The sequence below is a fragment of the Desulfitobacterium chlororespirans DSM 11544 genome, from assembly GCF_900143285.1.
In the GTDB taxonomy this organism is placed as follows: domain Bacteria; phylum Bacillota; class Desulfitobacteriia; order Desulfitobacteriales; family Desulfitobacteriaceae; genus Desulfitobacterium; species Desulfitobacterium chlororespirans.
The window spans coordinates 1-53,299 of the sequence record NZ_FRDN01000009.1; the positions used below are offsets into that span (position 1 = coordinate 1).

The 53,299-nt window shown below is 46.5% G+C and carries 79 protein-coding genes and 1 tRNA gene (1 of these 80 cut by a window edge); 8 read left to right on the forward strand and 72 right to left on the reverse strand.

The window, feature by feature from the left end:
* The 53 genes from BUA14_RS14280 to BUA14_RS27960 all read right to left on the reverse strand — a co-directional run.
* A partial coding sequence (locus BUA14_RS14280; RefSeq protein ID WP_207649554.1) for a glycoside hydrolase family 25 protein occupies positions 1-573 on the reverse strand: 573 nt, incomplete at its 3' end.
* 2 nt (positions 574-575) lie between these two features.
* Complete coding sequence (locus BUA14_RS14285) at positions 576-872, reverse strand: hypothetical protein (protein ID WP_018306360.1); 297 nt, start codon at positions 870-872, stop codon at positions 576-578.
* 140 nt (positions 873-1,012) lie between these two features.
* On the reverse strand, positions 1,013-1,189 hold the full coding sequence (locus BUA14_RS27955; RefSeq protein WP_178371698.1) for a hypothetical protein: 177 nt from the start codon (positions 1,187-1,189) through the stop codon (positions 1,013-1,015).
* A complete protein-coding gene (locus BUA14_RS14290) occupies positions 1,189-1,371 on the reverse strand; it encodes a hypothetical protein (protein WP_072773220.1) in 183 nt (60 codons plus the stop codon). Before BUA14_RS14290 ends, BUA14_RS27955 begins: the two co-directional genes overlap by 1 nt.
* A gap of 8 nt (positions 1,372-1,379) precedes the next feature.
* Complete coding sequence (locus BUA14_RS14295; RefSeq protein WP_072773221.1) at positions 1,380-4,034, reverse strand: DUF6273 domain-containing protein; 2,655 nt, start codon at positions 4,032-4,034, stop codon at positions 1,380-1,382.
* Positions 4,031-5,113, reverse strand: a complete 1,083-nt coding sequence (locus BUA14_RS14300; RefSeq protein ID WP_072773222.1) for a phage tail protein — start codon at positions 5,111-5,113, stop codon at positions 4,031-4,033. The genes BUA14_RS14295 and BUA14_RS14300 overlap by 4 nt, the downstream gene beginning before the upstream one ends.
* A 12-nt stretch (positions 5,114-5,125) precedes the next feature.
* Positions 5,126-5,776, reverse strand: coding sequence for a phage tail protein I (locus tag BUA14_RS14305; RefSeq protein ID WP_072773223.1), 651 nt, complete (start codon positions 5,774-5,776; stop codon positions 5,126-5,128).
* Positions 5,769-6,887 carry a baseplate assembly protein gene (locus tag BUA14_RS14310; protein WP_072773224.1) on the reverse strand — a complete coding sequence of 373 codons (1,119 nt, stop codon included), beginning with the start codon at positions 6,885-6,887 and terminating at the stop codon, positions 5,769-5,771. The genes BUA14_RS14305 and BUA14_RS14310 overlap by 8 nt, the downstream gene beginning before the upstream one ends.
* Positions 6,874-7,182, reverse strand: coding sequence for a GPW/gp25 family protein (locus tag BUA14_RS14315; RefSeq protein WP_072773225.1), 309 nt, complete (start codon positions 7,180-7,182; stop codon positions 6,874-6,876). The genes BUA14_RS14310 and BUA14_RS14315 overlap by 14 nt, the downstream gene beginning before the upstream one ends.
* A gap of 21 nt (positions 7,183-7,203) precedes the next feature.
* Positions 7,204-7,617, reverse strand: coding sequence for a phage tail protein (locus BUA14_RS14320; protein WP_072773226.1), 414 nt, complete (start codon positions 7,615-7,617; stop codon positions 7,204-7,206).
* A gap of 2 nt (positions 7,618-7,619) precedes the next feature.
* Positions 7,620-8,075, reverse strand: coding sequence for a phage baseplate assembly protein V (locus BUA14_RS14325; RefSeq protein ID WP_242954662.1), 456 nt, complete (start codon positions 8,073-8,075; stop codon positions 7,620-7,622).
* Positions 8,075-9,091, reverse strand: a complete 1,017-nt coding sequence (locus BUA14_RS14330) for a phage late control D family protein (RefSeq protein ID WP_072773228.1) — start codon at positions 9,089-9,091, stop codon at positions 8,075-8,077. The genes BUA14_RS14325 and BUA14_RS14330 overlap by 1 nt, the downstream gene beginning before the upstream one ends.
* Positions 9,088-9,306: a tail protein X gene (locus BUA14_RS14335; protein ID WP_072773229.1), complete on the reverse strand. Its 219-nt coding sequence runs from the start codon at positions 9,304-9,306 to the stop codon at positions 9,088-9,090. The genes BUA14_RS14330 and BUA14_RS14335 overlap by 4 nt, the downstream gene beginning before the upstream one ends.
* Positions 9,299-11,743: a phage tail tape measure protein gene (locus tag BUA14_RS14340; protein ID WP_072773230.1), complete on the reverse strand. Its 2,445-nt coding sequence runs from the start codon at positions 11,741-11,743 to the stop codon at positions 9,299-9,301. The genes BUA14_RS14335 and BUA14_RS14340 overlap by 8 nt, the downstream gene beginning before the upstream one ends.
* 93 nt (positions 11,744-11,836) lie before the next feature.
* Positions 11,837-12,166, reverse strand: coding sequence for a phage tail assembly protein (locus tag BUA14_RS14345; RefSeq protein ID WP_072773231.1), 330 nt, complete (start codon positions 12,164-12,166; stop codon positions 11,837-11,839).
* A gap of 12 nt (positions 12,167-12,178) precedes the next feature.
* The gene (locus tag BUA14_RS14350; protein WP_072773232.1) at positions 12,179-12,703 is read right to left on the reverse strand and encodes a phage major tail tube protein; all 525 of its coding nucleotides are present in this window, start codon (positions 12,701-12,703) and stop codon (positions 12,179-12,181) included.
* 15 nt (positions 12,704-12,718) lie between these two features.
* Positions 12,719-14,176 (reverse strand): phage tail sheath family protein, encoded by a 1,458-nt coding sequence (locus BUA14_RS14355; RefSeq protein WP_072773233.1) that lies wholly within the window; start codon positions 14,174-14,176, stop codon positions 12,719-12,721.
* On the reverse strand, positions 14,176-14,478 hold the full coding sequence (locus BUA14_RS14360; protein WP_143153468.1) for a hypothetical protein: 303 nt from the start codon (positions 14,476-14,478) through the stop codon (positions 14,176-14,178). The genes BUA14_RS14355 and BUA14_RS14360 overlap by 1 nt, the downstream gene beginning before the upstream one ends.
* Positions 14,456-14,920 carry a hypothetical protein gene (locus BUA14_RS14365; RefSeq protein ID WP_072773235.1) on the reverse strand — a complete coding sequence of 155 codons (465 nt, stop codon included), beginning with the start codon at positions 14,918-14,920 and terminating at the stop codon, positions 14,456-14,458. The genes BUA14_RS14360 and BUA14_RS14365 overlap by 23 nt, the downstream gene beginning before the upstream one ends.
* Complete coding sequence (locus BUA14_RS14370; RefSeq protein WP_072773236.1) at positions 14,917-15,486, reverse strand: phage tail protein; 570 nt, start codon at positions 15,484-15,486, stop codon at positions 14,917-14,919. The genes BUA14_RS14365 and BUA14_RS14370 overlap by 4 nt, the downstream gene beginning before the upstream one ends.
* Before the next feature lie 9 nt (positions 15,487-15,495).
* Positions 15,496-15,825 (reverse strand): hypothetical protein, encoded by a 330-nt coding sequence (locus BUA14_RS14375; protein WP_072773237.1) that lies wholly within the window; start codon positions 15,823-15,825, stop codon positions 15,496-15,498.
* 1 nt (position 15,826) lies between these two features.
* On the reverse strand, positions 15,827-16,108 hold the full coding sequence (locus tag BUA14_RS14380) for a DUF7210 family protein (protein ID WP_072773238.1): 282 nt from the start codon (positions 16,106-16,108) through the stop codon (positions 15,827-15,829).
* Positions 16,109-16,124: 16 nt separating this feature from the next.
* On the reverse strand, positions 16,125-17,159 hold the full coding sequence (locus BUA14_RS14385; protein ID WP_072773239.1) for a major capsid protein: 1,035 nt from the start codon (positions 17,157-17,159) through the stop codon (positions 16,125-16,127).
* A gap of 11 nt (positions 17,160-17,170) precedes the next feature.
* Positions 17,171-17,554 carry a head decoration protein gene (locus BUA14_RS14390; protein ID WP_072773240.1) on the reverse strand — a complete coding sequence of 128 codons (384 nt, stop codon included), beginning with the start codon at positions 17,552-17,554 and terminating at the stop codon, positions 17,171-17,173.
* Positions 17,554-18,633 carry a head maturation protease, ClpP-related gene (locus BUA14_RS14395; RefSeq protein WP_072773241.1) on the reverse strand — a complete coding sequence of 360 codons (1,080 nt, stop codon included), beginning with the start codon at positions 18,631-18,633 and terminating at the stop codon, positions 17,554-17,556. Before BUA14_RS14395 ends, BUA14_RS14390 begins: the two co-directional genes overlap by 1 nt.
* Entirely contained in the window at positions 18,602-20,188 is a 1,587-nt protein-coding gene (locus tag BUA14_RS14400; protein WP_072773242.1) for a phage portal protein, read from the reverse strand. Before BUA14_RS14400 ends, BUA14_RS14395 begins: the two co-directional genes overlap by 32 nt.
* Entirely contained in the window at positions 20,185-20,421 is a 237-nt protein-coding gene (locus BUA14_RS14405; protein WP_072773243.1) for a DUF6148 family protein, read from the reverse strand. The genes BUA14_RS14400 and BUA14_RS14405 overlap by 4 nt, the downstream gene beginning before the upstream one ends.
* Positions 20,422-20,444: 23 nt before the next feature.
* Entirely contained in the window at positions 20,445-22,280 is a 1,836-nt protein-coding gene (locus tag BUA14_RS14410; RefSeq protein ID WP_072773244.1) for a phage terminase large subunit family protein, read from the reverse strand.
* Positions 22,255-22,836 carry a hypothetical protein gene (locus tag BUA14_RS14415; RefSeq protein ID WP_072773245.1) on the reverse strand — a complete coding sequence of 194 codons (582 nt, stop codon included), beginning with the start codon at positions 22,834-22,836 and terminating at the stop codon, positions 22,255-22,257. The genes BUA14_RS14410 and BUA14_RS14415 overlap by 26 nt, the downstream gene beginning before the upstream one ends.
* 131 nt (positions 22,837-22,967) lie before the next feature.
* On the reverse strand, positions 22,968-23,900 hold the full coding sequence (locus BUA14_RS14420) for a phage terminase large subunit family protein (RefSeq protein ID WP_072773246.1): 933 nt from the start codon (positions 23,898-23,900) through the stop codon (positions 22,968-22,970).
* Entirely contained in the window at positions 23,897-24,193 is a 297-nt protein-coding gene (locus BUA14_RS28535; protein ID WP_072773247.1) for a hypothetical protein, read from the reverse strand. Before BUA14_RS28535 ends, BUA14_RS14420 begins: the two co-directional genes overlap by 4 nt.
* Positions 24,194-24,316: 123 nt before the next feature.
* Positions 24,317-24,844 carry a sigma-70 RNA polymerase sigma factor region 4 domain-containing protein gene (locus tag BUA14_RS14430; protein WP_072773248.1) on the reverse strand — a complete coding sequence of 176 codons (528 nt, stop codon included), beginning with the start codon at positions 24,842-24,844 and terminating at the stop codon, positions 24,317-24,319.
* A complete protein-coding gene (locus tag BUA14_RS14435) occupies positions 24,841-25,221 on the reverse strand; it encodes a hypothetical protein (protein ID WP_072773249.1) in 381 nt (126 codons plus the stop codon). The genes BUA14_RS14430 and BUA14_RS14435 overlap by 4 nt, the downstream gene beginning before the upstream one ends.
* Entirely contained in the window at positions 25,200-25,658 is a 459-nt protein-coding gene (locus tag BUA14_RS14440; protein ID WP_072773250.1) for a hypothetical protein, read from the reverse strand. Before BUA14_RS14440 ends, BUA14_RS14435 begins: the two co-directional genes overlap by 22 nt.
* Positions 25,655-25,924, reverse strand: a complete 270-nt coding sequence (locus BUA14_RS14445; protein ID WP_072773251.1) for a hypothetical protein — start codon at positions 25,922-25,924, stop codon at positions 25,655-25,657. Before BUA14_RS14445 ends, BUA14_RS14440 begins: the two co-directional genes overlap by 4 nt.
* Entirely contained in the window at positions 25,921-26,109 is a 189-nt protein-coding gene (locus tag BUA14_RS14450) for a hypothetical protein (RefSeq protein WP_072773252.1), read from the reverse strand. Before BUA14_RS14450 ends, BUA14_RS14445 begins: the two co-directional genes overlap by 4 nt.
* A gap of 15 nt (positions 26,110-26,124) precedes the next feature.
* On the reverse strand, positions 26,125-26,337 hold the full coding sequence (locus BUA14_RS14455) for a hypothetical protein (protein ID WP_072773253.1): 213 nt from the start codon (positions 26,335-26,337) through the stop codon (positions 26,125-26,127).
* On the reverse strand, positions 26,330-26,749 hold the full coding sequence (locus BUA14_RS14460) for a RusA family crossover junction endodeoxyribonuclease (RefSeq protein WP_072773254.1): 420 nt from the start codon (positions 26,747-26,749) through the stop codon (positions 26,330-26,332). Before BUA14_RS14460 ends, BUA14_RS14455 begins: the two co-directional genes overlap by 8 nt.
* Positions 26,742-27,125: a YopX family protein gene (locus BUA14_RS14465; RefSeq protein ID WP_072773255.1), complete on the reverse strand. Its 384-nt coding sequence runs from the start codon at positions 27,123-27,125 to the stop codon at positions 26,742-26,744. The genes BUA14_RS14460 and BUA14_RS14465 overlap by 8 nt, the downstream gene beginning before the upstream one ends.
* 191 nt (positions 27,126-27,316) lie before the next feature.
* Positions 27,317-27,547 carry a hypothetical protein gene (locus BUA14_RS14470; RefSeq protein WP_072773256.1) on the reverse strand — a complete coding sequence of 77 codons (231 nt, stop codon included), beginning with the start codon at positions 27,545-27,547 and terminating at the stop codon, positions 27,317-27,319.
* Positions 27,540-28,844 (reverse strand): replicative DNA helicase, encoded by a 1,305-nt coding sequence (locus BUA14_RS14475; protein ID WP_072773257.1) that lies wholly within the window; start codon positions 28,842-28,844, stop codon positions 27,540-27,542. Before BUA14_RS14475 ends, BUA14_RS14470 begins: the two co-directional genes overlap by 8 nt.
* A gap of 6 nt (positions 28,845-28,850) precedes the next feature.
* Positions 28,851-29,612, reverse strand: coding sequence for a phage replisome organizer N-terminal domain-containing protein (locus tag BUA14_RS14480; RefSeq protein WP_072773258.1), 762 nt, complete (start codon positions 29,610-29,612; stop codon positions 28,851-28,853).
* Between the two features lie 2 nt (positions 29,613-29,614).
* A complete protein-coding gene (locus tag BUA14_RS14485; protein ID WP_072773259.1) occupies positions 29,615-30,163 on the reverse strand; it encodes an endonuclease domain-containing protein in 549 nt (182 codons plus the stop codon).
* Positions 30,164-30,177: 14 nt separating this feature from the next.
* Positions 30,178-30,510, reverse strand: a complete 333-nt coding sequence (locus tag BUA14_RS14490) for a hypothetical protein (protein ID WP_072773260.1) — start codon at positions 30,508-30,510, stop codon at positions 30,178-30,180.
* Positions 30,511-30,637: 127 nt separating this feature from the next.
* A complete protein-coding gene (locus BUA14_RS14495; protein ID WP_072773261.1) occupies positions 30,638-31,435 on the reverse strand; it encodes a DNA adenine methylase in 798 nt (265 codons plus the stop codon).
* Entirely contained in the window at positions 31,432-31,818 is a 387-nt protein-coding gene (locus tag BUA14_RS14500) for a hypothetical protein (protein ID WP_072773262.1), read from the reverse strand. Before BUA14_RS14500 ends, BUA14_RS14495 begins: the two co-directional genes overlap by 4 nt.
* Complete coding sequence (locus BUA14_RS14505; protein WP_345788639.1) at positions 31,811-32,701, reverse strand: phage Gp37/Gp68 family protein; 891 nt, start codon at positions 32,699-32,701, stop codon at positions 31,811-31,813. The genes BUA14_RS14500 and BUA14_RS14505 overlap by 8 nt, the downstream gene beginning before the upstream one ends.
* 258 nt (positions 32,702-32,959) lie before the next feature.
* Entirely contained in the window at positions 32,960-33,847 is an 888-nt protein-coding gene (locus tag BUA14_RS14510) for a Gabija anti-defense Gad2 family protein (RefSeq protein WP_072773264.1), read from the reverse strand.
* Positions 33,848-33,863: 16 nt separating this feature from the next.
* Positions 33,864-34,520, reverse strand: a complete 657-nt coding sequence (locus tag BUA14_RS14515; protein ID WP_072773265.1) for a putative HNHc nuclease — start codon at positions 34,518-34,520, stop codon at positions 33,864-33,866.
* 18 nt (positions 34,521-34,538) lie between these two features.
* Complete coding sequence (locus BUA14_RS14520; RefSeq protein ID WP_072773266.1) at positions 34,539-35,093, reverse strand: hypothetical protein; 555 nt, start codon at positions 35,091-35,093, stop codon at positions 34,539-34,541.
* Positions 35,080-35,727 carry an AAA family ATPase gene (locus BUA14_RS14525; protein WP_072773267.1) on the reverse strand — a complete coding sequence of 216 codons (648 nt, stop codon included), beginning with the start codon at positions 35,725-35,727 and terminating at the stop codon, positions 35,080-35,082. The genes BUA14_RS14520 and BUA14_RS14525 overlap by 14 nt, the downstream gene beginning before the upstream one ends.
* Positions 35,728-35,738: 11 nt before the next feature.
* The gene (locus tag BUA14_RS14530; protein ID WP_072773268.1) at positions 35,739-36,233 is read right to left on the reverse strand and encodes a siphovirus Gp157 family protein; all 495 of its coding nucleotides are present in this window, start codon (positions 36,231-36,233) and stop codon (positions 35,739-35,741) included.
* Positions 36,230-36,406: a hypothetical protein gene (locus BUA14_RS27960; protein WP_178371699.1), complete on the reverse strand. Its 177-nt coding sequence runs from the start codon at positions 36,404-36,406 to the stop codon at positions 36,230-36,232. Before BUA14_RS27960 ends, BUA14_RS14530 begins: the two co-directional genes overlap by 4 nt.
* A 54-nt stretch (positions 36,407-36,460) precedes the next feature.
* Here BUA14_RS27960 and BUA14_RS27535 point away from each other — a divergent pair, with 54 nt between their 5' ends.
* A complete protein-coding gene (locus tag BUA14_RS27535) occupies positions 36,461-36,763 on the forward strand; it encodes a hypothetical protein (protein WP_178371700.1) in 303 nt (100 codons plus the stop codon).
* 197 nt (positions 36,764-36,960) lie between these two features.
* Here BUA14_RS27535 and BUA14_RS14545 read toward each other — a convergent pair whose 3' ends face one another.
* The 7 genes from BUA14_RS14545 to BUA14_RS14575 form a co-directional block, all read right to left on the reverse strand.
* Entirely contained in the window at positions 36,961-37,353 is a 393-nt protein-coding gene (locus BUA14_RS14545) for a hypothetical protein (RefSeq protein ID WP_072773271.1), read from the reverse strand.
* A gap of 15 nt (positions 37,354-37,368) precedes the next feature.
* Positions 37,369-37,833, reverse strand: coding sequence for an MT-A70 family methyltransferase (locus BUA14_RS14550; RefSeq protein WP_427846693.1), 465 nt, complete (start codon positions 37,831-37,833; stop codon positions 37,369-37,371).
* A 252-nt stretch (positions 37,834-38,085) separates the two neighbouring features.
* Positions 38,086-38,382: a hypothetical protein gene (locus tag BUA14_RS14555; RefSeq protein ID WP_072773272.1), complete on the reverse strand. Its 297-nt coding sequence runs from the start codon at positions 38,380-38,382 to the stop codon at positions 38,086-38,088.
* Positions 38,383-38,637, reverse strand: coding sequence for a hypothetical protein (locus BUA14_RS14560; protein WP_072773273.1), 255 nt, complete (start codon positions 38,635-38,637; stop codon positions 38,383-38,385).
* A gap of 4 nt (positions 38,638-38,641) precedes the next feature.
* Complete coding sequence (locus tag BUA14_RS14565) at positions 38,642-38,953, reverse strand: hypothetical protein (RefSeq protein ID WP_072773274.1); 312 nt, start codon at positions 38,951-38,953, stop codon at positions 38,642-38,644.
* A 106-nt stretch (positions 38,954-39,059) separates the two neighbouring features.
* A complete protein-coding gene (locus BUA14_RS14570) occupies positions 39,060-39,305 on the reverse strand; it encodes a hypothetical protein (RefSeq protein ID WP_072773275.1) in 246 nt (81 codons plus the stop codon).
* A gap of 16 nt (positions 39,306-39,321) precedes the next feature.
* Complete coding sequence (locus BUA14_RS14575; RefSeq protein ID WP_072773521.1) at positions 39,322-40,029, reverse strand: phage antirepressor KilAC domain-containing protein; 708 nt, start codon at positions 40,027-40,029, stop codon at positions 39,322-39,324.
* Between the two features lie 90 nt (positions 40,030-40,119).
* Between BUA14_RS14575 and BUA14_RS14580 the strand changes: the two genes are divergently transcribed.
* Positions 40,120-40,320 carry a hypothetical protein gene (locus BUA14_RS14580; RefSeq protein WP_072773276.1) on the forward strand — a complete coding sequence of 67 codons (201 nt, stop codon included), beginning with the start codon at positions 40,120-40,122 and terminating at the stop codon, positions 40,318-40,320.
* Between the two features lie 497 nt (positions 40,321-40,817).
* On the opposite strand, the gene BUA14_RS14585 is transcribed toward BUA14_RS14580, so the two are convergent.
* Genes BUA14_RS14585 through BUA14_RS14590 form a run of 3 tightly spaced genes read right to left on the reverse strand, consistent with a single transcriptional unit; the run spans position 40,818 to position 41,524 of the window.
* Positions 40,818-41,138 (reverse strand): hypothetical protein, encoded by a 321-nt coding sequence (locus BUA14_RS14585; protein ID WP_072773277.1) that lies wholly within the window; start codon positions 41,136-41,138, stop codon positions 40,818-40,820.
* A gap of 4 nt (positions 41,139-41,142) precedes the next feature.
* Positions 41,143-41,298: a hypothetical protein gene (locus BUA14_RS27965; RefSeq protein ID WP_178371701.1), complete on the reverse strand. Its 156-nt coding sequence runs from the start codon at positions 41,296-41,298 to the stop codon at positions 41,143-41,145.
* Positions 41,299-41,311: 13 nt separating this feature from the next.
* A complete protein-coding gene (locus BUA14_RS14590) occupies positions 41,312-41,524 on the reverse strand; it encodes a helix-turn-helix transcriptional regulator (RefSeq protein ID WP_072773278.1) in 213 nt (70 codons plus the stop codon).
* 307 nt (positions 41,525-41,831) lie between these two features.
* Here BUA14_RS14590 and BUA14_RS14595 point away from each other — a divergent pair, with 307 nt between their 5' ends.
* Positions 41,832-42,542 carry a LexA family protein gene (locus tag BUA14_RS14595; protein ID WP_072773279.1) on the forward strand — a complete coding sequence of 237 codons (711 nt, stop codon included), beginning with the start codon at positions 41,832-41,834 and terminating at the stop codon, positions 42,540-42,542.
* Between the two features lie 16 nt (positions 42,543-42,558).
* Positions 42,559-43,956 carry a site-specific integrase gene (locus BUA14_RS14600; protein ID WP_072773280.1) on the forward strand — a complete coding sequence of 466 codons (1,398 nt, stop codon included), beginning with the start codon at positions 42,559-42,561 and terminating at the stop codon, positions 43,954-43,956.
* 122 nt (positions 43,957-44,078) lie between these two features.
* Here BUA14_RS14600 and BUA14_RS14605 read toward each other — a convergent pair.
* Positions 44,079-44,165, reverse strand: a tRNA-Leu gene (locus BUA14_RS14605).
* A gap of 161 nt (positions 44,166-44,326) precedes the next feature.
* Here BUA14_RS14605 and BUA14_RS27970 point away from each other — a divergent pair.
* Positions 44,327-44,503: a hypothetical protein gene (locus tag BUA14_RS27970; protein ID WP_005811221.1), complete on the forward strand. Its 177-nt coding sequence runs from the start codon at positions 44,327-44,329 to the stop codon at positions 44,501-44,503.
* A 74-nt stretch (positions 44,504-44,577) separates the two neighbouring features.
* On the opposite strand, the gene BUA14_RS14610 is transcribed toward BUA14_RS27970, so the two are convergent.
* Both BUA14_RS14610 and larC read right to left on the reverse strand, forming a co-directional pair.
* The gene (locus BUA14_RS14610; RefSeq protein ID WP_018306814.1) at positions 44,578-44,730 is read right to left on the reverse strand and encodes an aspartyl-phosphate phosphatase Spo0E family protein; all 153 of its coding nucleotides are present in this window, start codon (positions 44,728-44,730) and stop codon (positions 44,578-44,580) included.
* 70 nt (positions 44,731-44,800) lie between these two features.
* Positions 44,801-46,009, reverse strand: coding sequence for a nickel pincer cofactor biosynthesis protein LarC (gene larC / locus BUA14_RS14615; protein WP_072773281.1), 1,209 nt, complete (start codon positions 46,007-46,009; stop codon positions 44,801-44,803).
* A gap of 113 nt (positions 46,010-46,122) precedes the next feature.
* Between larC and BUA14_RS14620 the strand changes: the two genes are divergently transcribed.
* Entirely contained in the window at positions 46,123-46,551 is a 429-nt protein-coding gene (locus BUA14_RS14620) for a CBS domain-containing protein (protein ID WP_072773282.1), read from the forward strand.
* Between the two features lie 98 nt (positions 46,552-46,649).
* Here BUA14_RS14620 and BUA14_RS14625 read toward each other — a convergent pair whose 3' ends face one another.
* Positions 46,650-47,387 carry an SDR family NAD(P)-dependent oxidoreductase gene (locus tag BUA14_RS14625; protein WP_072773283.1) on the reverse strand — a complete coding sequence of 246 codons (738 nt, stop codon included), beginning with the start codon at positions 47,385-47,387 and terminating at the stop codon, positions 46,650-46,652.
* A gap of 164 nt (positions 47,388-47,551) precedes the next feature.
* Between BUA14_RS14625 and BUA14_RS14630 the strand changes: the two genes are divergently transcribed.
* On the forward strand, positions 47,552-48,547 hold the full coding sequence (locus BUA14_RS14630; protein ID WP_072773284.1) for a polyprenyl synthetase family protein: 996 nt from the start codon (positions 47,552-47,554) through the stop codon (positions 48,545-48,547).
* Positions 48,548-48,553: 6 nt separating this feature from the next.
* On the opposite strand, the gene BUA14_RS14635 is transcribed toward BUA14_RS14630, so the two are convergent.
* Complete coding sequence (locus tag BUA14_RS14635) at positions 48,554-49,618, reverse strand: tetraprenyl-beta-curcumene synthase family protein (protein WP_072773285.1); 1,065 nt, start codon at positions 49,616-49,618, stop codon at positions 48,554-48,556.
* A 172-nt stretch (positions 49,619-49,790) separates the two neighbouring features.
* Here BUA14_RS14635 and BUA14_RS14640 point away from each other — a divergent pair, with 172 nt between their 5' ends.
* On the forward strand, positions 49,791-50,597 hold the full coding sequence (locus tag BUA14_RS14640; protein ID WP_072773286.1) for a hypothetical protein: 807 nt from the start codon (positions 49,791-49,793) through the stop codon (positions 50,595-50,597).
* 336 nt (positions 50,598-50,933) lie between these two features.
* Here the strand turns inward: BUA14_RS14640 and tatA are convergent, their stop codons facing one another.
* The 4 genes from tatA to hemL all read right to left on the reverse strand — a co-directional run.
* Positions 50,934-51,125, reverse strand: coding sequence for a twin-arginine translocase TatA/TatE family subunit (gene tatA / locus BUA14_RS14645; RefSeq protein ID WP_072773287.1), 192 nt, complete (start codon positions 51,123-51,125; stop codon positions 50,934-50,936).
* A 166-nt stretch (positions 51,126-51,291) separates the two neighbouring features.
* A complete protein-coding gene (locus tag BUA14_RS14650) occupies positions 51,292-52,068 on the reverse strand; it encodes an SDH family Clp fold serine proteinase (RefSeq protein WP_015944556.1) in 777 nt (258 codons plus the stop codon).
* 201 nt (positions 52,069-52,269) lie between these two features.
* Positions 52,270-52,554: a hypothetical protein gene (locus BUA14_RS14655; RefSeq protein ID WP_072773288.1), complete on the reverse strand. Its 285-nt coding sequence runs from the start codon at positions 52,552-52,554 to the stop codon at positions 52,270-52,272.
* Positions 52,555-52,577: 23 nt separating this feature from the next.
* Positions 52,578-53,299: the 3' portion of a glutamate-1-semialdehyde 2,1-aminomutase gene (gene hemL, locus BUA14_RS14660; RefSeq protein ID WP_072773289.1), read on the reverse strand. 571 nt of this gene lie beyond the right edge of the window; 722 of the gene's 1,293 nt are visible here — the last part of the coding sequence; its start codon lies beyond the right edge, outside the window — the gene reads right to left on this strand; the stop codon is at positions 52,578-52,580.

Consider the following 53,299-nt stretch of genomic DNA (forward strand, 5'->3'; position numbering starts at 1 on the left):
AATGTCCTTACTCGAAATAACAGCATTTAGATCCAGGCTGCCATTGTATCCCGGCAGACTCCCCTTATCCGTGTATTGGTGGATGTCGCAAGGATAAGAGGGCTTTGAGTTCCTGGTCCCATCATTGCGCCCATAATGCGGAATCCACACAGCGTCAAATTCAGCCACATTGACGTTAAACTGGCCATAGAGATGGTGAGCAATATACACCCCCACTTTGCCGGCCCCCAATGACCTTAGCCACCGTTGATAAGCAGATACCCCACTACGCATATCCGTCATGGACTGCTCCTCCACGTCAAGCCACCACATAGCCGGATTAAATTCCTTAGCCCTGTTGTAAAAAGCCGTGGCCTCTGCCTCCATCTCAGCAATGGTTTTGCCGCGAACCCAAGCGTATACGGCCACCGGCACACCACGCTTTTGCAGCTCCGTGATGTGGGTCTTATAGTGTTTATCTTGATAGCCGGCACCATACTGTACCCTGACAATGGCAAGGCTAAGCTGCTTTGCAAATGTGTCATAGTTAATCGCGGACGGGGCTTGCCACTCGGAAAGGTCAACGATATGCATAGCTATTCTCCTTTCTGCTCCATGCGGTCAATCCGCTTGTGGGCCTGTTTGCTGCTCTCCTCAACCCGGGTAAGGCGTTCGCCCATGGCATCCATCCTCTGCCCTTGCGAGCGTTGTTCTATGCGGATATCATCCACTCCGCGCTTGAGGTACTCCATATCCGTGCGGAGCGTAGTGTCTAACTCTGCATCTTTTCTCACTTCGTTCTTAGCCTCCTTTGCCTTTGCCGACCAGCCTAAGATGATTCCAGACAAAGTTGCCACAATTCCAATGAGGGCCGTAATGATTGTAAAATCCAAATGCCTCACCTCTCTTATATGTTATGGACATCCCGTCATAATGGTGACTACCCCAGCGCCCTACTCCCCGTCACCTCCTGCGGGTTTCGGGCCGTATTTGGGGCATAAAAATAACGCCCTATGTGGCGTTGCGCGCGAAACTATATCTCCTCGACCGGTTTTAAATCCGGCCTAAAAACGTAAACTTGGTCAAGTATCGGCTGTTGATCCTCAGGGGGGTAGACGACCACCAATTCCTCTGCCGTCCCATCGCCCATATCAACCTTCGTGATAATCGCTCTGGCCAGAACTCTAACTGTGTATGCTGGGTATGCCATTACATAACACCTCCTGCTAAAATATCAGCCAGCAAGAGCTCGGTATCCTGCTGACGCTGTTCCAATTCTACATTTTTGGCCATTTGATCGGCTAGTGCCAATTCCAAATCCTGTATCTGTTGGTCCTTGAGGGATTCTGCCCTTTTTTTATCAAGAATCTCCTTGTTAATGTATTTGCCCATATGTCCTCCTAACTTATAGCGTAGGCCAGGCTGCTGAGTTCTGTTTCTTTGCCCTCTACAGTCAAATCCACAACCACGTCGTTGGTTTCTAATCGGTAATTGATCTGATTTGACTCGATCGAGTGTAAGGGGATTTGCGTATTTCTTTGGCTGACCTGGAGGTCTACTATTGGTACCTGCTGACCGTCTGTGAGGGTACAGGGGTTTTGCATTTCTAGAGTGTAACCCTCACCGACCGTCCAGGCACCATAAAAACCTACCTTGGCTTCCTTCTCATGCGTATAAATGAATAATGGTACTGTGAAAGTCATGGATGGATCAAATATAGCGGATGGATGCCCACTGGTTGATCCGTCCGAGGTATCATTTTCAATCTGGGTAATTGGCCCCCATACACCATCCACATTTTTAATACTCTTGATACCATAATTATTAGTGGTCGCTGCAACGAAGACAATATGAATCTCGTTGTCTTTGTTTACTGTTATTGTTGGGTACCTACCGGAGCTATTACCGGTTGTCAACCTCTCCATCGTGCTCCAAGTTTGGCCCCCATCATCGGAGTAAGCAATACGCAAACACCCGCCCACTGTATAAGTGGCATCAGTCCCACTCCATGCAACCCATATACGACCATCCGGTAATCCGTTTATTCCGGAAGAGACGTAGATTGCGGAGGGTGTGGCCTGAACATATGGGCTAGGGCTATAATATACGAGACTATATGTCCAAGGAGAGTTCAGATAGGTATTCGTAGAGAACCCACTATCCCTTTTCATTGCCGCTATGGCACTCGCGGCCCTTACGCTAGTGCCACCGTCAAAGGATATCTCCGGTTGCTCTATCAAAACGATCGGTATACCATTACCATCCAACAGTATACTCGGTTTCCCGGCAAATATATTATATGTTGCAGTATTATATTTAGTTATCTGTTCGGTACTGCCCCAGGTCACGCTACCGTCCTGGTTGATTGTCCCCTTGGCATATCTGATATTAAATGAGTTCGGATAGGTGGAGTTCTTACTACTCCAACATGCATGCAGTTCTGTGCTAGTTTCGTTGATACCTAGGGCTACGTTACCCGTTTCTGTTTGTCCTGTATCTGCGTTCGCTGTACCGTATTTTCCAACCGATGTCGACACGGTAGATAAGTCAATATTACTTACTGTAGTGGCATCAAAGTGTAAATTCACGATTTGTGTAGGAAAAGCTAATAATGAGTAAATACTATTCCCTCTAGGGACTATCGAAATTCTTCCCGTGTTTTGAGGGTGACTATATTGGCATAGATCTTCAAACGGTGCTCCATTCTTAGATACCCTATAGTGATACTTTTTATCAGTCGCGTTATAGGTTACTGCGACCAACCATCCATTTGCCAAGTTTACGAACCTTCGCCCACCATTACCTTCTGTTGAGTGTGCAGAGTTTATCACAGTGGCATCCACAACTATATGCTCGGAGAAGTTTCCATTCAGGTCTAATATTTCATTCTCAATCCCCGTCCATAGCCTATCACCTACCTCCAGGTGCTTATCCGTTTTTCCTGTAATTACAGTAGTGGAATCTTCTACTGCACCTTTGATTGTTGCCTTACCAATCTTTGGGACGTTGAGTCGTAGGTCCAAGTGTTTGAATGGATCGAAGAACTGGGGAAGCATTTTGAGGACATCCAATGCATCATCTCGACCGCCACTAAAACCGTCCGAAGAGATAGAAGGGGAGGTCGTAGTCAATACGGTATCATTCATTTCCTGGCCGATTTCTGTGGTCCTCAGATTGAGAGATACCTCCCAAACCATAGAATAAATACCGTTTTCGTCAGGTAGATCGGATACCATAATATCTGAGGCCAGATTCATGGCAGGGCGAATACCATATGAAGTTATGCACCAGAAACTATTCAAGGAGCCATCGGTATATATTCCACGCTCATAACCTGACTCCGTCGCCCGTGGTGTCCTCAGCCACCAATGCCAAGCGGATGATGAAACCGACGCCCTATTACTGGTCAATGTATTACTCCATACCTGATATGTGGGATAAGCTACCCTGCTGGCATTATTACTAAATTCGGCTAAAATACCACCTTCTGCAATACCGTTCTCATTCGGAAGTCCCACCTCGGTACATGACAGAAGAAATATTTTGTCAATAACTGTTTCACTACCACCCCCATCGGTAATCGTATTTTTCGCCACCGTTATACTCGTATCTAAAATTTTTGATAACTCGTCGGCTGTGAAGTTATTGAGAAATCCTGGAATATCACTATAGCCAGTTGGCTCACCATTCATGCCTAAATTATCAGGTTGTGCATCATGATTATTTGTATTAGCGGTGCCCCCAGTAAGATTCTGGGCCGACCACCATGAATTGGCGGCCCCATTACTATTTAACCATTGTCTCAGGTTCGATGTACGATAGCGATTATTCCCATACTCGACCCGACCCGACGAGCCGTTGCCAGGCTCCTTGGCATCGAAACCGCGGAAATCGATTATCCTATCTGTTAACAATGTCACTGAATCGTCTGGATAGCCCGCGTGGTTCTTATCGACTATCCTCCATATTATGGGTTCCACAGAGCTATTTTCGACTTTGTAGGTGCCATATTTAATTTTACTACCAATTGGTAAATCAGAAAGTAACTGTGTCATACTACCACCACCTTATCATTCATCAGTGTCCCAGTTCCGTAATTGACCCCAGCCGTGCCGCTGAGCATTATTGCCTTTGTTAAGTTTGATACCGTCGTCCCAAGATCCGGGCCAATGGCAACGTCATAAGCAGCCGAAATGACCGTTTTAAAAATATAAGTTATATCCCCTATGGTGAGGGTATCTCCATTGCCGGGGTTGTCGCTAAGCGTAACCGTTGCCCGGGCCGGGGAAGGCGAGGGGGTTCCGAACTTTACAACCTTATTTGTCGTATCGACTGTGGCCGTCGTTTTCGCCGTGTCCACATATTCAGTCGTTTGAAACAAATCGTAAAAGCCCACGCCTGTTTTGTTGATGAAATCCAGGACGTTGGCTTCTTCGAGCTGCATGCGTAAATCGGTGAATTCCAGATTTACATTAGATTTGTAGCGAGCAAATTCATCCTCATGTGCAACCAAGGCATTGGCTACCACGCCGGTGGCCGCGTCGGCTTTGGCTTGAGCTCCGGCAGGGGTTTCATGTCCTGAATGAGGTGCATCCTTATTTTCATGGACGTCGGTATAGCTTTTAGCCGCAGTCAACGCAGCGTCGGTATAGGATTTCGCTTCCGCCCTCGCATCATTAAGATTGATCTTCGTAGCCAGCACGACCGCTGGATCAATTTTAAGTGTAACTGTTGTTGCGTTTGAAACCTCAATAATCAGACGGATATAAAGATCCTTCGCACTCCCCTCGGCTACAACCGGTTTATAGGTTTCCGGATATTTGCCTATTGCGATTAAATCTCCAGCTCCATCAAACACACCGGCCTCACGGACCATAAAACCTCCGTCACTAGTTGGAATAACACCATCAATCACTATCCAATTTGGATTGTCTGCGTCAACATCAATCGAGCTGATTTGCCCCCTCCACACCTCGCGAGCAAGCGCAGTCCGTGATGCAGTAGGATTATAGTACGCCCCATTACCATCACCTACAGCTATATGGGTTAAATTCACTGTTGTCCCCAATGCCTGCGCATTTGCTATTTTGGCCATACCTATGTTTGTAAGTAGCGTGTAAAAAGTTTCTGCCATTATATTCCCTCCTTAGGCAGGATAAATTATCGTTGTTTCCATTGATTGATAACCCGCCCCAAAGCGCATATTTCCTTTACCTTCGAGTTTTGTCGTGCTCCACGGATAAATAATTGTGTGTTCACCGGCCAAGGCGCACCCTGCAAAGTTCATTCCTCCTTGCGAGGCGAGATAGATGCTAATCTTATCTAAATGAGATCTAACATTTTTGTATGCGTTAATCAGTTTATCGAGCGAAATTAGCTCTGCTTCAGAGGCCCCGTGCTTGTCGGACTCAACGCTTATGCGAAAACAAAATGGATCCCCATTATAATCAAACCACTCATCAATCTTGCTGCGGCCAAAGATCGTTGATGCAGCCTTCTCAATGGCCCTAGGGGTACCTTTTATTCTGTGCAAGTAAGGGCTTTCCTTCACTAACCTTCTCTTTGTCTCAATCGGCAAAGCATTATCATAAAAATCCACATGTTTCTGGTGAGCGACGAAATTAAGCAAAATCTCCGGGAGTCTGTTCACATCATAAAAGTTTGAAATCATTTCCGCTTCTCTATACAGCTCTTTTAGCTCGATCTCTACCGCCTCCGCTAAAGCAACCAGGAAGGCATCTTTTGTCAAGCTATCCGGGAGAAGGTCGGTTATGGAATAATCCATTAAACTATTCATCTGCCAACCCTCCAAACGATAAGACCACATTTTCTTCTTTCGCTACTTGATATTTCTCAATTCCCACAAACATGATAGAATCAACGGCCACACGATGGGCTCCCGCTTGCTTCAATCTGGTAATCAACTCGGATAGATCAATATCTCTCCCCATCTTAGATCTTTGCCAATTTAGGTACTCTTGGAAGGCTCTTTCTACCTTTTGCTGAATCGAATCCAGGACAGTAACATTAGATGCCAAAACCCAGTACTGGGCGCTTATATCATAAGGAACTTGCTCCGGTGCGCTAACGATAACTTTATCTGTAAGAGGCCGATTTTCTTTGTCTGAGCATGCCGCCAGTACTTTATCAAGGATCTCCTGGGCTGGCAGTTCTCCGTTTTTAAGCAACACCCGAATATCCACGGTGCCCTCACTCGGACTCCAAACTTTAACATCCCCTATATCTTGACTGGCCCTTTTTGCCCAATACTCGTAAGCCCCCTCTGGCCCGGCTACGGAGAACGACTCCGGAGCAATACGGATTCTTTCCGCATAAGGATCATCCTCCTCGACATCAACACCGCCGGCCGAAATCGTAACGTTCCTAACGCGCTTTACCCATGCTAACGGCTGAACGAGCATCGTTATCTCGCCTGGTAAATATCCATTCCCCACGCCCCCTTTTTCAGTGCAGTAAGCCTTTATCTGGACTGTATGTTGACCTACCGGAACGGCTATAGTTTCCTCTGTGGCAAAAAAAGCATTTTTTCCAACTAAAAACCGAGTTCCCTTTTCTATGATCAAAACGGATACTCGGTCCTCTTCTAAGGCAAGTTCCATGGTTGTTACTGCCGCTTGATCCCCAAGCCTTGGTGTTAAAGCCCCTTCACCGGAATGATCCAGAAACGCTCCATCTGCGTAGGCTAAGAGATTTTGTTTTAATGCATAGTCAAGATTGTTTCTTTCTTGTGCAATGTAAAGTACTAACCCTTGAATAAATTTTCTTCGCGGATCCGCATTAGAAAGAGTTATGTCCGTTTTGCCCTGAATATAAGACAATAAATCACTCTCGATGAGCTGAGGGTCCTTCTCAAGGAAGCTAACATCAGGCAAATTAAATCGATTCATCTATACTCACCCTCACTATTGGCTTGAGCTGTCCATTAAGAAGGTCACCTTCAAACCTTACTTGCTCAACAATAGCCCTTGGTTCATTTTCCTTAATTGCCCGGATGACCCTGGCTGCGCTTCTTGCCTTGGCCGCGGGAATTGGTGAATCCAAGTCGGGAATCCATCCGAAAGCCCTATCCATTGGACAACTAGACACCGTTGTTGAAAGGATGAACGCTACATTCTGCAATACTTCCTGTGCTCCAGTTGCCCCAAAATCGATTTCTTCTAAAGGCCTTATCTCATATTGCACGACGTCATTCCTCCTTCTTTATCATGTGACCATCTTTTTTGCATAATATTCTTTTAGCCCTAGGTTAACCTCAGCCGACAGCACATTACCCTGATCATCAATAGTTTTATAAGACTCACTTAACTGTTGAATCGACCATTGATTCTCTGAGACCGGCCTTTCTCCGATGATTAAGGGAGCGACTTTACCCGTGTCCCTCATTTTCCGAAGTCGCTCGAGCTCCTTTAAAGGATTAACTCCAAGCTCAGCTTTTAATAGGATTGTAAAGCTAAGCTCCTCAAGAGATGAGCCAATAAACTCTGATATCGGTTTATAGTTTAGAATCTCATGATCGCTCCATCTGGCCGATCCTTTTCTCTCGAAATTAGCAAAAGTTAAGGTTTTTTTCTCTGAGACTTCAAAGACTATATCTCCAAAACTACCAACCTTGGCCATGATTAACCACCTCCATTAGGCGGACTCGTCGTCCCTCCTGTCTCGGCATGCGTATGGCTTTTAAGCGAAACACCACTCGCCAAGACATCACCAGAAACAGTAACATTTCCAACTATATTGATGGGCCCGGCACATTCGATAGACAGCGTATGGTCTGATGAGTCATATTCCAGAATTGTTCCATCCTCAAACTCAATGTGCCTTTTGCTTTCGCTGATTACAGGCGGCGGATCTCCTTCCGAATATACCGCTCCCAGAACATAGCCCTTGTTTTGCGCCGTAAAGCTGCAAAATACTGCTTCACCAACTTTAGGCATCCAGTAATCTTTATTCTTTAAGGTTCCTCTTACAACAACCTGTAATTCTTCGGAAATAAGACTGTCCTGGTCATAAAATCTGACCCTGACTCTGCATTTGGCGGGGTTAATCGACACAACCTCTCCTACTCTCTCATTCATCAATACCCCTCCAAACATCTCCGCAGCTGAAGTGTCACCTTGCTTTGAGAATGGACTGCTTGCGTGATGATGTATTTTCCGTCGAATTTCCCGAACTTCTCTAAAGCAATCGTCATCCCCGCATCTAAGTGCTTTTCGGAAACGACTGTCATGGATACCGTTGTCGCGGTTTTATTCGCCTCGCGAAGTTTCTTCTTGGCTAATTTTTGCCCCTCGGCGACCGACTTTATTTCATTTTTAATCACAAGCACTCTACCCACCTTCGGAGGATTCGGCGGTGCAAAGGATGCTGTGATCGTATTCTTCGTGCTTGAGTCATGATATTGAACACGCGCCGACCGATAGGTACCGCTAAGCGTTGTCTTCGCCTGCCAGCTTATAACCTGGATCTCGTCGCCCTCCACACTTACCCGCTTAATGGTCGCCACGGGGGGCTTTGCCTCATAGTCGGCCTCATCCAGGATGACAATTGACCCACTGGATAACTTAAGACAAAGTCCCTCGTCGTTGCAGAGCTTATACAGATAAGCCAAGTCCGTTTCGCTTTCTTGCTCGTAGCGTTCTTTTTTAGGATCGTCGCCGGCTTCGAAATATAGCTTTAACCCATTCTGCCCGGCGATATCACCGGCAACGACTTTCAGAGTCGTGTTTTCCCAAGCTCTGAACTTTTCCTGGCCACGCAGACTTGACGACTCGGGGACAGATAAAGCTTTTATGGTAATATCTGAGGGCGGTCCCGCAGCCTCAATCTCATCGACTTCAAATTTACCAATCTTTGTTTTTTGCAGTTGGTCTTTCCATTCACGCTTGTAGACGACCGCCTCGATAAGATCTCCCTTAGCCGGAAACCATTCACCAAGCCATTTATGATCTACATCCTCCAGGGTAATTTGCAAATCGTCGATTTGCCCGCTTAGGTTATCGGTGAAGGTCCAATCTTTAATATGTCCTTCGAGCTCTGCGGTGATATTGCTCTTATTATAGGTTAAATCCAAGAAGGTCCATCTGCTATTCATAACTCATCATCCTCACCGAGCCAGGGTGGTCTTTCAGTATGCTTTGAGGTATCAACCTCCGGAATAGTCAACTCAATTCCCCCAGGAAATATTGTGATTTTTCGATGCTGCCGATTAGCCTCCAGCAACAAGGGGAGCCTGTATTCGCTCCCCAGCGTTTTATAAGCAATTGCGTCCCAGGTATCACCCTGTATCGTCACATACAGCTTAGCCAAAGAAACTCACCCTCTTATTTCCGCCCATATTTGGCATTTGAACATTATTGATGCGCATGGCCAGATTATATAAGGCCTGCTCCACCTGTTTACCAGCCGTTTGGATTGAGCTAAGTGACTCCAGCCATCCTTCTGCCTGCTCAGCCTGATTTGCTAAGGCCTCCAGATTAGTCTTCAGCTTATCTGTTCCGGATTTGAGCGTGTTTAATGAATCATCTGCCTGGGCTGCTGTCTCCTTGGTGTTGCCTGGCGGTTGGGCAGATTGTCGTGCGGTATCGACTGCTTTACCGCCCAGCCATTTACCACCGGCATAACCCACGATTCCCCCAAGGACACCACCTATGGCCGTACCAATTCCGGGGGCTATCGCAGTTCCGATTGCCGCCCCCACTTTAGCCCCGCCCGCTCCCGCGGCTAAACCTCCTGCCCCAGATGCGGCCGCCCTCGCCTTATCATCGGACCGAATGACATCGATGACCGTTGTGACAGCCGCTATGGGTACGGCCGCCTTGCCAAGCACCTTTCCAACGCCCCCTAATTTACTTGTCAATGAAGCAACTTTACCTGCTGTTTGTGCAGCCCTAGGCGCAGCTGTAGCGGCCGCCTTGCCCCCTGACTGCACTGCCTTGGCAGCCGGTGCAACGGTAGCAGCAGCTTTGCTTCCTAATTGGACCGGCCCTTTTGCCCCTATCATACCGCCGGCCATTTTACCAACGGCTAACCCACCTTTGACTAGGGCTCCCCCGCCAAGGGTCCAAGCTGCGGCCCCCAGCCCTAACCCAGACGCTAAATTTCCCTGAGCTAAGTTGCTAACTGACGATTTGACTAATCCCGTGAAAGCATTAAACCATGCCTTAGCCGCTATTTCTCCGAGTTTCGTAAAGATTTTATTCATACTCTCGCCGCCAGGGCCATCGAGCCACGCCGAAATCTTCACCGCGGCCTCATCCAGCATGTAGACAAACTTATCTCCAAAATCCATGCCTTCAAACTTCATGTATTTAGACAGATCTTTTCGGTATTGCGCATACGCATCCGGGTCATGCCTTATTTCCGGAGTTAACTCAGGTCTTTTCGTGGCGAACGGCTCAAAAATGTCCCTTAATCCATCGGCAAGCTGTCCCCCGGCTTGTTCGATGCCGCCTAAATTCGTATCGAGGATTGAGCCAACGCCTTCAAACAGTTCTTTGAAAACAGGAAGGACAGGGGTCATAAATTTAATCTGCGCCGTTTCAATCGAACCGCTTAATTCTTCCAAAGCCCCCGCATAGTTGTCTTTCATAGCATCTGCAGCCTCTTTGGCTGCCCCTGTGGATCCCTCCAAGGATTTGGTCAGCTCATCAATTTTATCCGAGCCGGCTGCAAAAAGGTTAATCATCCCTGTTGCTGCCTCTGTACCAAAAACAGTGGAAGCGTACTGCACTTTTTGAGTATCGCTCAGATTCTTTGTTGCCTTATTCCAATCCTTTGACAGCTGGGTCAGGCTTTTAAACTTACCTTGGGAATCCGTAACTTCGAAATTTAAGCTGCTCAAGGCCTTTGCAGCTTCTGTCGGCGGATCGGACAGCCTTATTAAAGCCATACGCAGGGCTGTGCCTGCCTTTTGACCGCCTAACCCTTTATCTGCCATAATGCCGGTCGCTGCCGCTAATTCTTCAAGGCTAATCCCCAATGTATTGGCCACAGGAGCTGCATACTGGAATGAATAACCCAAATCCTCAACCCCAGCTGCTGTTTTATTCGCGCTCATCGCCATGACATCGGCGACATGAGAAGCACCCGACGCTTCCATTGCAAAAGCATTCAGTGCCGAGGTAACAACTTCGGAGGTCATGGCCAGGTCCTCTCCTGAAGCTTCGGCGGCGGCTATGATACCAGGCATTGCACCCACGATAGCGTTCGTATCCATGCCCTTGGCGGCGATTTCGCCCATGGCCACGGCAACCTCACTGGCCGAAAGCGAGGACTTCGCTCCCAACTCAAGTGCTGTATCCTTAAGTTCGTTCAATTCCCTGCTTGAGGCTCCGGCTATGACTCCTACCTTGGTCATTTGCTGTTCAAAGTTCCCCGCCGTGGACAGAGAATTTATGGCAACCCCTGTAGCAGCCGCCGCACCAGCAACGGCTGCCATGGCCGCCGCACTTTTTGCCATAGCAGCTCCACCAGCCAGGGAACTCTTAAAATCATTCAGGCCTTTTTGCGCCATTTCAAGCTTTGCTAATTGCCTTGTCAGCCTCTTCGTTGCCTCTTCATACTGCTCTTGTTCGATTTTGCCTCTGCGAAAATCATTGTTCAGGGAATCCAGCGCACGTTGAGTTTGTCTTGCCTGGTTGCCTAAATCCGTTAAGCGATTGTTCACCCCGGAAAACGCATTGGAGAAGGAGCTGGCCAACTTTCCTCCAATCTGAAAACTCATTTCAAACGTTTTTCTAGCCATTTTCCTCCTCCTCAGCTAATGCCTCTCGCCATGCCTTTAGATCACGAAGGGTTTTTCTTTCCCAGTATTCAATGCTTGCATGAGTGATTGAGGCTAATTTAAAGTAGGCTCTGCGGAACTCTCTGGCTCCTCCGGCCGAGCCAACAATCCCATTAAAAAATTTCGCACAGTAAAGGTAACCTCCAAAAAATCAGGAGCTGATAACTTTTTTAGATCATCGGTAATGATTCCGGATGCTTTTGAGGCTATAATCAGCAAGACATTTTGGTTATAGACATTATCAAAGCCCCGCGGATCCCCGCCGGCGCGAATCTCCAAATCGGTTTGGAGAATGTCTTCACCGGTTAGTTCATCGAGTTTTAAATCTATCGTTTTAACTTCCTTGTCCTCTAAAGTTAGAGGTTTTATGAGCTTAATTTCCATTATGTTTCCCCCTTACATGCCCAGTGCTGTTCTAAGGTTTGCCAGATAGTCAATGCCATCCACGAGATAGATATAGTTGATTTTGTCCAGTTCAACCAGCGTTTTTCCCTCACGCTGAATCTTAATATAAAGCACTTCCAGTTCTGATGAGCCGTCATAGGTTGCCCCTTTTTCTGCCTTGCCAAGATCATTGGTTGTGGGTATTCCTTTCACGACGACCCGATTGGCCTTGAATTCGTGCCTGCCCTGAACTGCATTGTATTCCTGGTTCGCTAGGCGGCAATCGATCATCAGCACTTCCGGTTTTAGAAACTCCGTCAACTCACTTGTGATCATTTTCCAGTTGATTGTGAATTTCATGCTCTGAAAATGCCCGATATTGGGTGATTCATACTCTCCCGCTATACCGGCGCCGCTGACGGATTCCGTCATACTCTCAAAAGAAGGGAGTTGCAAATCAGCAGTTCCCTTCAGGTCTGCCGACCCATTCACATAAACCCTGAAATCATTCAATTTTTCCGGGATAATATTTTTCACTGAAGCTTCCCTCCTTTACACGGCAAATAATTGATTGTAATACGTTGCATCAAATTCCAGGGTGAATTCGATGCTCTCGGCCGGGGTGGGCTCAGCAAGGAAGACATGAAAACGAACGATGCCATTCAGGAGGTCCGTAATCGGATTTTCTTCGCTGCGGAATTCCACTCTGCCGCCTATCAGTGCCCCTTCTGCAGTCAGTCCATTAAGCCAAATATTCAAGTTGTCGACTACGGTGTCTATGAGGCGCCTATTGGTCGGATCGTCCACTTTTTGCCACGTTGTCAGGATAATGGTGTTAGCGACCCAGTTGTGCATCCGGCGGACAGGGATGAAGGAGTCTTTGACGTCGCTCACAGCCGGATACGTTCCCGTTCTATTCCCCCAAGCCCTCCATCCGCCAATAAAGTTGAGGGCTGTTACGATACCTTGTCCGTTTAAATAGGCAGCCTGGTCAGGTCCAAGGTTGATCTCTTTGCCATCCTCCAGCATCATCCTGTTCATCTGCAGCGCCTCATTGGATGGGCTTTTGTACGGTATATCGCCGTAGAGAGAATCTACATGATTCATCAAGCTGGCCAGCTGGGTTGATAGGTGAAACACATTATCCCCCAAAGCAATCTTGGGCCAGCATACGACTTCATTGGCTGCCGTATAGTTGTTTTGGTTTTTCCACTCCGCTACTTTGGTATAGTTGTTTGCTTCGGTAGAATCTACATCAACCAACGCTATGGCCTTAAAGTAGGTATTTATCACACCGACCTTAGCTTTCATTACTGCCTCGACCATGGGTTTTTTGCTGAATTTGGGGACGAGTAGGGTACCCGGAACCAAACCAAATTTCGGGAATACCGTATTCATCAACTCAAGCCCGGTCAAATCTCCGGTCTCTATATCCACGCCCCCGATGATGTCCGTTTCTGTAACTTTGCCGGGGTCAAGCCTGCTGTAGGATGCCCAAAGAGATGTCTGCTCCGCAGGAATTCCCCCTCCAGGGATTGGCGCAATGATGACTTTGCCTCCGTCATCAAATGAAGCTGTATAGTCAACATCTTTGATTAGCTCAGCTTCACTCACCTGGTTTAATTTCACCTTTAAAGTATCCAATAAGACACCCTCAACATTGATAGTGGCCTTTCCGTTTAAAACGTCTACAGTGCTGCCTGTAGCTTCCTCCACATGTGACGAGGGATCGAGCACGTTAATGAAAACAATGGGGGTCACGCCATACAAGCTAAACGCTGTATACATGGCTTCACATAAGGTATAGCTATCCCAGTCATTCGAATAGCCTAAGGCTTGTACGGCTTCAGAGTATGAATAGGCAAGCAAGGGTTTATTGACATACTCTTTTGATTCTGCCAAGTTAATGGGTGCGGTGCCGACAACAACCTGGAGCCCCGCCGTAGCCTCCACGGGAGAGATAATGGATGTTGGGACCTCACCGACATAGACACCATGTTTATAAGCCATTATTTCCTCACCCCACTAAAATACTTTTGTGCTTCTTGAAACCAAATCTGCTCCGGCGTTCCTTTTTGAACTACTTTCTTCTCAAATTCGGTTAATCGTTCAAGGGGGACAAACAAGCTTTTCAAGACCTTGTATTCTTCCATCTGCTCCTTTAAGTGTGGCGGATATCCATTCTTATACACGGTGTAGCGCGTGATCAATTTATTCGTTGGACCGACATAAATCAAGGCTGCTCCCTTTGTTTCAGGAACAGCCTTTTCCGGAGTTTCTTTTTTAGGCTTAGTAGTCAAAATGGTGTTCACTCCAATCTATTTGGACTTGGGGAATGTAAAAGCTCACTTCCATGGTTGTGTACCAATACGGAAAGGGCTGATCTTCAAAAAGATCGACCTTAATAGACCTTGTCAAGGAATAAGGGCCGATGACCTCAGCCTTCTTCAAGGCTATTTTGAGCCGTGTAGCGATGTTCAGAGGATCGCGCCAGCCGGTTTGTTCATCTTCACAATATGTGCCGATGATCACCCCGATCTTTACTTCGGTCGCTTCATTGTTATCATCCTCTTCGAGATATCTGACGATGATGAAAGGAAATTCGTTCGAGTCATCGCCTTTGTCTTTAGGCGGCAAATACCCGGCATAGACCTGCGGGGGCTTACCTGCGCCGGTTTTAGTAGCAAGGTCATACTCTGCAGCGGCCTTCTTAAAAAAGGCGACTAAGGAATCCACTAACTCAATCGGTGTCATTGTTTAAGCACCCTCTCAACCTCATGTTCCAGGCGTTTCTCTAACACTTCCCTCGCCGTTTCTTCCATCACCCTGATCCCGTCTTCATGCCCCATCATTTGAGGAACAGAAGGGCTATGCAGGCTGCGCAAGGGGAATCTGTTTTTGGTAACCCTGGTAAATACGTTGCGGTGGCGCCCGCGAACGGTCGTGATAAAAGAGCCCTTTACCATTCCCCCTGAAGAGCTTTTTTTGACCCTTAAATGGGCATAGCTCCCTTTCTTGGGTAAGGGTTTATTGGCTCGAACCTTAAAGTTGATACTTGAGATGGTTCTGTCTTTGGCATAAATATCGGCAACCATATCCGCCTGGTAGGCTTTTTTGATCTTAATTCTCCCGGTTAGATTGCTTGCTCCAATGAAGTATTCTTCTCGAACAAACTTTGAGACGGCGGATCGGCTCGCTTCAGCAGCACGGTTGATTGCCCTGACTGCAACTGCCGGGATTTGTTCCGGAAAATCTTTTAACTGTTCCTCAAGCTTTTGCAGCTGAGGAACAGTTAAATCAAAGCTCGTTTTCTTTCTCATATCGTCACCTTAGCTTTCGTGAGCTATGAGATTTATTTTTACTAAACCGGCTGCCTCAGATGCCCCTGTTACATAGTAATACTCACCGTCCAGTTTGAGCCTATACCCCACATTGGGCTTTTCGTAATCTGAGGACTTGACAAAGAGTGTAACGGAGCTGGTGAATATTCCCTGCATGGCGTTCTCTATCTCTACGGAGCGCCCAGAAAATTCTTCGAACCCATCTGAATCCACTATGGCCATCATTTCAACACCGTCAAGGGTATGGAGCTCTGCGAGCTCGTCCGCATTAAAAAAGGTGTTTAGGTCAGAGCGAACAAAGTCTTTAAAGCTGCTCAATTCAATCGCCGCCTTTGAGCTGATGCCATTCCAAATATTGAGCTATCCTCTCTTCGACGTTAGAAGCCGGCTCAATCCCCAATCCTTCTAATTTCGCTTTTTGAGCATTGGCTTTTAATTTTGCAAACTCCTCTGTGGTCAGTACATTATCCTCATCATCAAGTTCAGCGACTTTTAGTCTAATCAAGCGCTCTCCATCAACAGACGACAAGTTCCTAATAATATCGCCTTTTTTATAATCCTCTCCATTATGGCGAATTTTTCCGAGTGCAAGAACATCCATGATCCAAATCTCCTTCCTAGATAACCTTAGCCACAACCCAGCCGGCCACATTTGACGGGACCGCCAATGGTCGAGACAGCATCTGCAACCACCGCTGAGCCGGCTCAACCGTTACCCAGGATTGAGGCGTGATCTTGCCCATTACCCTAACAAATTGTTCAGTTCTTGGATCCATGATGACGTTAGCCCCATAATGGAAAGTGAACTTATCGCGAGTAGATAAAATGGCGATAGTCCCTTCAGGAATAAACGGCACATCTTCACCTTCATCATTCGTATAAGTCCCTGTATAGCTGTAGACATCAAGCCCTACATCGCGCAAGCGCCCATGATAGGTTACGCCATCGGGGAGTAATGTCGTGTCAATCACCCCGACATCTACCCCTCTGTTCTCTGCCAATTTTAAAACTTTGGGATGACGCATAATGGTGACGGCCGCATCGTAATCCGCTAAAACAATATTGGGGGTCGGTGCGTTCGCGTCCATGATTAACTTACGTTTCCCTGCCAAGAATGCGATAGGATCGGAATTCGGGTTGCTTAGGAGATCTTCTCCAGAGAGTGTGAAGACATTTTCAAAATCATAGTCGATGACCTGATTAACCCCTTCGCCTATCTGGGTTATCTTTCCTTGAAACATCAATTCTGCCGCCTGCTGGATTAAACGGCGTGTGATCGTCTCTTGCAGATCGACGATATCTTTTGCCAAAAGCTTTCGGGCCCGCACCTCCGGCTGGTCAGGGTTAATCAGGCTCTCCCCTGCGGCTCTTGTCTTAAGATCAATCGCGGTGATCGGCCGGGCCGGCTTAATCAGGGCTGGCTTGTATTGCTTTGCCATAAACCCGGTCCTCAAGATTACTTTGCCAGGCTGCAGTTCGGATACATAGGGTGCAATCGGCTTACTCCCTTTCATTGTCTGGATTTCAACACTTTCAGTCTCGAACGTTTCACCATCCTGGAAGAAAGTATTAAGAATATAGGTGCTGGGGGGCGGCAACTGGCCAATGACTTTTAAAAGGGTGGGAAAAGAATAAATATCTTTGATAGCCATGTGAAAACCTCCTATTTTACGACTCGTTTAGTGTAGATTTTAGCGGCATTCAGCGCCGCCTCATGAGTGGCAATGGTGTCAGTACCGCCAAAAATCAGGGCATCCCGGTTAAATTCCCCCGAAACATAAGCGGTAGCCCGCTGTTGGGCAGTGGTTGCATCAACTTCCTCATCAGCAAGCACACCAACCGGCACCTTCTCTTCGGCGGGTGTTGCCTCCGAATTGACAATTGTGCACACCCACATGCCCTCTTCCGTGAATCCGGTTCTTGCCAAGACTGTTCCGCGCTCGAATTTCGCATCCGTTGCCTGGTTAATGATAATAGACTGAGTGACAATAGGTTGTACCATTCCAGCAATTAGATTATCATATCCATCAATTTCATAAGCCGGCATTACTTTTTACCTCCCATCAGATTTTTAATTTCTTTCCCGATTTCGTCGGCCTCCGCTTGACACACAGCATCAGTATCCGGCGTTGCCGGGGCTTCATCCGGTGTGACTTGTCTAATTCCGCTATTTTCGCTGTCAGCCAACCGATCGGCTCCTTCTTTTGTCAAGCGCTCCTTTGAGGCCTTAACAATGTCCAGGGCCGCTTCCCCCGCTGCCCTTCCATCTTCAATTGCTTTTGCTACGATTTGGGACGCTCCCGGAGCGCCGGCCAAGGCATTGAGCTCGACTATACGATTCCGCTCCCGACTCATTCCTTGGTTCAATACTTGAGCATAAAGTTCGGGATGTTTTGCTTTCAGTTCCTCTAAATCCATGGTGGTATCCTCTCCTTTTGCACCTACAGGCGCTGTTTCTGGCTCTTTCATTTCAATCCCGAGGTTCGACGGCATGTTCATTTTCACAAGTTCGCTTCGAACTTTATTGATAACCACTTGAGGTAACTCAAAAGACTCCGATGCGCTATTGCTGACATTTATGGTTTCATCACTACTGAACATGATTTCATCCGCAAAGCCATGCTCTAGAGCCTTTTGTGCATTGAGATAGGTTTCTTTGTCCATAAGCTCAAGCAGCTCTTCCCGGCTTTTCCCTGTTTTAATCATATATGCATTGGTCGCAGCCTCATCTGTTGATAGCAGTAGTCCAGCCCGCTGACTGTGGATATGCCTATCGCCCTGTGAACCTATCGTTGAGTTGTGAATCATGATTTGTGCGGTAGGGGAAATACACAGCTTCTTTACCCCCATCGCCGCAACGGATGCTGCGCTTCCGGCCAGCCCGGTAATCTTCCCAACGGTATCTCCTGAATAATCCTTTAAGATAGTGAAAATTTCTGAACCAGCATGATATGATCCACCCCCAGAATTGATTAAAACCTCCACCTGCTCTCCGGCAGCTTCCTCTAAGGCCTTGCTAACCATCCCTGGGCTTGTAAACTCCATTCCGAGCCAACGGTAAATCATTGCATTGCTATCGCTTACAATAACTCCGTTAATCTTGATCTTTTTCTTCGTCGTTGCCACCTTTTACTTCACCCCCTTCCTCAAGCCCATATTGCTCACGGATCCTCTTTTCATAGGCGAGCTTTTGGATATTGCTCTCATACTCAGATCCGGTAAGCTCTGCCGCCTCCCTTTCGTGAGTGCTGTATCCATTGTTCACTCTGGCTATAGCAGCATTCACTTCCTTGACAGGATCTAATTGCCCCTGGGCCGGCCCGTGCCATTCAGCCCGAGTATAGGACTTAAACAACAGCGGATCATCAAAAATCCCCGGAGCATCAATCCGCCCTTTGATCACCGCTTCAACGAACCACTCTTCATAGATTGGCTGACAGAAATCCGCTGCTGTCCACGCTCTGCGCATGCGAAACATTTTCCAAGCTTCCAGCATGGCCGCCCTGGATGCCGAATACGAGTTCGTAAAATTTTTAAGCAGCAGCTCGTGAGGAATTTCTAGCGATGCTCCTATTTGCCGTAAAATAGCTGCTACAAATGGGTCAAATCCGGAATTCGGTCTACTCGGGTTAGCAAATACTGCCTTTTCGCCTGGCTCCAAAAATTGGATAGCGCCATTCCCTAGCCTCAAATCTTCGCCTATCGGGGGCAGTGGTTCACCAGTGGGGTTATCCGGAGGCAAGCCGAATTGATCCGGATCAGAGCTTTCCGATTCTATGAATACGGTAAACATTGCGCTGATAACCGCCGCCATCAGCTCCGCTTCTGTATACCGCTCCAATTGTTTTAATGATTCAATAATTGGCGCCAAAATCGGTACGCCTCGCCGTTGCTCCGGGCGCTCAGCCTCCATAAGGTGCAAAACATTGCGCCGGCCACTTTTCTTTCCAATGACTTCTACCCGGCTCCACTTAACCGGCGTAACAAAAGCCGATCCAGGATGTTTGTCAGCAAACCAATAGGCCGTAACCATTCCGTCAGCATCGATTTCAACACCATGACTGATCTTGCCATAGGTATTGGCCTCTTGGACCAAGGGGTTGCAGCAACGATCCGCCTCGATGACCCTTACGCGCAAATCATAGGTTGCATGTTTTCGGGGCAAAAGCGGTAAAAGCGCAAAGCAATCACCAGACATCATCTGTGATAAAAAGGCCAGCTGCTGTAGCTCATAGAAATTATGCAATCCCGCAGCGTCACAGTCTTTTGATTCTGCCCACAAAGCAAACTCCCGTTCAAGTTGTCGTTTCAATTCCCTTGCTTGACTATTTGACAAACGTAAAAAATCAGCATCAAAGGCCGGCTTCAGCTTTAACCCCGTGCCGATGATGTTCGTTCTCAGGGTTTTGAGCGCTCCGTTGGCCAGCGCGCCACCCATAAAGAGATCTCTTGCCCGGGGCCTGAGGTCATTAAGGTTTTGGTGGATGTCTTCCTCAGCATCTCCGGCAACCGGATTCCATGCGGTCATGGACTTTTTGCGCCGGCTTGCCCCGTGATCACCATAGCCCTGATTAAAAACCTCTTGAAGTGCTTTCTGTCGCGCAATCTCAGTTATGGCTTTTTCTCTTTTGAGGACTATGGATGGAGCAATCTTGCCCAGAAAACTTTCAAAGCGGCTCATAGATCAATCGGAATGTAGCGTCTGACCTTTTTAGGTAACCTGCCGTTTCGTTTGAGGTATTGAAGTCGCTCTACTTCTTTGCGCCAGTAGGTCACTCTTTCCCGGATCTGAGCCAAATTTGCTCGAGTCAACTCCCGGCTGCCGATTTTATAGCTTTGTCCTGTGGTTACGGATAATTCAGCGTTGAGCCACGCCTTTAAGTGCTCTTCTGCCTGCTCAAGTGTTATCGACATTCTCTTTCACCTCCTCTCAAGGTTTAAACGCTGCTTGATGTACCTCTCCGGCGCTTTGTTGGAGCCGCGGCAGGTGTTTTGACGATTGCACTATGAGTGCAAAACGGCTGCATGTTATCTAAATCAGGCTGTAATAATTCAATAGCTGCCCGGTTGTAAACCGCCAAGTCAAACGGTTCATTTCTGACCTTTACCTTGACCCAGACATAGTAAGGCACCCCTTTTTTATAGCGTTTTTGCATCACTTCAGAGGTCAATCCGTCGAAGTATTGACGCTCATATCCCCGATTTTTATCCGGCGTAGTTAACGGAAAATGGCAATAACCTACGGACTTGTTTCCGGATTCATCAACCGGCAATACGCCTAAAGCGCTCATTACCTTAAACTTGCCTTCATCGACCCCCAAACGAATCACCGTTGCCTTATAGCGGTTATTCGTAGATGTACCGATAATTAGGGGGAGATAGGTCCCGTCCCCGGGGCTCTCGCCCTTGATTGGAAATATCCGACGCGCCGCCCTTTCTTTGCAGAACTTATAGACCTCATTGGTTAAGTGCCCCCCAGAGTCCATGCAGGTAGCCGCAATAGAAAAAAGACGCCCTTCGGCATCTCTCCAACTGCGCTTTAAATATTCGTCCAACTCTGTCCAGGCCCGGGGCTGTTTCAGATCTCCATAAATGACATGATACTGGATTCTCCAGTTTTCATGACCAGCCCCCCACCCCTGGACCTCGATCTCAAAGCGATCATCCTGAGTATCTACTGCAGCTGTTAGAATTTTTACCCCATCCGGCACATCTGAAGAATACATCTCCCTGCGATTATATAGCGCATCTTCATCAAGCTTCTCGCCCTCTTCTTCCCAAGACTCACCAAGTGAGGTGTTCGTCCACGCCTTAAAAGTTTCTATGCCGCTTTTCTTAGCCTCTTTAAATTCCTCAATAATGGTTTCCCATCTTTTCCAAGGCGATGCAAGTTCGTTTAAATGAAAACCCCGGGTTTTCCTATTCTTTTTCCTGGCAATCCATTTGCCCTCGCCGGCTTTCCATTCTAATTCAGCGTGGATAACCCCGCAGTGCTTGCATACCATACCGCTCGAATCAAAATGAATCTGGTCCCAAGAAGGTGGTTGATACTCACCACAGCTCGGGCATGGCAAACACCACTGCTCCATTGTGCTGTTTTCATAGGCCGTCTCTATCCTGGATGCCCCTTTAATTGTTGGGGTGCTTACCAGCACTCTTTTGCGGTTAGTAAACGTCGTAGATCGTTTCGTTACCAGGGAAACAGGATCGCCTTCTTCACCAGCTGAAGCAGGGTAACGATCCACTTCATCAAGCAACACGATCCGAATCGGCCGAGAAGCCAAGGAGGCCGCGGAATTTGCCCCCGCCATAGTGATATGGCCACCTGGAAACGATTTATGCAGCATTGTATTGCCGCTATCTCGACTTTTCCCAGTTCCAATCTTGTCTTTTAATTCAGGCGTGTCTCGGGCCATAGGTGACAATCTATCTTTAGAAAACGCTTGAGCTAGTTCTAATGTGGGTTGCACAAGTATGATCGGGCTCGGGTCTTGATGAATAAAATATCCAATGATGTTGAGCAAGAACTCTGTTTTTCCAACCTGGGAACTGGTCATCATAACAATGGTCTCGACCCAAGCCTGGTTCATGGCATCCATAATCTCTCTCATATACGGAGTGCGACTGGTCCTCCATTGCCCAGGTTCGGCAGAAGCCTCTTTAGAGAGTTTCCTGTATTGATCTGCCCATTGGCTCACAGTAAGGATTGGTGGAGGAGCAACGTTTTTCGCAATGCGCTTAAATAGATTAGCTGTCTTGTTCGATTGGCTCACTGCTTAGATCACCTTCTGCTTCCTCCTCATCAAATTCTATGTATTTTTCACCTCTGAACAATTTAGGATCGTATTCCGAAAGGTCGCTTAACGCTTCATAAACTTCTTTCTGGATAATTTCCTGTATAGCTGGAACTTCGGTCCTGGCAACCAAGACAGGGGCAATCTTGCTAGGCATCGTAATCATCTTTGCTCTAAATGCAGATAACATGTTGTTCATTTCGCGCTCAACGTCCTCTGCGTCATGCATCTTACCCCGCATTTGGGCTAACTCCATCTCTGCCATCTCTCTTTTAGCCGCTTCGTGCTTCGTTTTCTCGACCATATAGATTGCCTCTGCATCTTTTTCTAATTCCTTGCCGTCTGCACAGGCTCGCAAATACATGATGTACTTTTTTACCGTCGGAGCAAGCTCATAGCTTCCGTTTTTTACCCTGTCAATTATCCCCTCTTCAACGAGTTGTCTCACCCTCCGGTCAGTGAGCCCAAACAGGCTTGAAATCACGGGTGTGGTGACTATTATGCCATCAACCGAAGTAACTCTTTTCGTACTCATAAACACCCCCAAAAACGGAAGGAAGTCGCTATAAAATTTTTTCTATATCTAGGCGAATATCGGGGCTCGCCAGACCCGCACCCCTTCCAGGCCGCCGGAAGGACCCGCGCCATTCGACAAAAACCGACCTTTCACCTCATCTTACTTTTTCGACAAAACTCGGCATGATTATTCCATTGCTCTCCAAGTGTCATGGCCGCCCATAGCATGAGCTCTTCTGTTCCATTTTCTTTCGCAAGTGAGAACCGCCTAAAGGCTTCCTCCCATTCCACCCATGGTGAAGCAAGCCCGCTTATATGGAAGCCTCGTGTCTTTGCGTTTTCCTTTCTGGCAATCCATTTGCCATTACCATTCCTCCACTCGTTTTCAATATGAGAAGAGCCACAATGTTTGCACAGCATACTGCACAACTTTATGTTCATCTGGTCCCAAGAAAGCGGTTGATACTCACCACAGCTCGGGCATGGCAAACACCACTGCTCCATTGTGCTGTTTTCATAGGCCGCTTTGATTTTAGAGACACCTTTATATGCAGGCGTACTGGTCATCACTATTTTGCGGTTATAAAAAACATTTGATTTCTTTATCACTATACTAATCAGATCCTCTTTATCTCCCAGAGGATAACGATCAATCTCGTCAAGCAATACTATCCGAGATGGCCATGAACTCAATGACGCTGCAGAGTTCGCGCCGGCAAAAGTTAACATGTGCTTTTGATGACATCCCCCTATAAGTGCGCTTAATTCTGGCACCTCTTTAACCATAGCAGACAGCCTACCATGCGAAAAGTGCATGGCAAGATCCAATGTTGGCTCAACTATCATAACAGGACTTGGTTCTTGATGCATATGAGAGCCAATGATGTTAAGCAAGAGCTCCGTTTTTCCTACCTGAGATCCACTCATCACAACAATGTTCTGAGTGTCATCATGGTTGATCGCATCCATAATCTCTTTCATGTATGGGGTACGGCTGGTCCGCCATGGCCCGGGTTCTATAGAATGTTCTTTTGAGACCATTCTATATTTGTCTGCCCATTGGCTAACTGTCAAAAACTTCATTTATGCCTCACCTGCCTAACAGCGCCACCGCGACCACGAACATAAGCATTACCACGCATGAGTTCCTTAATCTCTCTAAAGGAATAGCTCTTAGTTGGTTTCTTCTCCTTGGCTTTACGCACGAGCTCATGATAGACTTCTGGTTGCTTATCTCTGAGCGTCTCCCCAATCTTTGGCACTGTAATTGCTCTCCTTTCCAGGAAGAAATGATAAGCCCAAGCACACCAACCAAGGCTAAAAGGACGATGAAAATGTAAATAATAATCCTCATGAAGAACTCCTTTAAATAGCAAAAGACGCCCTCCATGGACGCCTTTTGTTTAATACACTTTTCGCATTGTAGAAATTATATCACATAGAAAAGGGATAGAACAGGACACGTTTCCGGCTATAAACCGGACACGTTTCGGACATTTTCAGCCTAATGCATCGGATCCAAAAAGCATAATCTTTACTTTGTTCACTAATCTATTTTTGTGCCTTCTTATGGTTCTATCATCACATTGAAACCTTTCCGCAATTTCTTCTAGGCTCATTTCATCGAAATACTTACAAGGAATTATGTCGTAATACTTATCATCATTGATCATTTCCAATGCCCTCTCGATCCGCATTACCTCTTGCCTTGTCCTCATCATGCTTGATTTAACGCCCTTAGTGTATTGGTCAATATCTAATCCGTGGCCACCCGTGCTTCGTGTGGAGAAAATAACAATGTCCTTTGACCGATTGTTTGTAGGAGCTGTTTTAGCTTCGGGGTCATAAAGGAATTCCTCATCTTGCGCGACTTTTAACTTAAGCGCCGGATAATTGTAAAGAAGGATCTCAGTTTCCCTGAAATAATTACGCTCTGTAGAGGTTTCGTGAGCCGCCTTTGCACTGTCCTGAGCTGCTTTATTTACCGCCGTTTCAATTATTTTAAGGACTTCATTATCCAGCTTCATTTGCCCGCTCCACCTCTTTCTGCCAATGTTATGTCCGTCCTAATCCTCGGCGTATACATCCTCTGCCCTTGATTCTCCTCTGTTTTCTGCATGGTGTTGAGGGCTTTGTATAAACTAATCTTCAGCTGCTTATTATTGTCAGTAAATTCCTTTAAGGTCCTGAGTATTTCCATTTTCTCCTTGAGTTTGCGCCGTCGCTGCCGCGCCTCCTGCTCAACCTTCATTCCCGGCTTGCCGATCTTGATTATCGTCTGCAGATTCCGGGCGACGCGCGTCTCAAACTCTTCCTCAAGGCGATAAGATGTTACTGGCCCTGCAGTAGGCATGTCCTTCGCGTACGCCTCCATTGCTGTGGTTACTGTGCCGTAGGTTCGCATTGTGATACATCCCCCTTCTCGGACTCCTGAGGACCGCGCCAGTCGAAATTGTAGCAAGTTACAACTCTTTCCGAAGTTTCAATGAAGATCCTCTTTTCGCACCCGTACCACTCTTTTCCAACAACTCTTTTTGCACATGCACGGCATAACCAGCCAACCTTCATATCTTCTATTGCTGCCTTTTCCCTGCGCCGTGATTCCTTAAGCAGAGTCTCTAATTCAGCGATTTTTATATTAGCGCAATCTAGTTTTGCTACTGTGTGCTGATACTGGTCTTCACCGGCGCACCACTCACGGAAAAACTCATCTTTTTCCGCTATTTGGGCTTTCAGAGATTCGATCGTGCCCGCTTTTAGGCAAACGCGCTTTGCGCTTTGGGCATCGGGTTTATTGCGCCCGTATTTTCTCAATAACTCATCTACGTAATCGTCCTTCATGGCTTTCCCTCCATTTCTGCCCTAAGTTCCTCCCATCCTTCGAGGTCGTTATCAAGAATTTCTCCCTCACCCACTTCGTCACCGGGTTCAAAATATCGCCGCATATATTCTCGGCATGTCTCACACCAGTAGCATGACCACGCCGACTCTCCATCTGCATAAGCCGCATTAACCATCATTGTGCCTACAGGGTAAATCTTGCCGCAGCCAAAGCATTTGTGGGGTTTCCGGGTCTTTACGGTATCCCAGCGCAGGATATCACTCATGCCTTCTTACCTCCTGGATAAATGTGCCTCAGCAGCGAATAAGCAAAGAGCATACCAATAATACGATCACTCATACTTGGCTGAATTTGGCCGAATTCGGTAATCTCTAAAATTTGCCAAACTGCATCAATCATGACAAGGATGCAAAAATAAACGAGAATATTAACAGCCAGTGATTTAATCATTTTTGCCCTACCTCCTCAGTCCATAAACTCCTTAACCAAATTCCCGAACGCTTTAGCTTCCGCAAGTGCTCTGGACGGATTAACGGCATCACTGCAAGGCTTTACCGGGCATTCGTCGTTGTCGCAGAACACTATTATTGAGCCCGCGCGGCCCTTCTGCCACGATTTGTAGCTGTCCATGTACAGCGGCTCGCCGCAAAATCCACACTTGATTCCGATCTTACCCATTGCTCCCCGCCTCCCTCAGCTTAACTTCTACTCTCGGCATGTCTGAGTAATACTTTTTAACCACGCACTCCACAATCTGCGCGTCATCCCGATACGCCAGCCCATTGAGCGAGTCGCACACTATCTTCCCGATATTATCCCAATCGGGCTTTGTCGTTGGTCTAATCTGCCCGGATAGCATCTGTTCACGCTTTTTCTTGCCGGCACTCTGCGGAATCGGATAATATGCCGTAATCTCTCCCTCTATAGCCCCCTCAAGCTGCCTAGCGAAGTGCTGCATGATGTAAATTTGCTTGACCAGGGTTTCGTAGTTGACCGTCTCTTGAGGTGTGTAACTGCGACCTGTTTTAAGCGTCCTGGCTCTTTGCTTGCCCATGGGCTTGCCGGGAATAACGAAAGATATTTCAGTCATGGCCAGCACCTTCGAGCAAGTGAGGGTGCTGGTAGATGTTACCGATCGCTTCAACGTGGTCTTTAAAAAATTCTTTGCTCGGATGCAATTTACCGAAATACTTATTTTTTGACTTAAAGCCTGCATCTTCAGCATCAAACTCTATTAGGCTTTCAAGGTTTCCGTTGTGTCTTACGATATCACCCTCGTATATCTCCACACCGTTTTTGTCATGGAGTCCGGTGAATTGGCATACCGTCTCAGGTATAACCGTATATGCAAGGTTCTCGTTGTTAAGGTCTACGATATGGAGAAGGCCCCACATCTTTGTTAAATAACCGTAGACAAATTCATCATTATCTACTCTCTCCCCGCGAAATTTAATCTCTCTTTTCATCTTCATTCCTCCTTGGACACCACTTAGGCGACGTTGATAAATATACCGCCGGGAGATGCCTCATCCTAACGCTCGGATGTATGCATTGATACGCGCTTCGGCGTACACTTGGCGGATATACGCGATATACGTATTCACACTCCCGGCATTTTGGAGCTGTAGGAATTGGTCTAGTCATGGCTGTCACCTCTTTAATCTAAAATCGTCAGTGCTGTTCTAAATTGCTTTGCCCTTATGCAGTCTGCTATATCACTATCCTTTAGGTCATCCGGCATCACTTTTGACACCAGCTCCACCACGTTCCCGTCCGCTTCCATCCCCTCAGAGAGTGCCGACAGGATATCAAACTCATCTTCGAACAACTTCCCGGCCAGATACATTTCAAAAATCATCCCTTGGTAAAGCTTGAGTAGCTCAGACATTCGCAACGTCAATCACCCTCAGTGTCTCTTTTCTGAATAACACCGGCACCATTACATCTGCTTGGCCATCCCTGTTCTTCTCCACGGCGATCCAATAATTCGGGTCCATCCTCCATCCATTCTCCCGGGCTTTCTGGCTTGCCTCCGTCTGTTCTTCGCTGCTCATCGGCAGAAGCTTGATGTATATATCCGACTCATTTTTCATCCGCCTGGCAACCTGTAGAGTCCCGTCATCATTGAGCTGAGCGAGCACCAGAACCGCGATCCCTAATTCCCCGGCCAGCGTCTTAAGTGCCTTGACTATCTGATAAACCTCTTCCCATTCCTTGGAGCTTTTGTCCGTGCGGTCCAGTCTGCCTATATAGTCCAGAATCACAAGCTTCGCACCCTTTTGGATATGCATCTTCCGAATCGCACTCATCACTTTTTGCAGATTCAGGGAGGGGGAATGGTAATGGTAAAACGGAGATTTTTCTACGAAGTCCAATGAGTCAAATATTTGTCTCTTCTGCTCACCTGATATTTCGCCGAATTTGATTAGGTCATTGCTGACCCCGGAAATCATTGACGCAAACCTCAAGATAACTTGCTGCCGGCTCATCTCTGAATTGATGTATAGCGTCGGGGTATCACTCCCAAAACAGGCGATGGAGATAAAGTTTTGAGCGAAGGCAGTCTTCCCTTTACCGCTCTCTGCGGCAACGATGATTAGATCCCCGGCCTTCCACCCCCCTGTCAGCCTGTTAAGCTTCCCTATCCCCGTCGGTATGCCCTGAAGGAGTCCCTTGTTGGCTATCCTTTCCTCAATGACTTGCTTCCCCGTCTGCACCAACTCCGCCCCTGATTCGATCTTCTCGGCGTTGTCGATAGTTAGTCTCATGATGACTTCCGTCGCATCCTGCAGGAGCTTGTTCACGTCGACAATAGGGTTTTTCATCTCTTCGGCTAATCGGATGAAGTCTTTCCGCATCTTCCGGAGTCGGGCCTTGTCTTTAACATTTTTTAGCCAGTAAGGAAGCTGTGTCACCGATACATGGAATCCGATGGTCTGTTTTGCATATTCCCGGTCCTCAGGTTTGGAGAAGGTGCCGCGCTTATGCCCCTCTTTTAACATTTCCAGGTATGTAGGCTTGATGGACTGAGCATAAAGGGATGCGAGGATATCAAACATGGCTTGGTGCCTTGGCTCGTAGAAGTCCTCGGCCTGCATTGCCGCGGTTGCCTCAATCAGTCCCTCTTCGCTCTCCAACATAGCCGCTATGATGCTTCGTTCCGATTCGTAGTCAAAGTAGTTCATTTTTTATCACCACAACTTCTTCGGTCCTTCTTCAGGCTTGTGGGCCTCCGCTTCCTGGTAGTTTTCATCCAGGTAATCCACATAGCCGGAGTTAAAGAATGTGCTGCCGTTCTGTAGATACCTTCTCTCATGACCTTCTTTGGCTTTTTTATACCTCTCGATTGCTCTACTCATTTCCTCGATTCCGATCTTCGCCAACTTCGCCTTCTGCGTTTTACTAACTTGGCCCTTACCCTCTTTCTTCGGATAGAGCTTCCAAATCGATTCAAAAACGCCATTAATATTAATATCTATATCTTGATCTATATCTAGATCTGTTGCGTTACTCTGCGTTACCGTAACGTTACTTGAAGCGTTACTTGTAACGTTACATTCTTGTAGCTCCCTTTGTTTCTGGCGGTATCTTGACACTCTGTGCGCCGTCTGCTCCCGAATCTTCTCTAACCCCTCAATATTCTGGTGTTTCTCCCAGTTCGGAAGAAAAAGCCCCATCTCGTCAGTTTCCATCATGCCAAGTTTACGGAACGTCTCAAGCGCAAGCTTTACGGTGCTGGCGGGTTTCCTAAATTTGTGGGCCAACATATCCTCGGTATACGGGATGTTTTCGGTCAGGAGAATGTAGCCACCGGCATTGCATTTCCCCGCTAAGGTGAGTAGGCGAATCCAGATGAGTAGGATAGAGTCAGCCTCTGGTAAACTTGATATAAAGTCTATTTTCTCATCGTCAAACATGTTTGTTGCGAGTTTTATCCACTTGACGTCCGCCATCCCTACCCCTCCTCATCTACCTTAAGCAACTTCCTCACCGTCATAAACACATCCTGGGCACATCGGAAGGGGTCCGCTGTAATCTCTCTCCCTGTATACCGCAGCACATGATACCCAGCCTTGGTAAATGCCCTGTCACGCCTCTTGTCGCGCTTAGCCTGCTCAGGTGTGCGCTCATGATAGTCGTGCCCGTCGCACTCAATGACCACCTTGACACTCACATGAGGGAAGCACTTAGCCCACGCCTCAACGAAGAAATCCACCCGGTACTCTTCTCCTTCAATTTGGACCTCCCACTGAGGGAGCAAATGGATGGCGTAATTTGACCGCATAGGCTCCATCTGCTCCCAGAGGCAAAGACACATCATCTTCTCAATGGGAGATTCGCATTTGGAGAGATTCTGGAGCTTTTTGAGGGTAAATCTACCAAGGATGATGTCAAGCACGTCCTGGACCCTTCCAGCGCGCTCCACAGAGGGAAGAATATCCTCAAACTGCCTTTCGAATTCGCGGGTTGTCTCAAGCAAGCTGTTGGTCAAGTTTCCAGTCATGCCCTCACCCCTTATCAATCCTCGATAAACCACTTGCTGTTGATCAGTTCAATGGACAACATTCCTCTTTCCAAAAGCCATTCGGGAGTGCAGCGCGTAACAAGGCCCCTCTCATCTGATATAGACTTCCCACTATTGACCGCCGTCATGAAATCCACTGGCTCGCGCACTAACTCCCAATCTTCGTTTATTTTTGGGCAGGCATAATCAGTTCTTGTTGTATCGCTAAGGATAGAGATTAACTGCCCTTTCTCATTTAACTCAAACGTTTCCCTGTGGGCTAACCTATTAAACTTTGCCTTTGGATTCTCTAAGGCCATCTTGTATACTTCCCACGTCTTTAACATCTCGTACCTCCTCCGGGTCCCATGACCCATACTCTTTTATGATGTGGTCCACATAGGCCCCCAGGGACGCGAATCCCTGGGATGTTGCTATGGATTCGAGGGTTGCTATGTCAATCATGTGATCACCTCAAAACATCTCTAATTGTTGCGCGGGTGTGCGATTCATCCAAATTGTCTCGACTACCGGTTTCCTATACCCAGCTTGCGCATTCACACTTTCTTTGTGCCAACCGTGAAGGATCGTGTTATACACGTCGTTTTCATAGCCCGATAAAATAACCGGCCCGGGGTGGTCAAGTAAAGCCTGCAGCATCTCCCTATGATCGTTATCCGTCATTTCGCATTTATATTGCTTTCCGGTCCTGGTACCCAAAACGTAGGGAGGATCTGCATAGATTAAGACATTTGGATACTTGTGGCGCTTGATGACTTCTATGGCCGGCCTATTTTCGATTTGGACCTTCCTCAATCTCTCGGCAGCTTCCAGAATCCACACAGGCAGGCGGTACCAGTTTGAGAGTTCATAAGCTTTTTCGCGGCCTTGTACATCGTTCTTCCATCCAACCTTGTAGCCGTTTACTCTAAACCCATGACCCTGCCAGCATTGGAGTAAGAACCACCGGGCTTGCATGATTGGCTCCTCGGGTGCTGGCTGCTCAAACGTGGAATCGTATTCGAATCTAGAAAACGGGGTGGCCGCAATCACCCTTGCCAGCTCTTCAGGCTGCTCCCGGATGATTCGAAAGAGGTTAACGACGTTGCAGTCCAGGTCATTCACGGTTTCTATAGGACTTGGCCTTTTCTTGAAGAGGACAGCACCGCTGCCAAGGTACGGTTCGAGGTATGTGTGATGATCTGGCATGTGGCCGATAATCCAATCTGCGATACCCCACTTTGATCCGGGGTACTTAACCACTGCCTTCATGAGCTTTCTCCCAAACTTTTGTATATGGCCGTTATAGCCTCTCCAGCCCTGCACGTTGAACAGGGAATGTTGCAATAGTCGCATGCGCCTTCTAGGGCCTCTTTGGTCAACAAAAGGATCTTGTCTTTTTGCTTTATTGCATCCTCTAATTTGTAGTTGTGCAGCTGCTCCCCACGATATGCTGAGGCCATAGCATCAAGTCTCGACTCGTACTCCTGTTGCTGCGATTCAACTTTATCCAGCAGGGCAAGGGCTGTTTTGGCCACATCAGCAATGCAGTCATCTATATAAACCGCTTTAATTACGCAGTTGCTGCATCCTAATTTTCTGCACCTCGTCGCATCCTCAAGCTGTTCCCGCGTTAGCATAGATTCCTCAGCCATGATGCACCTCCGGGAATTCATCCCATGTCCGACCGTCCAAGAGTCGGCCAGCCTTCACCTTGCCGACCTTAGCCATTAGCCCGTTTGGCTGCCCGTCCAATGAGATAACAGGGCCAGGTGTTAGAATCCCTGAGAAATGGTCACAGGGAGCATATTCTCCCCATTGCTTGAAGAGAAAAGGCACATCCGTAGCCCGGCATTGATCCCTCAGGTCCCGTACCCAATCAGGATGCATTGGCCTTGCACCTGGTCCCGTCTCTCCACCGCATATCACCCAGGCCAATTTTCCTGTATCTTTCCATGGTCTGCCCATATCAAATTGTTTACCAGTCAATGCGTTAGTTTGCCAATCATGATCGATATACATCAGGTTAATCGGTCCAAGCATCGGTTCTACGCTGACAAATCTCACTGCTGCCGGTATCCGTAGAAGCAATGGTATCCGCTTGTCTGCCTGTTCCTGATTCTCTGCAGTAACCCCCAGCCAAACATTAGGCCATCCATTCCCCCAATCACTCGGAAGCCGATCCACTATGTTCACCGGACGCTTGGTTAAGATCTGATAGGTCAGTTGAGGAGTTTTTCTGATAATCTCCCAAGCTTCTTCTCTCCATTCGTCAGCTTCTTCAATGAAGAAATCTGACCAAGAACAAGTGAATACTAATCCTGATTTAAGCTTTAACGGTGATCTAAACGTCTGATTTGATGACCGCTTTACTGTTGCGGGGTCTTGCCCATAACGGTTTTTATCGCGGTACATGTAGCAATGGTCACATCCAGGACTTACTGGGTGACAACCTTGCCAAGGATTCCATGTGTGATCTGTCCATTCTATTCTGCTATTCTCAGCCATCCATATCACCTCTGGCCTTGTCTCCCTCATCTGCTGCGCATTTCGAGGTTATCTTTTCAAAATCCCTACAAACACCCTCGCCATGACACATATCGGCCCCGCAAGATTCGTGCCATTTGCAGTTATCGTCAAACATATTTCTATCTCCTCCCTAAGGGGTGTGAGGGCGGGGATTTGTTCACCCCGCATGACAATTCTTACTGCGAACCATATATTTCGGATGGTGATTGCCTACTCGCTTATCCGATAAAATAGCGTCTACCTATTCCGCCACCTCACACATGACACTTAGAATATCCGGTTAATGACTTCGAAAAGGTAGCAATTGTCAACCTTAAACTCTGGATCTTCTTCAACCCTCTTCTTTACTGCAGTTAATGCCATTGCAAAGTAAGCGCTATCTACACCTGTTAACTGTTCTTCGAGCACGTTGATGTCGTGCAGATTAAGCTCTTGCAACTGGAGAACCATCTTTAGGTACTGACCGGCGTTTATTTGCCACCCGCGCTGTATAAACTTTTTGGTTCTCATAATCGATGCCAGAGGGTATTTACTCCCTTGGTATACAAGTTCTTTTGCCAGGATAGCTTCAAGAGCTTTGCCCGAGAGGACTAAGTTATTATCCTTAGATGTCCAATAGCATGTCGCATGGACAAAATCATAGTTGGTGTGTATCTCTTCAGCATTGCCATAAAAACGGATGACAAGCTGGACTTTATTTGTTAAGGTGATTGCATTCGAGGATAAGAAAACTGGTCTATAAGAGGGCTTCTCCTCGCTCTGAGCCTCTTTGAGTTCTTGCAGACCCAACTCTTCCATTCCCTCGTCATCGAACTCGGTGGTAAGTTCCTCGGACTCTTCATCTTCGGCGGCAATGCCTGCGCTGCTCACGAATACCCTTATCCTGCTGTTCTCAAGCTCTTGGACAGCCACACCCTTTTGAGTCTTTTGGTTAAACTGCTCAACGTAATACCGGGCCACGGCAAGACATGTCTCTTTATTGGTAAAGTAATAATCAAAATCGTTAACTTTTTCACCAAGCAACATTGAGACGATTGAGCCACCTGTGATGATGGAGTTTTTATCGACTAATTTTCTAACCTCTTCGTCCTGGATAGAGGCAACAAAATCTTTATGTTTCTTAGCCAAAATGGCTTTGATTGTTTTAGCTTTCATCTTTTCTCCTCACTTTCTAAATTCTCAATCCCAGCTGTTTGCAGAGGTGCTCATCTAGCCGTATCGGATAAATGTGATTCTTCTCGAAAAACTCCGACTCCGGGATGTTGTGGATCGCACCTTTGCCAAGTCTATGATGCTCAGCGCACAATGCCACAGCCTGCAGGCCAAGGTGGGATATCTTCTGCCGATTACGTCCCATTCCAACGCGATCCTCGCCGCTATGATGGACCTCAGCCTTTTTACCACAAAGAACACAGGTACGAGTAGCCAGGCACATGTAGAGGTATCTGCTTACATCAGGAGCACGGTCGAGGTAGCTATCCAGTGTAGGAATACCCCATACCAGGCAAAACTCAATCAGATGCTGTAGGTAGTTGCTGGCCGTGGTCATATCCACGTTGGATAGACTAAACCATGGCTCTCCGGTTGTGGCGATGTAATCGGCCTTAAAGATGCTCTTTAAATCCTCGACATCATGCCCTGTGTACAGGGAGATATCGCGGAGGGTTGCATAGATATGTTTCCTTTGTGCTGCGCTGATGTGCCGGCCATCGGTGACGATGATTTCTACCGTGTCGATTCGCCGCTTATCAACCAGATAGGATGACAGAGGAGCACGGATAAAGACCTCTGCATCTGTTGTTTTAACAACCTGACCGTGTATAATCATCCGTGCTCCCTCCTCTCATCAAAATGGGATATCGTCATCTAAGCTGACTTCATGGCCGTACGTTCCAGGGCCTGTATAGCCCTGCATCTTGAGCCGCTTAATCTCAGGTACATCCACACCCTTACGAATCTGCTCGACACTTCTCACATAAAAGCATTTGACTGCGGTTTTGATGCTTCCGTCATTGGCAACGTACTCTTCCTCGCCGAATACACCGCCGAAAAGTTTGCCATTTAGCGTTTTCTCATCCCAATCCCATTTATAGCCAAGGTTGCTCTGCTCAATAGCTTGGATAAAGCCTTTGAAATATCTCAAGTCATCTTTCCTTACTGTCTGGTAGTACATTCCCGGCCACTTGGCATCTGAGTTATTCTGCTTCTTTCGCTGAAACTGGCGGTCATAGAAACCTTCGTTCGGGCCATCTGCAATGTCAAACCCTATCCGCATCAAGTCACCGTATTCCTTTTCCTCCACGGAAACTTTGAGAATGACACATACATGCCCCCCCAGCTGCAGTTTTTCATATTCCCCGGTAAAGGCCTCCGTTTTATCGTAGCCGCTATATTTTTTCATCGGGTTCTCCTTTCAAATTCCAGTAGTCTCTTATCGCCGTATCGACAGCCTTGAGATCATTGTCAATCTCTATGTCATCGAATAAGCCCATCGGGGATTTAGCCACATCCAAGCCGTCTGATTGCGTCCTGAATACATATCTATCACTGGACTTTACAGACCTCAGCACGACCGTGAACATGCCTTCTAGGCACACTTTTTCATCTAGAATCTTGCCGATGGTCTTAGGCTTGATATCCCCGAAATCGTTCTTTTCTTCGTGCATGATAAAGTACACAATCTTATATTCGGGAAGAGATTTGACGAACTCAACAAGGCTCCAAAATGAATCTCCGACTTTGTTATAGAATCCAAATACCGCGTTTCCAGCGCCTGTACTGCTGTGCCCTTTCATAAACATGTTCACGATGAGATACCCCGCATCATCGATGACAACACTGTTTTTAGCTGTTTTGACTAAGCATTTTTCAATGATGCCATAGTCATCCGTATTGACTGTGCTCTCAAATTTTTTACGAAAAGGCAAAGGCTTACGACTTACATTAATGAGCCCTATTTCATTTTCCTCAAAATTCCTCAGACTTGTGGATTTGCCCGAGCCTGATTTTCCAATGACAAGGACAGGTACTCCCATGCGCCACACTCCTATCTAATTCGGATTCCTTTGCCCTGGGTAATCTTTACCCCCGGCACCTCCTTGCCTTCCTTCCATGCTGCAATGATATCTTTCACGCGCGGAGCATAGCTCTCAGGGACATGGGTTTTATAGTCTAAAGGAATCAATTTTTCGTCCACCACCTCACAGGATGGTGGGTTGCTTTGAATCCAGATGGTCCTTGTGGCTGTCTTAACCTTGTCTACACTGACCTTTAATAACTCCTCTTGTAGGTAGGTTTTAACCCTTACCACAGTGTTCTCGCGGGCCTCTCGCCGCTTCTTAAGGCGCTCCTCCTCTGCCTTTATTATTTGGGCCTCCGCATCAATGGATTTGATGAGATTTGCGATATTTACAGCCTTGATTTCTATTTCGTCTTCAATTGCGCTCAGGGCCGCGACTAAGTCTAAATCAGGGTTATCGTCGTCAACCAGGTCTGCAATATTTTGATAAGCTCCAGTGAGCTCATACAGCTTTAGGCTCACGCTTGTTCCTCCTTTGCATCATTGGGGGCTTCTCCCCTCTTAAGTTGACTCTCGGCCTTCATCATCCGCTGAAACCACATATTCCCTAAGCCTTCTGCCTGCTTGACTTTATTTTTTAGATCTTGAATCTCGATTGCTTGATTTGCGATTGTTTCCTTCATGAGATCTTCCACTTTGCATACCTCGCATTCTTTGCTAAAAACTTAATTTTCGGAGTAAAGACCGTTGTGTTTAATCCGATTGCCCAAAACCCGGCTGTGTCCCGTCGCCACATCACGCCACAGGTTGGGCATCGGCGCGTATTATGGCCTCGCTTGATGTCAATGGTTTTACCACAAACACATTTGGGGGTCATCGCTAATCACCGCCTTAAACTCCCCCATGCTCTCTCGACACCTCACCCACGTACTGCCTCCCCAGGGCTTACCGGTCTTTGGGTGGGACCATGTATCGTCCAGAGTGACCATAGTTATAGTGTCAGCATCGACTTTGGTCACCATGACCGGCCTGCCTGTGGGGATGTGGATTAGCTTTTGGTTAGGCTTGTACATCGCAAATGCCCTCGACTGAGACAATATACCTAAGGGCATCAGCCGCATAATTAGTTACAGCCAAATCTCCATCACAAAGCTTTTCAATTAGCTCAGGGTCTGATATACTGACGTTGCAATATTTTTTTATGAGGCTCACTAAGTCTGCCAGGACTTGCGGGCCGTTTTTTATTTGGTCAGGCATTTCTTTCACCATCCTTCCGAATCTGACCAACCCTAGTCTCAAGCCTTTTCATATACTCATCACGGAATCGCCTTTTCTCCTTGCCACCACATGGCACGCACAATCCCTCATACGCCCCAAGGGATGAGTGGTAGTCTTCTACTACAACATTTTTCTCCCCGCAGTGCTTGCAGGTGCCATACGTGGCCTTTTCGGTGCTGTAGTCTACAGTCACACTTCGGAATGCATAGAACCCTTTCTCGCACTCCTCGCAATATTGAAGCCCTAATATCTCATCATTCGGCTCAATATCATCGCTATCCGAAAATTCACTGCCGCAATAAGGGCATATAATCTCGTCTGTGTATTCATGGTCTATCGTGCAATCATCGTCTGTATCGCACATTCTGTTTACCCCCTCTCAGATTTCGTCTCCCCAGGCATCCCATCCCGAAACCGTCTCCCTTGCGAATAACTCAATACGAGGTATGTCACCCAATAGTTCGACTATTTTATCTCGTACAATACCGGGCTTTTTACTATGGCGCTCGATAGGGGCCTCAATAATTTGATGGACTGCAGCACTAACCCTTTTAGGCTTGCCCTTTGTAGCTAGTAGGCAAAGTTCCGCATTCGCTCTGGTCCAGTTACCCATACCCCAAAACCAAGTTGGAGATTTTTTATTTCTTTTCACCCAGGTAAAGGCGACTGTTTTGTATTCGAATCCCCATGCTTTTATCACGTCAAAACACTCATTTAGCTTTGGCATTGTAACCCATAGAAACAGCACGCAACCATCTGAAGAGATCTGTTCAACAGGGAGCTTTTCGATAGCTAAGTTATCCATCACGCCGTATTTACAACCCGCCCCCCCTTTTGCCGGCAAGAGCCTTGTCCCGGTAGCTCCACGGGGGATCAGCATAGATGACCTGATATTTTTTGCTCGGGAATGGTATCAAACGATTCACCTCTCCTCTTTGGCTATCCCTGAGATACTCCCGAAATTCCCTCGCTCCCACAAAAAAAACTGGCTATCCTGTATGGTGCATAATGGGAGTTTTGTGGTATACTTTGGATAGGTTCAATTACCAGTGGGTCCATGTGGAGTGCCAGCTCCCGTGGGCCTTTTTCTTTGTGGTCAAGGTTCATGGTTGGTCACCTCCTCCCTCCATTGCTCCTTAAGACTCGACTTCGGGACAGTTAAGGCAACCAGTATTCCCATGTCGTTTATAAATCTGAGGTCATTGACAACCTCTTCGGCCACGACAACTTCCACGGTCAGGACATAACCATTGCACTTTTTAGTGGGGGCTTTACCCCTTTTCAGGAAACACGGTGTAAGTAGTAGCGTACGGTCTGGGTGAGCCTCTATGATAGAGTCAATGACACTTTTAACCGTATCCGTTTGCACATTTACGTAAGTTGATTTTTCCAATTACTCTACCTCCTCAATATCAGTGATTTCAATTTCTGAGCGATCTGGGCTCTCCGGGAAATTGTCCGTTCTCTCGACTACCTTTAATCCATATCTGGACTCCAGGACATAAGCCACATCACTTGCCTCTCGGCATTGCTTTTCGACGCGTTTAATGATTTGCTCAAGCTCTTCATCAGACATCGTCTCTGGCTGTATGATGATAATTTCATCGATATAGGTCAGCGTTTCCTCGACCACGATTTTCACTTTCATGCTTTCACCTCCTCTTCCACACCTTCTCGCGGCACTTCTGACACCGCATCATCCCTGGCACCGCTCTATTACCGCATCGTGTACACAGGCCCTTGGCCCTCCTGGCCTTGTACCGCAGCCTTGCCCTGGCTCTGTGGTCCATAAGCCCCATCTTAGGCTCAGGTTCGCGATACGCCTCCAGGAAGGAGCTCACATCAGGCTTGCCTAAGCCGCTGGACTTTGCTTCGTCGTAGGTCCGGCATATGTCGTAGAGGAATCTGAGCATGACGGGCTGTTGCGCTGGGGTTAGAGCCTCCTTATAGCTGACGGTTGTCATTATCGGATTCCTCCTCCCCTCAACATCATCTCTGCCCACCAGCGCCGGCTGAGCTTGTCCAACTTCCGTTCGTGGTATGACATAAAGACTTTGCGTATCCAGACCATTAGGTCACCTCCTCGTCTTCGAACGCTAGGTCCACTTCGCTTACCTCTAGTGCTTGGCTCCAGCAGGCAAAACAGCTACACGGACCGTGATTCACGCAGTCGAGCCTTTGTCCGTCGTCCGGGCAAAGAGTAGCCTCAGCTAAAATATCAAGCGCCTTGGTTAGCCGCTGTTTGAGCCGGGCATTCTCGGCTTTGAGGTCAACGATTTGCTCAACCGCTTCGACCAAGTTTTTTAATGGTTCCACTCTTATCCGCCTCCCCTCATGCAATTTGTTTTTTGAACTTGTTGACAAAATAAATCTGCCCCTTGCCGGTGACCTTTGTTGTCGTTGTGGCCCTCACGCTCCCATCGGGATTGGTGATTGTGCGTTTTTTAATTTCAAACAGTCCCATCTCCATGCTGTACTGCGTCGGTTGGTTGTAGCTCTCACCCCTTTTGATGAGATATCCCTCTTCACGGAGTTTTTCGAATAGTCGATTCTGGCCTATTTCGATGCCGTTTTGTCGGAGGATTTTAGCTAATTCACCGATGAGGATGGAGTTGCCGGATGTTTCCAGAGCTTCGGCGAAGATGACTTTGGGTTTCTGCTCTTCGATAATGAGCTGCAGGCTATTGATTCTCTGGTTGGCGATTTGGACGGCTCTTGCCATGACCTGCTCCGGAGAGTTCCAGGCTCGTTCGGCTTGGATAAAATGCTCCCTGATCTGATGAGCCAACTCCCCGCCGGAAATCATACAGATATGCTTGGCGATATCAATCGGGACCTTGTAATCAATGCTGGGGCGGCCTCCGGTACTTTCCGCCAAAATTGGCGTAAAGTCTGCCCCCTCTCGGAGACTTAACTTTTCAGCTTGGTATTTAAACCAGTTCGTAAAGTCCCGGTTCATGCCCAGGCCCTCATGAAGTTTTCTGGCGGATACTTCTTGCTGGAGTTGGTCGTTGATTTCAATTGGGATTAGATTAGACACTTTGTTCACCTCGCTTGTGTAGGAAACTTTGCCCTCCTCGTCGAAATGGGTAGTTGTTAGGACTTGCCAACAACGAAAGGAGGGATGGAGATGGATTTCGATAAGTATAGACAGGTAAAAGAAGTTTTTGAAGATTATGAGGTCAACAAGCTACTGAGATCAGGTTGGGTTTTGCTCTCAGCTGGATTCCACACGCTTGATGATGGCAGTAATCAAAAGACTTACATGCTCGGTTCGACCGAGGAACTTGTTGATAGACCGTCACTGCTCAAATCGCTTTTGAAAGAGTAGCGAAACACCCTTAATTCGTCGATTGACTCGACATTTACGAGTGAGAATCCGCACGCCAAAAGAAGATTTACAGCTCTAACTGTTTCCTGCCCTATACCGCTTAAGGTGAATTCCGTCGCATCTGCGGCGGTTTTTTCTTTGATCATGAGAACAGCACACCTTTCATCCTTGATAGGCTCTAGGCCGCGCTCTTGCCCGAGCTGATTTATGGTCTTAATGCTCGCCTCGCCCTTTACTCTGGGCGATATGCCTACTCCTGTAGCCTCGGAAAGAGCTATAAACGCGTCCCAGTGGCAGTGAATTTCCGGCTGTCTCACGGGGCAATCTGTACATGCATTGGGGAAGTCGCTTTCCCCGTGCATTTCTTTTTTTACGTACTCTTGGATGTGTCGGGCGATGCAGTGTAGTTGTGATTGGGTTAGGTTGGGCATTGGATCACCTCGCTTTCTTCCCGCTTGTCCACATGATATCCAAAAAGCTGAGGGGCCCTGCCCCCTTTAAGCTGATGCCTTCGGCCTCTGTATCTCATATGCATCCACACTGAGTGTAGGGTAACCGTCAAAACGATGGACCTTTATCAGCTCTTTGTCCCCGTTTGGATGGGTCAGCTCGTAAGGATCGTTAGCTTTAAACTCAACGGGGACTATCTGCTTAAATGCTGCAATGGCTGGTGATATATCATCATTAACGACATGGATACTAACGCTAATGAGCCGGCCATTGCGCCGCCCAGTGGTTTGCCTGACTTCTACGCTATTTACCTCTGGCAGTTCGGATAGCTTAAGGATTGATAGGATCTGTTCGTCTGTGATTTTCATAGGATTACCTTGCTTCCCTGATAGCAGAGCTATTCTTAAGATTTCTCAAAATCTGAACTTCCAGGGCTTTTCTTCTCTCTACTATTGTTTCAGGGGTAACTCCGTAGGCAGACATTTTAGAAACAATCCTTTGAAGTTCAACTTTCTTATCAGTAGCCATAACGACACTCCTTTTAGCTTTCAGAAGCTTTGGGTGAAAATTGAGCGGTCTCAAGCCATTGATGAAATACTTGCCTTGGTACCACAACCCTTTTAGCACCTACGCGAATAGCAGGCAGCTTGCCTGAAGCAGCCATTTCGTAAGCTAAAAAATTGCTGATCCCCATGATTTTGGCAACTTCTGGGATATTGTAAGTTTGCCGCTCTGCGGTGGTCTCCTTCGCCATATATGATCACCTCTTCTTTCAAAAAATACATTTTGTATTTTTAATGTGCGCGATTATGTGGCTCTTTTAGACTCGCACCTCTAGTCATCATATTACAATACGTTTTGTACTATTTCAATAGTGTTTTTATATTTTTTCTTTTGTCACAGTATTTTAAAAAGATACTATATGTATCATTCATTATTTTTAAATACTTTTAGTATTATTGTATTGACTTAAGGACATACTGTTTGTACAATTAGGTGTAGATAATTCTGTTATATATTGTTTTGTCAGGTTCGACAATTAGAATAGGGGGATTTCGAAAGTGAACAATTCTGTTATTGCTGTAGCGATTGGAGAGATTAGAGGTAGTATGACCGATGCCGAATTTGCAGATGCCCTAAAGGCTTTTACTGATGGAAAATTTAGTCCATCCTCTAATACGATACAGAAATACAGAACAGGGCAACGAGAACCGAGTTATGAGAACCTGCAATCCATATTAGCTTATGGAACGAAAACAAATAGAATATCTCCCGAAACGGCGGAGAAACTTATGGAATTTTTTCATTTAGGCGAATTGATGTCACAGTATGCTGCGTTAATCAAATCTGATAATCAGCCGTATAAAGCGGCGGAAGAACAATCGAAGTATATTGCAGATAAATCCAATGGTTATAGAGAAGTGCCTATTTTGAGCAGAATCCCCCTTGATAACGCTTCAGATGAAGCGCATGAATTTATTGCCTTTCCTTCTACGTTACTCGCTAATGAAGAGTATTTCTTTATTAGAGGGAGTCTGGTAGAAGGCAAAAATATAAAAAGCGATGACTTGGTCCTTGTGCGAAAGACTAGCATCGCCGAAAGCAATCAAACAGTAATTGCTAAATTAAATGGAGGTGTTATATGCAAGAAATTTTTTAAAACAGATGACAACAGTGTTATTTTGCTGCCATCCAGTGAGGATTCCGAGCCGGTACCTCTCGATGCAGTGAGAATAATTGGAGTTGTCGAAAGGGTTATAAAGAACATTTAGCGCAAGGGGGGTATTTATGGCCGAGAAAACCGGAATCAAAGAGCCTGCTCCCAAAAAAGAGAAAAAGAAAAAGGATCGTCGACGCGGAAAAGGCGAAGGAACCATCGTTCCACACGCAAGCGGCCTTTTTATGGCTCAGATTAGTCTTGGAAGGGACCCCGTAACTGGTAAGCGAATAAGGCCGACTATTTATGATGACTCGGAAGTGGGAGTTCAGAAGAAGTTAAGAAAACTTCTAATCAAAAAAGACCTGGGAAAGAGCGTTAAACCCAATAAGACTTTGGTTGGAGAGTGGATTAGGATTTGGTTAGATATATATTCTAAGCCAAATGTCGGCATTGGCACATGGGACGGGTACGATCTAAACTTTACTAATCATATCGAAAATAGTTTTATTGCCAGAAAAACAATGTCGGAATTAACAACAGATGATCTTCAGGTTTATTATAATATGAAACTACTAAACGGTAGAAAAGATGGGAAAGGGGGTCTTTCTACTAGATTCGTTAAAGCTATCCACACCGTAATAAATTCTGCTTTTGATCAAGCGGTAACAAGTAACCACCTCGAAAAAAATCCGGCCTCTGGAGTGAGGCTTCCTAGAAAAAAGAGACCAAAAATAAAAATTTGGAACAAGGAGCAAATGACACTCTATTTAAACATTATTAAAAAAGATAGATTATACGCTGCATTTGTCACAGAGTCTAAGAGCGGGCTGAGAAAAAGCGAACTTCTCGCATTAAGGTGGAACGATATCGACTTTTCCACAGGCTTAACAAAAATAGAACACGGATGGGTTCGGTCTCCTAAGGGGACACTCTACCTCAGCGAATTAAAGAGCGATGATTCAGAAAGAACGTTGGTGTTTTCTCCGGAGCTATTAAAAGTTTTGTTGGAACACAAAATAAGACAGGATGAAGAGAAGAAGGCTGCTGGCAAAAATTACATTGATAATGGCTTGGTGTTCTGCCGTAAGGATGGCAGCTATATTAATCCCAGCACCTTTACAACACGCCATTACGATTTAACAACTAAAGCCAATCTGCCTAATTTACCTAAAATATCGGTGCATGCGTTGAGACACTCAATTTCAACTGCTCTACTGGAGAGCGGCAAAGTTGATCTTAAGCAGATTCAAGAGATGCTGGGACACAAGGATATCTCTACCACAGGAAACTATTACACCGATGTATTAGAGAGGATGAAGCAAAAAACAAGCAAGATTGTAGATGAACTGATTCCTGTGGAAGAGATTCCCGCTCAAGCGCCACCACCAGCCCAGGCTCAAGTAAGTGATTTGCTTGATGAAAGCATTGAAACCGATAACGTTATCGACTTTGCCTCAAAACGCAATGAAAAACTATTTATAGCATCCACTGGACAGAGAAAAAAAGAAAAGGTTCAAAAACCTTAAAAATGCTGAAAAATCCTCAGTCGCATTGAAACGACTGAGGATTTTTAATGATAAAAAGTAAAATGGCTGTACATTGGCTGTACAGCTTTTAAAAAGAAAAGGCTCAAAAGCCTTAAAAATGCTGGTGCGGACGAGAGGACTTGAACCTCCATGAGCGTACACTCACTAGTACCTGAAACTAGCGCGTCTGCCAGTTCCGCCACGTCCGCGTGACAATGTTTATTATATGAAAACTGAGCCGACTTGTCAATAGACTATTTTAAATCCGTTTATAAAAATATATGCTAAAATAAATTTACTTTAAAAGCTTGTACACAACTCTCTCTTCCTGTGCATACATTAAAGAGAAGGCAAATAGGGAGTGAGTAGTATGAAGAATGATGAATTGTACGCAAAACTAAAAATATTACTGGATTTTGTCGAGCGCGAAGCCGAAAAACCACTCGAAGATTACAACTATGAGGTTAGGATATGGAGCAAAGGGTACCAAAAAGCGATGATTACCATCAAAGATTATATTTGGAATATCTTTAATTCCAGTAATTGAAGTATGGGATGTAGACCGTTCGGAAAAGTACAAAAAAGCCCTATCAGCTGATAGGGCTACATATCAATAAATTATTACTTCGCTGTAAGATGGTATTCGTTGAGAAGCTCGTCCAGTCTTTGGCTTAAACTAATCACTTCCGGGTCGGTAAGAGGCTTTCTCTTACCTAATTGATTAAGCTCTTTTCTCATATCCTCAATGAGCCTAAGCAATTGCTGGTTCCACATAGATTTGACTCCCTTTCTATATGATAACAGATAATAGCCTAACAAAAATATTTTACAAAATCTGACCCAATTAGTCCATAGGATATTTCGTCGAATAAAGTAAAATTTTCGCCTTTTCTTTTATCTCTTCATAGATATGCTTAAGGGGTTCTCCGGTCAGCCGGGCCAGCCGGCGGCAATCTTCGTACTCTGGGCTGACCGTGCAGGCTCTCCCTTCCATAAAAGCCACCTTGACTTTCGCTGAACCGTAGTTTGTTTCAACAGTGAGTAGCTCATAAGGAAGCATATATTTTTTGATCGGATAAACCCGTAATCCTATGGTGGTCGTCTCTTGGAAAAGAATCCTGCGCATTTCCTCCAGTTTATGATAGGGAGTCTGCACCGTCAGCAGTACAGCGGGACGGTTTTTTTTCATCTGGATAGTCTGGATATAGACATCCATGGCTCCCGCTTGGAAGAGTTTTTCAAAGAGATAATCGTAACACTCCGGGTTCATATCGTCGATATTCACTTCCAGGGTTAATGCCTCCCCTTCCCGAATCCCCTCCTGCCCTTTATCCTCATTGGCCAGCTCTCCGATGGTCAGCCTTAATAGGTTGGGGATGGTTAAATCTTTCACTCCTGCACCATAGCCGATTCTCTCTACTCTAATTTTAGGGAATGGACCAAACTCCCGGCAATAGGCGGTTACTATGGCAGCTCCGGTGGGAGTGGCCAGCTCTCCTTCCACATCCTGAGCATAGATCGGAACCCCGGTCAATAATTCCAAGGTAGCTGGAGCAGGTACGGGCAGCAGCCCATGAGCCGCCTTAACAAAGCCTTTCCCTACATGAATTGGCGAAGCAAACACCCTTTCAATCCCCAAACGCCAAAAGCCTATGACTGCCCCGACAATATCCACAATAGCGTCGACTGCGCCGACTTCATGAAAATGAATCTGTTCGATGTCGGTGCCATGAATCTTCGCTTCAGCTTTTCCTAAACGGGTAAATATCTCTAAACTCTTCTCTTTAACCTGGGGAGGCAAAGCACTTCTGCCAATAATTGCCTGAATATCCGACAGATGGCGATGGACATGGCCTTCCAAAGCGTGAACATGGATCTGGGTACCCCTGATTCCCTGTTTAAGAACTTTCTGTTCATACAACTCATATTCATCCAAATCCAAGCCGGCCAAATCCCTCTGCAAAAGATTAAAATCCAATCCTGCATCAACCAGGGCGCCCAAAAGCATATCCCCGCTGATCCCGGAGAAACAATCCAGATAAGCTGCTTTCATATTTTCATTCTCCTTAAACAAATACTCTTGCAAATTAATTTGTGCTGAACTATACTGGGGCAGGCTAATGAATCTTTACTCTTTCTGTTAAACAAAGAGAGGTGTTCAAAACGATGAATGTTGCTTTTTTCCTGATACCCAAGCAAGATGTAATTTACCTCAAGATCAATTCTACCATGCGTCAGGCCATAGAAAAAATGGAATTCCACCGTTACTCGGCCATTCCCCTTATTGATGATCAGGGCTGCTACCGCGGCACGATTACGGAAGGGGATCTCCTGTGGAAGCTTAAAAATACTCCTGGTCTTAACTTTCAAAACACCCATAGCATCCGGCTGACAGAGATCGAACAGCATATTCAAAACTATCCGGTTTCCATCAACTCCCGCATGGAAGACCTGATCTCCCGGGCTGTTGAGCAGAACTTTATCCCGGTCGTGGATGATCAAAAAATCTTTATCGGGATTGTCCGCCGCCGTGAAATCCTGGAATACTGCACCAAAGCTTTGGGCATGTTGGAATCCTTATCTCTCAAGGATTAAGTAAACAGCCTTACTTTTTCAAAAAAAGAGGATATATGCTCTTCTCTTGAACATATCATCCTCTCCCTCAGCCTGAAAACCCAAACCAAACTTGCTGATCAGATAAAATTGCCCCCGTCTACGACCCAGGTTTGCCCTGTGACAAATCCGGCATGGGCGATCAAAGCATAGGCGACTTCAGCCACATCTTCCGGAGTACACACCTTCTGTAAAGGGGTTCCCTCAGCCATGCGGGTGATATGTTCCTCTTTGCCGCTGACCCAGCGGGTCAGAACTACCCCTGGGGCCACCGAATTAACCCGGACATCAGGAGCCAGAACCCTGGCCAAGGATTTATTGACGCTGATCGCAGCGGCTTTGGAAGCACTATAGGCGATAGAACTCCCCAATCCTGTCAGACCGGCGATAGAAGTAATATTAACGATACAGCCTTTTTGCTTCTTTAGAGCTTCGGCCGCGGCACGGCAGGTATTGAAAAGGCCTTTGACATTGACACTGAAAATCTCGTCCCAATAGTCATCTTTCATGCCTTCAAGATCAGCATGCTCAACAAAATGAGTCATCCCTGCACTATTGACGAGAATATCCAATTGCCCAAAGTCCCGGACCACTGCACCGATCATTTCCCGAACCTCTTGATCCTTTGCCACATTGGCTTGATAAATCCTGCAGGCTACCTTGAGTTTTTCAATTTCCTGAGCGGTTTGTTCGGCATCTTCCCGAGAGCGGGAATAATTGACAGCAATATTAACACCCTCTTGGGCGAGCTTTAAAGCAATAGCGCGGCCAATTCCTGTCGCTCCTCCTGTGATTAAAGCGGTTTTCCCTTGTAACATCACCGGTTCCTCCTTAACAACTCTGTCTTTCCGCAAGCATCCATCCTTTTGCTTTCTTCAGTATAGCCCAGAAGGAGAGCCCGTTCAAGATCCCAATCCTTTAAGGTATCCTTTTTCGTCAACATGGAATACTAAGGAAAAGGTTAGTGTAAAGGACTGATTTCATGGCTTCTCCGGATATGGCTTCTGCAACCATAAAATCTGCAAATTCCGTTATTTCTTTTCCCGAATTGCTCATTGTCGAAGAGCGGCTTCGGGAATCTTTTCTGAGAGCTGGGGACACCATCAAAGATTCTTGTCTCCTGCTCCTTGACTCAGGTGGAAAGCGATTAAGGCCCCTGCTGACCTTACAAAGCGCCCAGTGCTTTGGCTCACTCAATTCGGCGGCACTTGATGCGGCGGTGGCCGCAGAATTAATTCACATGGCTTCCCTGATTCATGATGATGTCATCGATCATTCGGATCGGCGGCGGGGCATGCCAACGATCAACTCGCAACGGGGGAATCAGGTGGCCGTTTTAGCCGGGGACTATGTGTTTGCCGAGGCCTTTCGTATTTTAGCCAATAAACATCTCCTTACGAGTATGTCCTACCTGGTGGACGCCATTCAATCCATGTGTGACGGTGAAGTACAACAGGCTGAACAACGCTATGACTTAGCTGTTGAACCCAGCCAATACTTCCAGCGCATTGCCCAGAAAACAGGAATTCTTTTAGCAAGCTGCTGCTCCTCCGGCGCGGCCAGTGCGGGAGCAAACCAGGACGCCATCGAAGCCCTTGGCCAGTATGGCATGAATCTGGGGTATGCCTATCAGATTATTGATGACATTCTGGACTTCACTGGCAATCCCCAGGTAACAGGTAAACCCGTAGCCGCCGATCTCGTCAACGGTTACATCACTTTACCCGTAATCTATCTTTTGGATAAGCCCCTCTACAGACCCTGGGCAAGAGACATGCTGCAAGCCCGGGATTTATCCCCGGCGAATGTTCAGAGAATTATTCAGGCCCTTATTTCCTCGGGGGCCCTCAATGAAGCTTTTACCACTGCCCTCCAATGTGCTCAAACCGCCGTTCAGGCCTTGAGCCCCCTTTCCCCTTCGCCCTCCAAAACCTTCCTGAGCGAACTCACCCATACTATCCTTTATCGTCAATCATAGAGGCAGCTACAGCTTGCCTTTTTTTCTTAACTGAAGACATATCCAAAACAGCACCTTTACAGGCCTGCCCCCTGCCCGTATCAGCTCCTCGGTCACTTGACCGCATTCTCTGGATTTTCCTTTTTGGTCGGATAGGTACATGGCCAGTAACCCCCTGATAATGGCTTCATGGAAATCAGGATAGCGCAAAGACCTTGCCTGACTGAGAGCAGTCTTCACAAAGAGCAGCAGCCGCTCCTGCTGCTCTTTTTTTGAAGCATAATACTCGACAAAATTTAATTGATTGGTCTTTCTATCTTCTTCAAGATCGATAAAATAGTCCAAAAGAATATGCAAGCCTGTAATCCAGGGGAAATAGGCATCCCTGACCTTTTTGGCTTCTATGTCCGTCAGCTGAGCATCATAAGCCATAGCAAACAGGCAGAACGTCCCCAGGGTTGATCCTGTGGCAGCGGCCAGCTCCCAGACGGATAGCCCCGGATATTCAGGAATTACCTCCTCTAACCAGCCTAACATCTTTTTTTCACGCTCGCCCTGATGCAAATGTTTGGTGACCTGAAGCAAGGAGTAGAGCTCAGCCAGTTCCATCATGTATGGCCGAACGACTTCATAAGAAGGCAATTTTTGCACCCTCCTCCGACAGGTCTGCACCAGTTCGACCAAATAACCTCCGTCTTCACAGTGAGGATAATAAGCATAGTAATCAGAACACTGGGCATCAGCATCCAGAGCTTCAGTCATGGCCAGATGAAGCTGGCGAAAAGCTTGTTCATCCTGAATTTCCAGCGCATCCACCAGATTATCCAGATAATCGCTGATGGTCTGATAGGCCACCACAAACTCAATCACCTCGGCAACCCTGGCCCCGGGATACAGAGAATAAATGCTGCCCCCTAAACAATGAAATTCCTTATGGGCTATACTGGCCAGGGCTTGCTCCCCAAGCACCCGGTCAGGACAACGCCCCGCTTTCTCTTCCCAGAAGCTCAGCTGAGCCTTTACCGCTGGAAATATGGTTTTGACAAAAGAATAAATCAATTGAGGGTTAGAAACTTCTTTGGCAATATCCACAAATACACTTCCTTATTGACTTCAATTTCAACTCTAGTCCTAGTGTAACCAGTACTCCCTCCCCTAACCCCGTTTCCTTGTGTAATAATTCTCCTACCTCAAGAAGGAATTATCGGCACTATGCCGAATTATATCCATTAGGAAAAAAATGGAATTGTCGAGAGGGAATAAAATGAAACTAGATAAAAAGTTTACTGTGGAATACAAGGTGGGCATCGTATCTAGTTTATCCGCATCTATTATCTGGGTTATCCTGATTAGCCTTTGGTCATTAATTGCGGCAAATATAGTTTCATTATGGCACAGTGAAGTTGTTTTGTTTTGGCAGTATTTAGTTGCAGGGATTTCTATAGGAGCAATGTTAGTGGGCTCCATCCAGTTCTATAGGAATAACTCGAATAAATTCAAACCTAGGTTCCCTTCACTTTCAATGGATTATATCTATAAAGAAATCGAAACTGAATTGTATTTTAAAACGCGGGAAAATATCGCCTATTCTTCAAATTATAATATATGTGCCCTAAAAGAAATAAGTGAAATGAAACGTTCTCATAACTGGACAGGTGATTATATTAGTTCACCGATTCTTGAATCGGCCCATAATCATAAAGTAGAACTATGCAAGGACGCTAATCCGTTAACTACGGCCAAAATCATCTTTGATGTACCCCTGGAAAAAAACCAACCCACCACGTTTAAGTTGAAATATGAACTAGGTGATTCATCAAAAATAATGCAGCCCATGATCGGACATTTAGTAAGAAACCCAACGGAAAGAATCATCCTAAGGCTTTGTGTCCCTAACGACATGGTGAAAGGTGTCAAGCGATGCATTTATGCCGATAGTTTTGCACAAATTAATTTATCCCAGCCACAAATAATCCATTGTAAAATCATTGGTAATAATGATGTGTATGAATGGGTAATTGATAACCCCAGTCTATTGTATTACTATCGGATAAGTTGGGAATTTACCTGATTCTCACCTTTTTAATCCAAATACATATTATGTATAAAAATGTATAACTAGTAATTTGCTTGTCCATACTAAAGCATATATAATAAAGTCAAGTATCTGATTGAAGAGGTGTTAAAAATGGATGGTGACTAGTAATAGCGCTGTATTCGCTCAATTATTTGCAAAGCAAGTTAAGGACGTGTCGCAAATCTTTATGGTAGATATAGTGCGGCATGTTCTTTTTGTTTAAAAGAAAAAGCAGGCACCCACTTATAGCTGGTTATGCCTGCTTCCTGTCTATTCATTTCATTAATTTGCAGTATTTAGAAAAGAAAGTATCTTACAGCTCCCCTGGGGTTAAACTTCTTTGCTTTCAACTTCTTTCTTTTCTTCCTTCTCTTCACCATTGGTTGCCGATTTAAATTCAGAAATTCCTCGTCCCAAAGCCTTGCCAAGCTCAGGAAGTTTTCCGGGTCCAAAAATAACCAATGCAATGATTAATACAATGATCATTACAGTTGGAGTTACCATACCAAATGTTGCTAACATACTATACACCTCCATAGTCTAATCTACCCTAGGCCATGATTTTAAAAAACAATAAAACGTGAATAATATTGCATTCCCTTTACATCCCTTATCCTACAGGATTATGTCCATTTTTTCAATATGATTTTATTGGGTATTTAAGTAGATGAGAAAAAAGAGCCTGAAGTCAGACTCTATCTCCACTATCGCAAGTGCTGAAAAGTTCCTCGTAGCCCCGGTACAAGCTCCAAATCACATCCCAAAGCTCATCCTCGGCCTCTGTTACCCGCAAACCCAGCTCTTTGGCTTCCTGGCGTCCGATGGGATAGCCATGAGAAAAATAGCCCTCTGTCAAAGCCCGGGTGACTACAGGAACAAGTTCAGGGTTATCTTTTAACATATAACGGGATAAGAGGGCTTCAGCGTATTGGTGAGATGCTTTTAAGGCTTTTTCGTAATCTCCGATCAGCCAGGGGTCCAGTTTATTGATCATAGGCGTGATGATGCCGGTTACCAGCTCCGGATTGGGATTGGATTCGATAGAACGCTGAAGATAATCGATACAATAGCGAATAGCTTGAACGGGAACCCATAATTCCTTATAAATAGGGTGCTTAATCAGGGGATCAATGGGCCCCAGCTCAGAGATGGGTCCCATAACAACTTCATCCGCTCCAAGAACCAACATAGATGCCGCAGATTTGGCTACAAAAGGTACGATAACACCAAATTCGTTGCAGAACTCACGAATCAGCATGACAACCTTATAGGGAGTGTCTACCGCTCCGCCATAACTGTGCAGGAGTAAATCAATTTTCTCTGTATGCCCGATCGCTTTGAGTTGTTCGTAGAGAGGCACGAGAATGCTATCATCGAGGGGTGTATAGGCGAAGTAAACTAAAACCTTTGAGCCTCTTAATCTTTCCAAACTGTCCAAATAATGAAGTCGTTCATCCTTATCCATAGAATACCCCCATGCCGATGAATTATATACCATATTATTCCACATTCTAGATAGCTGTGACTGTCTTCATCAGGGGATTGGGATCATTTGGACTTCATGCCGGACCCATGCTAAAGAAGCCGCCGGTCATCGCACCGGCGGCTTCTTGGGGCTTATCGTATTGTGCTGTTCAGGAAAGCCGGGTCCATAGGAAGCCCTGTACTAGTCAGGCAGATTATAGTCCACCCCGGATGCGTCATGACAGGATTGGCAATAGCTCTTGCCGCCTAAATCCTGCTTGACATGACATCTATAGCATTGCTTTTGGGGATTCTGATTATTCTTAACCGAAAATCCATGTCCCTTCTCCCCGCTAATCCACTCTTCTCTGGGAATGGAGGCATGGGGGTTATTGGGATCATGCCCTTGCGAAACAAAAATGATGGTGATCAAAGCCACAACTAAACCTATGGAGATGACTGCGCGAATGATTTTCTTACCTTCCATCCGTTTGATCCTTTCTCAACAATTTAACCCAAGGATTTAAGGACATCCCTGGCCTGTTCCAAGGTATAGTCAATATCTGCATCCGTATGGGCGGTAGAAAGGAATACCGCTTCGTATTGGCTGGGTGCTAAGTAGATCCCCCGCTCCAGCATGCCTCTGAAGAACGAGCCAAAACGCTCCACATCGGAAGAGCAGGCACTCTTAAAGTCAATCACAGGTTGATCTGTAAAGAAGGCAGAGAACATAGCTCCGACGGAATTGACCCAGATGGGGAACCCTAATTCCTGAGCGATGGACTGCAAGCCCTCTGCTAAACGGGTGGTCTTCTCCTCCAGTCCCTCATAGACCCCCTCCTGCTGCAAGAGCTTTAAGGTGGCTAGTCCAGCCGCCATGGCCAAAGGGTTACCGGATAAGGTGCCGGCTTGATAGATGGGGCCACTGGGAGCTACCTGCTCCATGTACTTCCTTTTGCCGCCATAGGCTGCCACAGGCAGACCCCCGCCAATCACTTTACCCAGGCATGTCAAATCCGGATCGATTTGATAGCGGCCCTGTGCCCCTCCATAACTCACCCGGAAGCCTGTCATCACTTCATCAAAGATCAGCAGGCTGCCATAGTCCTGAGTCAGGGTTCGCAAGCCCGCCAAAAACCCGGGTTGAGGCAAAACAACGCCCATATTCCCGGTAACCGGCTCCAGGATCACTGCGGCAATGTCTTCCCCGCATTCCTTAAAAATCTCTTTTA

Coding starts and splice junctions, on each gene's coding strand:
- BUA14_RS27955 (WP_178371698.1), bottom strand. CDS start 1,189: ATGGCATACCCAGCATACACAGTTAGAGTTCTGGCCAGAGCGATTATC.
- BUA14_RS14290 (WP_072773220.1), bottom strand. CDS start 1,371: ATGGGCAAATACATTAACAAGGAGATTCTTGATAAAAAAAGGGCAGAA.
- BUA14_RS14295 (WP_072773221.1), bottom strand. CDS start 4,034: ATGACACAGTTACTTTCTGATTTACCAATTGGTAGTAAAATTAAATAT.
- BUA14_RS14300 (WP_072773222.1), bottom strand. CDS start 5,113: ATGGCAGAAACTTTTTACACGCTACTTACAAACATAGGTATGGCCAAA.
- BUA14_RS14305 (WP_072773223.1), bottom strand. CDS start 5,776: ATGAATAGTTTAATGGATTATTCCATAACCGACCTTCTCCCGGATAGC.
- BUA14_RS14310 (WP_072773224.1), bottom strand. CDS start 6,887: ATGAATCGATTTAATTTGCCTGATGTTAGCTTCCTTGAGAAGGACCCT.
- BUA14_RS14320 (WP_072773226.1), bottom strand. CDS start 7,617: ATGGCCAAGGTTGGTAGTTTTGGAGATATAGTCTTTGAAGTCTCAGAG.
- BUA14_RS14325 (WP_242954662.1), bottom strand. CDS start 8,075: ATGAATGAGAGAGTAGGAGAGGTTGTGTCGATTAACCCCGCCAAATGC.
- BUA14_RS14330 (WP_072773228.1), bottom strand. CDS start 9,091: ATGAATAGCAGATGGACCTTCTTGGATTTAACCTATAATAAGAGCAAT.
- BUA14_RS14340 (WP_072773230.1), bottom strand. CDS start 11,743: ATGGCTAGAAAAACGTTTGAAATGAGTTTTCAGATTGGAGGAAAGTTG.
- BUA14_RS14345 (WP_072773231.1), bottom strand. CDS start 12,166: ATGGAAATTAAGCTCATAAAACCTCTAACTTTAGAGGACAAGGAAGTT.
- BUA14_RS14355 (WP_072773233.1), bottom strand. CDS start 14,176: ATGGCTTATAAACATGGTGTCTATGTCGGTGAGGTCCCAACATCCATT.
- BUA14_RS14365 (WP_072773235.1), bottom strand. CDS start 14,920: ATGACACCGATTGAGTTAGTGGATTCCTTAGTCGCCTTTTTTAAGAAG.
- BUA14_RS14370 (WP_072773236.1), bottom strand. CDS start 15,486: ATGAGAAAGAAAACGAGCTTTGATTTAACTGTTCCTCAGCTGCAAAAG.
- BUA14_RS14380 (WP_072773238.1), bottom strand. CDS start 16,108: ATGGATGTTCTTGCACTCGGAAAAATTCGCCATAATGGAGAGGATTAT.
- BUA14_RS14385 (WP_072773239.1), bottom strand. CDS start 17,159: ATGGCTATCAAAGATATTTATTCTTTTCCCACCCTTTTAAAAGTCATT.
- BUA14_RS14390 (WP_072773240.1), bottom strand. CDS start 17,554: ATGCCGGCTTATGAAATTGATGGATATGATAATCTAATTGCTGGAATG.
- BUA14_RS14400 (WP_072773242.1), bottom strand. CDS start 20,188: ATGAGCCGCTTTGAAAGTTTTCTGGGCAAGATTGCTCCATCCATAGTC.
- BUA14_RS14405 (WP_072773243.1), bottom strand. CDS start 20,421: ATGTCGATAACACTTGAGCAGGCAGAAGAGCACTTAAAGGCGTGGCTC.
- BUA14_RS14415 (WP_072773245.1), bottom strand. CDS start 22,836: ATGAGTACGAAAAGAGTTACTTCGGTTGATGGCATAATAGTCACCACA.
- BUA14_RS14420 (WP_072773246.1), bottom strand. CDS start 23,900: ATGAAGTTTTTGACAGTTAGCCAATGGGCAGACAAATATAGAATGGTC.
- BUA14_RS14430 (WP_072773248.1), bottom strand. CDS start 24,844: ATGAAGCTGGATAATGAAGTCCTTAAAATAATTGAAACGGCGGTAAAT.
- BUA14_RS14435 (WP_072773249.1), bottom strand. CDS start 25,221: ATGCGAACCTACGGCACAGTAACCACAGCAATGGAGGCGTACGCGAAG.
- BUA14_RS14440 (WP_072773250.1), bottom strand. CDS start 25,658: ATGAAGGACGATTACGTAGATGAGTTATTGAGAAAATACGGGCGCAAT.
- BUA14_RS14445 (WP_072773251.1), bottom strand. CDS start 25,924: ATGAGTGATATCCTGCGCTGGGATACCGTAAAGACCCGGAAACCCCAC.
- BUA14_RS14450 (WP_072773252.1), bottom strand. CDS start 26,109: ATGATTAAATCACTGGCTGTTAATATTCTCGTTTATTTTTGCATCCTT.
- BUA14_RS14455 (WP_072773253.1), bottom strand. CDS start 26,337: ATGGGTAAGATCGGAATCAAGTGTGGATTTTGCGGCGAGCCGCTGTAC.
- BUA14_RS14460 (WP_072773254.1), bottom strand. CDS start 26,749: ATGACTGAAATATCTTTCGTTATTCCCGGCAAGCCCATGGGCAAGCAA.
- BUA14_RS14465 (WP_072773255.1), bottom strand. CDS start 27,125: ATGAAAAGAGAGATTAAATTTCGCGGGGAGAGAGTAGATAATGATGAA.
- BUA14_RS14470 (WP_072773256.1), bottom strand. CDS start 27,547: ATGTCTGAGCTACTCAAGCTTTACCAAGGGATGATTTTTGAAATGTAT.
- BUA14_RS14475 (WP_072773257.1), bottom strand. CDS start 28,844: ATGAACTACTTTGACTACGAATCGGAACGAAGCATCATAGCGGCTATG.
- BUA14_RS14480 (WP_072773258.1), bottom strand. CDS start 29,612: ATGGCGGACGTCAAGTGGATAAAACTCGCAACAAACATGTTTGACGAT.
- BUA14_RS14485 (WP_072773259.1), bottom strand. CDS start 30,163: ATGACTGGAAACTTGACCAACAGCTTGCTTGAGACAACCCGCGAATTC.
- BUA14_RS14490 (WP_072773260.1), bottom strand. CDS start 30,510: ATGTTAAAGACGTGGGAAGTATACAAGATGGCCTTAGAGAATCCAAAG.
- BUA14_RS14495 (WP_072773261.1), bottom strand. CDS start 31,435: ATGAAGGCAGTGGTTAAGTACCCCGGATCAAAGTGGGGTATCGCAGAT.
- BUA14_RS14500 (WP_072773262.1), bottom strand. CDS start 31,818: ATGGCTGAGGAATCTATGCTAACGCGGGAACAGCTTGAGGATGCGACG.
- BUA14_RS14505 (WP_345788639.1), bottom strand. CDS start 32,701: ATGAGGGAGACAAGGCCAGAGGTGATATGGATGGCTGAGAATAGCAGA.
- BUA14_RS14510 (WP_072773264.1), bottom strand. CDS start 33,847: ATGAAAGCTAAAACAATCAAAGCCATTTTGGCTAAGAAACATAAAGAT.
- BUA14_RS14515 (WP_072773265.1), bottom strand. CDS start 34,520: ATGATTATACACGGTCAGGTTGTTAAAACAACAGATGCAGAGGTCTTT.
- BUA14_RS14520 (WP_072773266.1), bottom strand. CDS start 35,093: ATGAAAAAATATAGCGGCTACGATAAAACGGAGGCCTTTACCGGGGAA.
- BUA14_RS14525 (WP_072773267.1), bottom strand. CDS start 35,727: ATGGGAGTACCTGTCCTTGTCATTGGAAAATCAGGCTCGGGCAAATCC.
- BUA14_RS14545 (WP_072773271.1), bottom strand. CDS start 37,353: ATGTGCGATACAGACGATGATTGCACGATAGACCATGAATACACAGAC.
- BUA14_RS14560 (WP_072773273.1), bottom strand. CDS start 38,637: ATGAAAGTGAAAATCGTGGTCGAGGAAACGCTGACCTATATCGATGAA.
- BUA14_RS14565 (WP_072773274.1), bottom strand. CDS start 38,953: ATGACAACCGTCAGCTATAAGGAGGCTCTAACCCCAGCGCAACAGCCC.
- BUA14_RS14580 (WP_072773276.1), top strand. CDS start 40,120: ATGGATTTCGATAAGTATAGACAGGTAAAAGAAGTTTTTGAAGATTAT.
- BUA14_RS14585 (WP_072773277.1), bottom strand. CDS start 41,138: ATGAAAATCACAGACGAACAGATCCTATCAATCCTTAAGCTATCCGAA.
- BUA14_RS27965 (WP_178371701.1), bottom strand. CDS start 41,298: ATGGCTACTGATAAGAAAGTTGAACTTCAAAGGATTGTTTCTAAAATG.
- BUA14_RS14590 (WP_072773278.1), bottom strand. CDS start 41,524: ATGGCGAAGGAGACCACCGCAGAGCGGCAAACTTACAATATCCCAGAA.
- BUA14_RS14600 (WP_072773280.1), top strand. CDS start 42,559: ATGGCCGAGAAAACCGGAATCAAAGAGCCTGCTCCCAAAAAAGAGAAA.
- BUA14_RS27970 (WP_005811221.1), top strand. CDS start 44,327: ATGAAGAATGATGAATTGTACGCAAAACTAAAAATATTACTGGATTTT.
- BUA14_RS14610 (WP_018306814.1), bottom strand. CDS start 44,730: ATGTGGAACCAGCAATTGCTTAGGCTCATTGAGGATATGAGAAAAGAG.
- larC (WP_072773281.1), bottom strand. CDS start 46,009: ATGAAAGCAGCTTATCTGGATTGTTTCTCCGGGATCAGCGGGGATATG.
- BUA14_RS14620 (WP_072773282.1), top strand. CDS start 46,123: ATGAATGTTGCTTTTTTCCTGATACCCAAGCAAGATGTAATTTACCTC.
- BUA14_RS14625 (WP_072773283.1), bottom strand. CDS start 47,387: ATGTTACAAGGGAAAACCGCTTTAATCACAGGAGGAGCGACAGGAATT.
- BUA14_RS14630 (WP_072773284.1), top strand. CDS start 47,552: ATGGCTTCTCCGGATATGGCTTCTGCAACCATAAAATCTGCAAATTCC.
- BUA14_RS14640 (WP_072773286.1), top strand. CDS start 49,791: ATGAAACTAGATAAAAAGTTTACTGTGGAATACAAGGTGGGCATCGTA.
- tatA (WP_072773287.1), bottom strand. CDS start 51,125: ATGTTAGCAACATTTGGTATGGTAACTCCAACTGTAATGATCATTGTA.
- BUA14_RS14650 (WP_015944556.1), bottom strand. CDS start 52,068: ATGGATAAGGATGAACGACTTCATTATTTGGACAGTTTGGAAAGATTA.
- BUA14_RS14655 (WP_072773288.1), bottom strand. CDS start 52,554: ATGGAAGGTAAGAAAATCATTCGCGCAGTCATCTCCATAGGTTTAGTT.